Raw genomic sequence first — 57,671 nt, forward strand, 5'->3', positions numbered from 1 at the left:
ACGTTTTCTGTCCCGATTCTCCTTGTATCGAGACATAAACCCTTCTCTGTACTCGTTTTCTGTCCCGATTCTCCTTGTATCCAGACATAAACTCTTCTCACAACTCGTTTTCTGTCCCGATTCTCCTTGTATCGAGACATAAACTCTTCCCTGTACACGTTTTCTGTCTCGATTCTCCTTGTATCGGGACATAAACTCTTCCCTGTACCTGGTTTCTGTCCCGATTCTCCTTGTATCGAGACATAAACCCTTCTCTATACTCGTTTTATGTCCCGATTCTCCTTGTATCGAGACATAAACTCTTCTCCCAACTCGTTTTCTGTCCCGATTCTCCTTGTATCCAAACATAAACTCTTCTCCCAACTCGTTTTCTGTCCCGATTCTCCCTGTATCGAGACAAACGCTCTTCTCCCAACACGTTTTCTGTCCCAATTCTCTTCGTATCGAGAAATAAACTCTTCTACCAACACGTTTCTGTCCCAATTCTCCTCGTATCCAGACAGCACCTCTTCTCCCAACACGTTTTCTGTCTCAATTCCCCTTCGTATCCAGACCTAACACCTCTATCCTAAACCACCATGTCCAAATTCAACCCAAAGAAAAAGCTAGACACACCAGTGCCTAACTTTTTTAAGTACAATTAAAATCCTAATAAGTTAATCGCTTTAATCTCAGCAAGCTCCAAGTCGATTGGTTTTGCGTGTGTTAGTGAACGGATCGTAACAATATTGTCTTCTTCTGACATAATAACGCCGCGGTATGTTTCCTCAGCTGTTTCAATCTGACATAGTGTTCTTGGCATATTTTTTGGTAAGTTTGTGAAGAACTCTACTTTTTCAGCAATATTCATTTGTGTGATTGGCTTTCTTTGTTTTCGATATTGTTTGACCGTTGTTTCTTCCTCAGGTTGTTCTTTTTCCTCAACAACCGCAACAGCTGTTTCTGGTTGTTTTTCTTCTGTTACCTCCTCTTCTTCCTCCACTACTGTTAGCTTTTGAGCTTTTATTTCTTTTGGTTGATCTGCTTTTTGTTGTTTTGATTTTTTTACAACAAATGATTGCATATTTACATCTATATCTTGATGTTCGGGTGAAACGATATACATAAGGGGCTTCATTTTGTAATTTTGTTTATTTGACACTCATATCCCTCCTATAAAACGTATGTCTACACATTCAACATGTTATGCTTGCGAACTGGGTAATGTGCCTATTTCTTTGAGGTTGTGATAAGATGATGAAAATTTATTTAAAAGAAGCCTATTTCCATACAATTTTCATGCCAAGAAATACGTCCCTCTCCAAAATAATGTAATTTTTACAATAGATTTACATCTCCTTAACAATAAACTGTTATTGTCGAATTACGTAGGAAAAGTAGATATCAGATCGTCTTAGTACGACCTTTAAAGGAGAAGTAGTATGAACAATATCAGTCAAGAAACGCCCGATCAAGCTAAACAATTAAAGAATCACTTTCTTGAGATCCTTGATCAGCGGCAGCTTACTGTTCATTTCCAACCAATTGTTCATTTTCATAGTAATACGATTTATGGATTCGAAGCTTTATCACGTGGACCAGTTTCTAGTCCTTTTTATCGCCCGGATGCTTTATTTCCCTATGCAGAAGAAGAGGGTTTATTATATTCATTAGAAAAATTAGCAAGAGAACGTGCATTTGAGTTAAGTAAGGATGCCATTACCAATCAAAAGTTGTTTATTAACTTAAATTCGCAGGTTATTTATGATAAAGAATTCAACGCAGGTCATACGATATCGGTACTAAAGCATTATGGTATTGAACCAAAGAATGTTGTGTTTGAAATTACCGAAAGAAATGCCATTAACGATTTTAAGGCGTTTCGAAATGCTTTAAATCACTATCGTGAGCAGGGATTTAAGATTGCTATTGATGATGCGGGGGCAGGCTACTCTTCGCTTCAATCCATTTCAGAATTGATGCCAGATTATATAAAAGTAGACCGTTCTCTTATAAGCGGTGTGGACCATAATGAGGTCAAATCAAACATTCTTGAAGCATTTGTAACCTTTGCCAAGAAAATGAATAGTCAAATTATCGGAGAGGGGATTGAAACTGAGGCTGAATTACAACGAGTCATGAATCTTGGCATCCAATTTGGTCAAGGATTCTTTCTTGCAAAGCCAGATCATCCTTTTCCACAAATCAATCCTTTTGCTAAAGAATGCATTGAATTGGCTAATCCTTATAAAAATAGAAAATCTGTTATTGTTGATGTTGGAGATGAAATTATTCTTGTTAAAAACGGAAGTATTCTCAAACGTCAACCTGCACGAACCTTATTACATGAAGACAACTTTCAAGAAAAACATGCTTCAAATTCGATACAATGTTATAAAAATTAATAATAAGAAGGCGACTCAACAATTGAGCCGCCCTTTTTAATTAAGCTAAAATATGATATCCGGAATCAACGTGTAGGTTTTCACCAGTCATTCCTCTTGATAAGTCACTGAATAAGAATAGTGCTGTATCTCCCACTTCTTCTGGTGTTGTTGTACGACGAAGTGGTGAACGTTCTTCAATGTCTTTTAAAATTGAGTTGAAGTCACTAATTCCTTTTGCAGAAAGTGTACGTATTGGTCCAGCTGAGATTGAGTTAACACGAATCCCATCTTTTCCTAGGTCGCTTGCTAAATATCTAACACTTGCTTCAAGTGAAGCTTTTGCTACACCCATAACGTTATAGTTTGGTAGTACTCTTTCTCCACCTAGGTATGTTAATGTAACGATGCTTCCGCCTTCTGTTAAAAGACCTCTTGCCTCTTTAGCCACAGCTGTTAATGAATAAGAGCTGATGTTTTGCGATAGTAAGAATCCTTCGCGAGTAGTGTTTAAATACTCACCTTGAAGCTCTTCTTTGTTTGCAAATGCGATACAATGAGCAATACCGTGAATCACACCAACTTGCTCTTTAATTGTTGCAAAACAAGTTTTGATTTCTTCATCGTTTGTAATATCACAAGGTATTACAAGGGATTCACCTTCTAATGAGTCAGCAAGGTCACGAACGGACTTCTCTAGACGTTCACCTGCATATGTAAAAATTAATCTTGCTCCAGCATTATGTAAAGAACGGGCAATTCCCCATGCAATACTACGTTTATTTGCTACTCCCATTACGACGATATTACGGCCTTTAAGTGATAAATCCATGTACATCCTCCTTAAATTAATACAAGTTATTAGTACCTGGTTATAATTATAGCATTGATATTAAATAAGTGCTATTTCATAATTTCCATTGTTAAGACTTTTTCTATTGTATCGAACAAAATGCTTGTGTTGCATCTTTTGGTGACTTCGCCTGGCTGATCGCACTGATGATAGCCACTCCATTTGCACCTGAATGGTAAACCTCACTGGCATTCTCTAATGTTATCCCACCGATTCCTACAATCGGCAAATGAATAAAGCCTGCTTCTCTTATTTGCGTAATAAGGGATGGCCCTACTACATCATGTGCATCTTGCTTTGTTTTCGTTGAGAACATTGGGCCAACTCCGATATAATCGGCTCCATCAGCTACTGCCTTTTTTGCCTCCTGAATGGAATGCGTTGAAATTCCAATCCATTTGGTAGCTCCTACTCTTTTTCTTGTATAAAAAGGATCACTATCATCTTGTCCAATATGAATTCCATCTGCGTTAAGCTCTAATGCTAAGTCAATATCATCATTCACAATAAATGGAATTCTATTCCTTTCACATAGCATTTTTAATTTTTTTCCTAAATAAACTTGTTCTTCACCTGCTAAAGCTCCTTTGCCCTTCTCTCTATATTGAAACATCGTAATGCCACCCTTTATGGCCTCAGACAATGTTTTTTCTGGATCAAAGGTAAAACAATTCACAGATCCCATTACAAAATATATTTTTAGTGCTTGAGATACGTTCATATTGTATGCCCCTTTTTGATGGTGCCTGGCACCACCCGAATTTTGTCGAATAAACCCAAAAGGACTGACTCGAGCCACAACAGTTGCTACCTGTCATGGCTCATCTGTGAGTCAGTCCATAGTCTTCATTTATACGGTTGTTATGTTGTTTTTCTTAAAAGCCCAATGATTGGTTGGGCCGTGTCCTCCACCAATCCCTAATTGATCTTCAATTGCAGCTTGAATAAAGGCTTTTGCCGTTGAAACAGCTTCACGTACACTTTTACCTTTACTAATTTCAGCCGTGATCGCAGCAGCGAATGTACAGCCGGTACCATGTGTATGCTTTGTTTCTTTTCGTATACCTTCGAATGTATCAAAACCCTGACCATCATATAACAGGTCAATAACCACTTCACCGTTAGGATCGTGACCACCTTTAATCATGACAAACGTTGCACCAAGATCATAAAGCTTTTTAGCAGCATCTTTTTTTTGCTCAAACGTTTCAATTTTCATACCTGTTAACACTTCTGCTTCAGGTATATTTGGGGTAATCACTTTAGCTAACGGCAATAAAGCGGTAATTAAAGCCTCTACAGCTTCTTCTTGTAATAATGATTGCCCGCCTTTTGCGACCATAACAGGATCAACAATGATATTTTCCCAGTTATAATGCCGTATTCTCTCCGCAACAAGCTGAATCATTTCAGCATTAAAAAGCATGCCTGTTTTAATCGCATTTGGTACTAAATCTTCTGCAACAGAATCAATTTGAGTTTTTAATGCTTCTATTGATAAAGGATAAACTCCTTGGACACCAAGTGTATTTTGAGCTGTAACAGCAGTGATTGCTGTCATGCCAAACACTCCAAGCTCTTGAAATGTTTTTAAATCTGCTTGGATGCCTGCTCCTCCTCCAGAGTCCGATCCCGCAATTGTTAAAGCACGAGATACTGTCATTTTATATCCTCCTTGCTACCCGATGTAGCGGTGATAAATCTTCTTCGCTTCAGAAATATCCTTCGTTCCGTGGATAAGGGCACGACCATCCTTAAATAGGACGATTCTGTGTTCACCAAACGTAAATGACATAAGGAATGGATTTTCTAAAAAAGCATCTGCAATCGGCATTATTCGCTCCGCAATTTGTTCAAAAGAAAATTGCTTACCTGAACTTGGTCTAATTTGCACAGTATCTCTACCGCATAGAACAGCAGCCTTTGTTTCCATTTCAGCCGTTAAGTAAGGAAAAACTGGATCAGTACCACAAGTTGGACATGCATCATTTTTCAGTCGATCCATATTAATTGAAGAATATTGGTTTTTCCATAAATCAAATGATACAAGCTTACCTCGCATGTTTTCCATATCTCCTACGAGAATTTTAAGTGCTTCTGCTGTTTGATGTGAAGCAACCATACTTACAATTGGTGAGATCACCCCGACTGTGTCACATGTCATTCCATCGAACGGGATATGCTTTAATAAGCAATGTAAACACGGTGTTTCACTAGGAATAATGGTGAACGATAAACCATAGCTTCCCACGCAGCCACCGTAAATCCATGGAATATTATTTTTTATTGAAAGATCATTAATCAATAATCTTGTTTCAAAATTATCCGTCGCATCTATGATCACATCTACACCTTCAGCAAATTCCTCAATATTTGCAGAGGTAACATCTTCTACATACGATAAAACTTCTACTTCTGAATTTATCTTTTCAAGATGCTGCTTTGCTGCAACAGCTTTAGGAATGCGATTGATCGCATCATCTTCTATATAAAGCTGCTGTCTTTGCAAATTGCTCCATTCAACATAATCTCGGTCAACAATTGTTAATGTTCCAATGCCAGCACGTGCAATCATTTCTGCGCTAGCCGTACCTAAAGCACCTGCTCCAACAATCAATACATGTTTTTTTCGTATGTTATCTTGACCCTTTTCTCCAATTGGAGTAAATAGCATTTGTCTAGAATAGCGTTCCATTAAGTCGTAATCATTCCTTCTGTTGGACTACTTGCAATAGCATAGTCTTTTTTAGCTATTCTACCAGCTTCATACCCTAGTCTTCCAGCTTCAATCGCTAACTTCATCGCAACAGCCATTTTCACAGGATCTTTAGCAGCCGACACAGCTGTATTTAATAGAACACCATCTGCACCAAGCTCCATTGCTAATGCCGCATCTGCTGGTGAACCAATTCCTGCGTCAATAATGACGGGCACTTTAGATTGCTCAATAATAAATGATAGATTAAGAGGATTTAGAAGTCCCTGACCAGAGCCAATTGGAGATGCTCCCGGCATAATAGCATGAACACCTAACTCTTCTAATCTTCTAGCAAGCACAACATCATCTGATGTGTATGGTAAAACGATAAAGCCCTCTTCTAAAAGCATTTCACTTGCTTTTAACGTTTCAACTGGGTCTGGTAATAATGAACGATCACAGCCAATAACCTCAACCTTAATCATGTCACATAAGCCTGATGCTTTTGCTAGTTTCGCAATTCTTACTGCTTCTTCAGCTGTTTTAGCTCCTGCTGTATTTGGTAGCAGTGTATATTTTGAAACATCTAATTGCTCTAAAAAATTAGGTTGTGATTCTTCGAAAATATTCATTCGGCGCACCGCAAACGTTAAGATCTCCGCTTCTGATTGGGCAACTGCTTCCTTTTGAATGTCAAATGAAGGGTATTTTCCTGTACCTAATAATAATCTTGATTGAAATGTTTTATCTGCAATTTTTAACATAAAATCATCCTCCTCCTACAAAATGAACTAACTCAATTTCATCACCATTTGAAATGATTGTGTTTTCATATTGATCTTTTAAAACAATCTCGCGGTTATGCTCAACAATAACAAGACGATCTTCCAGCTTGTAAAACGCCAGTAAATGCTGAATTGTTTTAACTTCTTGATTTAATTCAACCTGTTCACCATTTAATTTAATGCTCATGAAATCACCTCGTTGTTTGAGTAAGCTTTCTCGTTAAAGAAAAAGCATGAATATACTCTTCGTTTTGCTTTCTTTTTAAAATAAGATCTCTGACCATTGTTCCTGTTTTAGGAGCAAGCAGAATTCCATTTCGGTAATGTCCTGTTGCAAAGTAGATGTTCTCATCCTCAGGATGCTGTCCAATATATGGCTTTCCATCATCAGATTGTGGCCTTAACCCAGCCCAAGTATCGAGCAGCTTAGCGGATGTAATACTTGGCATCATCGGCGTCACTTTTTCAATCAGTGACTGAATTCCTCCAAGTGATGGTGTTGTACTCCAATCATCCTCAATCATTGTGGCTCCTACAACAAACCTTCCATCACCCTTTGGAACGATATAACAATGGTCATAGAAAAGAGTCTTTTCGAGATCTAAATGATCCCCTTGAACGGAAAGACATTCACCCTTAACCGGCCTCATATTGACCTCAAGTCCTAATTGTTTAAAAAAGTGTCCACTCCATACTCCATTTGCGATAACTACTTTGCTACAAAGATAATCCCCTTGTGGTGTTGATAACGTATACTCATTTGTAGCTGTTTTCTTAACAGAATGAACGGGTCTATTTTCTTTAAATGTTGCTCCTAGTAAGCTAGCAGATTTCGTGAAAGCCGCACATACATGTGTAGGAGAAACGTGGCCATCTTCAGGAATATAAAGCGCTCCTACGATCGAATCAGACACATGTGGTTCACCTTGTAAAACTGTTTCTTTCGTGTGCCATTCTAAAGTTTCATAATCTTCTACAGCTTTCTTCAAAACTCTCGCTTCATTTTCTGTCATTGCTAGCTTATACATGCCTTTATCAACTAGTTGAATATTAATCTGTGATAATTCTGACAGCTCATCACGTAAGATGTGATAGTGTCTTTGACTTTCCTTCGCAAACTGAAAAAAAGCATCATTATTTTCCAATTCGGAATTTGCCCCAAGCATTCCAGCAGCTGCACATGTTGCACCTGTACCACCTTTATGGCTATCTAATACAAGAACGGAGATTCCCTCTTTTGCAAGCTGATAGGCAATTGACTGCCCAATTATACCGCCGCCAACAATTCCAACATCATATTGTTTTTGCATGGTAACCCCCCTCTTTTAAATTGGTTAAAGCTGCAATTGGGTCACTGCTCGCTATAACATAGGACATAACAGCAACACCATGAACACTTACGTTTTTAAGCAACTTAATTGTGCTAGGAGTAATGCCTCCTATCGCAATAACTGGAATTGTCATGTGCTCACAAATTTCAGCTAATTGTTCTACACCTCTTGGAGGTAATGCTGCTTTTGAATTTGTTTCAAAGATGTGACCAAATAACAAGTAATCAGCCCCCGCTTCTTCACATCGTAGAGCTTCTTCTAGCGAATGGACAGACCGTCCAATTCTTACGTGCGAATCAAAAGCTCTTACTACCTCAACAGGAAGGCCGTGTCCTGGTAAATGAACATTAGGGATATTATGTAATAAAGCAACATCAAGTCGATCATTGATCACAAGCTTTTCCTTCGGTACACCCCGCTGAAGCAAATTTGACACAAGTAACATGATGTCTGAAGCCGTTTTCTGTTTTTCCCGGATATGAATATAATCCACATCTTGATGGAGCATCGTAAGTTTCACTGTTAATTCATTTACCGTTTGCTTGCCATCTGTAATGACATGAAATTCCACTTTTTTTCACCTTGATTCTTAAATAGTAAAGTTTTATAGGACGCAAAAAACCACTTTCCTATAGGAAAGTGGTTTACATACACAAAAAACCATGATGTATCCACTTCCCTACGCTGGTATCATCCAGATCAGGTTATAAGGGTCTTAAAGTCACACTTTAATCTCAGCCTCTATTTAAGGCTCCCCTAGCGGTTGTTTCTCTCGTATTTACTTATTTCTATCATACCAAATGTTTGGAAACTTTCAAGAGTAAGATACCCTGATGTTTTTTAATTGATAAAATTATATCAATTCCAACTCATGTTTAAGTTCATTTACATATTCTCTAGAGCCCGTCACAATTAGACGATCTCCTAATTTCAGGTCTGTATCTCCATGTGGAACAATTGAATCTTTGCCTCTGAAAATACGGACAAAAATAATGTCTCCTGTAAACGGAAAGTTTCGTAGCAGGATGTTATCGTATTTTGCATTATTTAAGTTAATTTGATATAGAGTTGTTTCCTGATTTGTTAAGATTCTCATAACACTTGGTGCTTCAATTAAAGCACGAAGCATCGTTTTTGTTGAAAGAAGTGTAGAGAAAATATCAATACCCTCATCCTTTAATTGACTTGCTAAATCAGGTGATGCCACACTAGCAATCACTCGATCAACTTGCTCTTTTTTTGCAAATAAGGCAATATCGGCATTTCGTTGTTCATCACCAGTAGCTACAACAATTAAGTCTACATCAAAAGCGTTTTGATCTTTTAATGTTTCAACCTGAAAATCATCAATTTCTCTAATCTCAAACAATGATTCAGAGATTTGTTTATCAATTTTATCTTGTTGAATATGATAAACCGTTGTTTCATAAAGATCTTGGTTTAGCTCTCTTGTAACTGGCAGTGACATTTGATTGGCACCAATAAAGGCAACCTTGATTTTGGTTGGTTTTCCTTCGCTTTTTGGAAAAAGCTTTTTAAAGAAAATCGGAGTTACTATACTCGTAATAACAGCAACTAAAATAAGCGCACCTGACATTTCAGCTGTGATAATCTCCATTCTTTCCCCAATCGTCGCAGCTGCAATGACAAGAGAAAGCGTAGATGTTAAGAGAAAACCAGCTGCAAGTGTTGTTTTGCCATCGTACCATCTTTTCAAATAATAAACAGGTAAAATCTTAGAAATCAGAAGTGCGATAAATAATAATGGAATAAGCAGGAAGATTTTTGGATCTTTAAACAAAGCCCAAATATCTAAATCAACTCCAACCATTACAAAGAAAATGGGAATAAGAAATCCATATCCGAAAGAATCAAGCTTTTGAACCATTTCTTTGTTAGGAGATAATAGCGAAACTAGCACACCTGCTAAAAAGGCTCCTAAAATATTTTCGGCACCAATTGTTTCGGAAATCGCCACTAATAAAATAATTAACGTAAAAACAGCTCGTGTCCCAATTTGAATCGTCCCTTTTGACATTGTTTCGATGAATGAACGATTCATAAATGTTTTTCCTAAGAAATAGAGCCCAACACCTGCTCCAAATAGAACTAATAACAACCATGTATTGTTGTCTCCACCACCATAAATGGAAGCAAAAACAGCAAGAAGCACCATTGTGACTAAGTCGGCGATAACAGCCACAAGTAAAATAATTTGACCAATATTGGATTTCATAATTCCTGCATCTTTTAATGTAGGTACTACTACTCCTAGAGAAATAGTCGAAATAATTAAGGTCATTAAAAACGCGTTATCCATTAACCCGATCCATACAAAGATGTAGGATAATAATAAGGATAGAGCAAAAATCCCAACAAATATGATGAGTGATACGAAAAACGCATTAGGTGCATCTTTACCAGAAGGAAGCTTCTCCTTTTTCTTTCCTCCTGCAAAAGCTGTAAAGTCTATTTCAAGACCACTAAGAAACATTAAGAAAATAAATCCAAGCATTGATAATGTCTCAAGCCACATATCCTGGTGGACAACATCAAAACCACTTTTTCCAATAATTAACCCAACGATAATTTCGGCTACGACGACTGGCATAAAGTTTAGCTTTAATCGATGTAGCAAAATAGGGGTTAGAAATGCTGCGAGAATAACAATAACTAATGAAGTTACAGATGCTCCATGCATCGTATCCCTCCTTTATCTTAAATTCAGTAATTATAAAAGGTAAAAAATCTAGCGAAGAATGTATATCTTCTATCATATACAAGCTAGAACATAACTTGTAACAATATGCTCTAAGCTGGAATCTAGTTAAATTAAATATTGCATAAACAAAGTCGCCATACCAAAATAAATTAAAATACTAATAATATCATTTATAGTTGTAATAAAAGGACCAGATGCAACAGCCGGATCCACCTTCAATTTATGCATAATTAATGGAATAAAGGCACCAGAAATCGTCGCTACAGTTAGTGTAGCCAATATTGAGATCCCTACTAGTGCACCTAGAAATAAGTCACCTTGCCATACAAAAACAACAACAGTCACAACAACACCACAAATGGCCCCTGTTATTAAACCTGTACCTGCCTCCCGAACAATCATCTTACTAAGATTTTGATCTTCAGTATCACCAAGTGAAATTCTTCTAACAGCAACGGCTAAAGCCTGTGTTCCTGTGTTTCCTGCCATACCGGCAATTAAAGGGATAAACACGGCTAAAATAGCAACCTTCTCTAATGTTGCTTCAAATCGACCAATTAAACTTGCTGTAAACATTCCAAGAAATAATAATATAATTAACCACGGCAACCTTTTTTTGGCAGCAGAAAACGGCCCTCTATCAGTGGAATCAACGTCAGATACCGCAGCAAGCTTCGAATAGTCATCACTTGCTTCTTCTTCAATAACATCGACGATATCATCAACAGTGATAATTCCTAGCAGATGTCCTTGAAAATCAACGACTGGGAGCGCAAGGAAGTTATAGTCTTTCATTTTTCTTGCAACTTCTTCTTGATCTTCCGCGACACTTACCGAGTAAACACGTTCATTCATAATGTCTGAAATCATCGTGTCAGGTTCACTAATAATTAAATCTCTTAACGAAATAACACCAGCAAGCTTTTCATCTTCATTCACAACAAATACATAATAAATTGTTTCAGCGTTTGGAGCTTCTTTCTTTAATATTTGCATGGCAGAATGAACCGTTTGATGAGCATGAATGGAGATATACTCCGTTGTCATGATACTTCCGGCTGTATATTCTTCGTAATGAAGCAACTCTCGTATTTCTTCAGCTGCTTCATCATCCATAATTGTTAAATAACTTGCAACCTGATCCTTATCAAGCTCATTTAAAACGTCAACGGCATCATCTGCATACATCTGTGCAAGCATTTGGGCAGCAAACGTTGGATCCATTTCTGATAAGTATGTTTGATAAAGGCCATCTTCATCTTCAATATTTTCAAAGACCGCTGCCATTTCTTCTGGGGAAAGAAAATGATAAACAGTCTGGCGATCTTCTGGGTCAAGCTTAATAAAAAAGCTGGCCTGGTCGTAAGGGTGCTGCTCTAAAAACACGGAACGAAAATCATCCATATTTTTCTGAGTAAGTGCTGAGAGCAGCGTTCCTTCTTCAAGCTCAACTTGTTCTCTTTCTTCTGACAAAGTCTGTTCCTCCTCTCTTTGTCATATATATTAAGGAAATAAATAAATTTTCGACATATACTTAAGTATTTCTACATATTGCGATTCACATTATAATAACTATAATATTCTATATGCATTTATTGAAGCAATAAGATGAACATTATTTACAAAAATAAAACATTTCCTTTTAGAGACTTTTTTTCCATTAAACGCGTTATATTCTGGAGCGGAAATCAACTTTCATTTAAAATGTAACCTAAGAAAACAGCCATTATGAAATGGATCCTTTGCAAATCGTTCACAATCCATTAAGATGGTTAATGATACAATGACTATATAGAAAATTTCAAGTTTAAAGATTTAGAAAGGGATCGACTATGACAAACGAAAAATCCCCACAACAACAAATAGATTACACATTAATTTTTATCATGTTTTTATTGGCTATCGTGAGTACATTCGCGATAAACAGTGCTGAATCCACCCTTCCAGAAACACTAAAGGGCATAAACTTTTCAATGAAACAGATTCAATGGTATATTATCGGATCATTCGCTGTTGTTGTTACGATGCTGATTGATTATGACCGATTTAAGCAGCTAGCCTGGTATTTATACGGCTTTGGTTTACTCCTTTTACTAGGTCTTGAAGTTTTACCACAGGGTATTGTTCAAACAATTAAAGGAGCAACAAGCTGGTATAGAATTGGTCCATTAGGAAATTTTCAGCCTTCGGAATTAATGAAAATTATTATTATCATTGTCTTGAGTAAGATTATTACAGATCATCGTGAAAAATACCCTAAAAATACACTAGCAGATGATTTTCTCTTAATTGGAAAGATTGCTGCGGCTGCGGCTCCGCCTGTCCTTCTTTTAATAAGACAGCCGGATATGGGGATGACCATGGTGTTCTGTGCGATTATCGGATCGCTTATTCTGATCTCAGGGATTCAATGGCGAATTATTGTTACAGCAGCTTCTACTTTTTTAATCGGTGCCGGAACATTTATTTTCATCTTTATTAAATATCCTGATTTTTTCTTAAAGTATATTTTACGCGGAGAAGAATATCAGCTAGATCGATTTTACGGCTGGCTTAATCCTTGGGAATATTCTGGTGAGCAAGGATTTCAGCTTGTTAAATCATTGTTAGCTATTGGATCGGGTGAATTACGTGGAAAAGGCTATCAAAATCTAGAAGTTTATTTACCTGAGGCACATACTGACTTTATCTTTGCGATTATTTCAGAGCAATTTGGATTTATTGGCGGTAGTATTGTTGTTTCATTGTTTTTCTTACTTATTTATCGCATGATTCATATCTCTCTAGAAAGCAATGATCCGTTTGGCAGCTTCTTATGCACAGGTGTCATTGGTATGATTACATTTCAGGTTTTCCAAAATGTAGGCATGACGATTGGGCTACTCCCAATTACAGGTCTGCCATTGCCATTTGTTAGCTATGGAGGAAGCTCTCTTGCCACTTATATGGTTGCTATCGGAATTGTTCTAAATGTCCGTTCACGAACAAGAAAATACATGTTTGACTAATCGAAGTGGTACCCTTATAAATAGGGTACTTTTTTTTACACTTTGACAAAGAGGCGATACATATGAAAATTGATGTTATTGGCGATATTCATGGATGTTTTCGTGAATTTGAGGAGCTAACAAAAAAAATGGGCTATGACTGGACAACTGGAATTCCCATTCATCCTAATGATAGAAAGCTTGCATTTGTTGGGGATTTGACCGATCGCGGGCCTGAATCTATAAAAGTAATTGAGATTGTCTACCAGCTTGTTCAAAAAGAAGGCGCACATTATTCTCCTGGCAATCACTGCAATAAGCTGTACCGCTACTTTCTTGGAAACAAAGTTCAAATTACTCACGGTCTTGAAACAACAGTAGCAGAATACGAGGAATTACCACCTAAAAAGAAAGCTGAAGTGAAAAATCAGTTTAAGTTTCTATATGAAGCAGCACCTCTTTATCAAATTCTTGATAACGGAAAGCTAATTGTTACTCACGCTGGAATTAGGGAAGATTATATCGGAAAAAGTTCAAATGCCGTTAAAACCTTTGTTTTATATGGAGATATTACTGGTAAAAAGAACCCTGATGGAACACCTGAACGTCGTGATTGGGCTCAACATTACCAAGGAAAGGCAATGATTGTTTATGGTCATACTCCTATTAAAGAGCCTAAACGAGCCAATCGAACGATTAATATTGACACTGGAGCGGTGTTTGGTAACAAGCTTACAGCATATCGTTACCCGGAAGATGAAGTGATCTCTGTTGAATCAAGCCTTCCTTATGATGAGTCACGGTTTCGGGAAAAGTAAAACGGATGAATGGCACAAAATTTTAATACCTATTTTTTATAGAAAAAAAGCTTCATCAATTAAGGGAAGTAATCCGATACTGTTGATAAAACCTAAAATATCAGTTGAATGATCATATAGCATGACAAATAACATATGTAAAACGCTTGGGTGTAATACCCAAGCGTTCTGTTTTTGATATCGTCTTGTTCAACTAAAACATATCATAAACGATTTGAAAAAGGGAAAGATGATAAATGGAGGTGTAAATATTGAGTAAAGAAAGGAATATCCCATACTATCTATTAAACAACAGCACTATAATTGGGTTAGTTCTATTACCCTTTGCCATCGTAAAACGTTCATTTAAAGATTGGGTAATTGTTTATCTAGTAAGCATTATAGGTAATTACTTTGCTGATAGTTATTTGGTATCAAAAGGGTATATAAAATACAAAAATAAGCTTTTTAAAAATGTTAAAATCCATTTACCTTTTGACTATATTCATTATCCCTTGTTGTTACTTTACTACAACCAATGGACACTTAACAGCAGACCAATTGGTATTTTTTTAAAAGCAATCATATTAATAACCCCTCAAATCATCTTAGAAACTTTAGCCGAAAGAAAAACAAAATTAATAAGATGGAAAAAAGGGTGGAGTTGGTATCACTCATTTCTAAGCATGATATTAAAACTGTTACTCTGCAGAAGTATCATTGCAATTATTAGAATAATAAACAAAGGGAAGATTTCTGTTTAATAAATAGAGAACCACTTTATTTTCTCCTTTGTTTTTTCAAACATGGACAAGGACAACCTATTCCCCTTCTTTCACTAACCTGCCGTTAGTTCAAGAACATTCCTTCATAAGCTCTAAAATTAATTTAACATAAAATCACAATGACAAAACTGATACAATAAAAATTCAACGTTGCAAATGGCAAAGCTATTAGCAAGTGACAACAGCTATTGTCGCGTTATATCGGTTGTGATTTTGTGTATGCAAATTCGAGTGTGTATATCTTATATCGTTGTTATATAGGTAAAAACGACTACAGACCAAATCTACGCGATTTGGTCTGTTAACTATTTTATGCTTCTTTCAACCGAAAAACGGACCTACTTACGCTTAAGATGAATCCTTTTCGCTAATTTCTCCATATCTTCCGGAAGTTTCGCTTGAAAACAAAGATCTTTTTCTAACAAGGGATGCCAAAATGATAGCTCTGAGCTATGTAAGGCTTGCCTATTAATATCTAGTTGATTTCCACCGTATAACGTGTCTCCACATAAGGGATGTCCTATTGATGAAAGGTGAACCCGAATTTGATGAGTTCTCCCCGTTTCTAACACTAACTTTACATGTGTTCTATCTTTGTAGGAGCGAAGCACTTGAAAATGTGTGACAGCACTCTGGCCATCGTCACATACCTCTCTCTCAATAATACTGTCTTTTTTTCGTCCAATAGGACTTGATATCGTTCCTTTTTGCTCCTCCATCACCCCATGCACAAAAGCTTCATACGAACGATGAATACTTTTACTTTTTTGCATATCTGAAAACAACGAATGAGCAAAACGATGCTTCGCAACTAACATCAACCCAGAGGTATCTTTATCCAAACGATTTACGATATGAATGGTGGAAGGAATATGATGCTCCTCATAATAATGAATTAATCCATTTGCTAATGTTCCCCTTACATGATCTCTCGATGGAATTGATGGTACAAAAGGAGGTTTATTAATAACCAAACAATGCGAATCTTCATATACGATGCTAAAGGGAACTCGATCTGCCTCAAGTCCTGACCCCTTTTCTTCCTTTGGAAAAATCACGGTTAAAAAATCATCTTTTTTTAACTGATATCGAACTGTAACATGACGATCATTCACGAGGATCTCTCCGCCATGAAATTTTATATCCGTTAAAGCTCGCTTTGATATTTTTTTCTCTTTCACAAAATCTAAAACGAGCTTCCCATCATCTTTTGATGTTATTTTCCACTCTAATTGAAATGTTGACTCCATTAACGATCTGTATCTCCAACAAAAGAATCACGAACTCTTTTCCAGAAAGGAAATGGCTTGAAGCGGGCAAAACGTACGTTTTCATTTGCCACACGACATTGAATTGATTTCACATCTTTGTGTAACAGAGTAAGATGATCAATTGTAATCTGAAAGTCAACATCATTAACAGGTTTCAGCATACATGTATGATGTTCAGGCAAAATTAACGGCGAACCGATTGTACGGAAAACACGATTGTTGATAGAAGCCATTTCCGCCAACTGAATGGCACGTAAAGAAGGATGTAAAATTGCCCCACCTAATGCTTTATTGTAGGCTGTACTGCCTGATGGTGTAGAAATACATAAGCCATCACCACGGAATGTTTCAAACATTTGCCCTTTAATCTCAACGTTCATGACAAGTGTTCCTTCAATACTTTTCACTGTACATTCATTAAGCGCTAGATATCTAGCCTCTCTTCCCCCGTCATTATGACGAATAATAACCTCTAAAATCGGGTATTCAACAATTTGATACGGCGTTTTAGCAATAGCAATCACAAGCTTTTCAATTTCTTCTGGAACCCAATCAGCATAAAACCCAAGATGCCCTGTATGCACCCCAATAAAGGCAGTTTTGTCTAATCTGCTTCGATAGCGATGAAAGGCGTATAAAAGGGTACCATCACCACCTACAGAAATAACAATATCCGGCTGATCTTCATCGTAATCCAGTTGAAAATCCAATAAGTAGGTTTTCATTTTTTGCATGATTGAATTAGAAACCGGATCTCCCTTGGATGATATGGCAAATTTCATAAAAATTACCCCTTTATCGTTTAAATTTAAAATCTCTGTTCGATTTTATTTTTTGTCCGTCTTTCGTGAGAAAATAGCTTGGGCTTCTTGGATTTCCCCTCTAATTTGGGACATCTCCTCATCAAGTGAATATGCTGCTTCTGCTGCCCTTTTTAATCTTACTTTAATATTATCAGGAATATTTCCGCTATATTTATAATTTAACGAGTGTTCGATTGTCGCCCAAAAATTCATTGATAATGTTCTAATTTGAATTTCAACAAGTAATTTCTTTTCCCCAGATATTGTTTGTACCGGGTATTTTGCAACTAGATGATAGGAACGATATCCACTATCTTTTTGTGAGGTAATATAATCTCGTTCCTCAATGATCTCCAAATCATTTCTGCTTTTTAACATATTTACAACAAAACGAATATCATCAACAAATTGACACATCATTCGAATTCCCGCGATATCTTGTAGACCTTCCTCTATGTTCTCAAGGCTAATGTTTTTCCGCTTCGCTTTATCTAAAATACTGGCAATCGGCTTCACGCGACCAGTTACAAATTCAATTGGTGAATGTGAATGTTCAAGTTCATATTGCGAGCGTATTCCTCGTAATTTCACCTTTAATTCCTCAACTGCTTGGTTATAAGGAGCCAAAAATGACTTCCATTGTTCACCTTCCATATGCATCCCCCTAACACGACCACCTGTTGCTGTTCCAATAGACATGTTCCTATCATTAAAGCACTGTGAAACTAAGTTATTGAATAAAGCCTAAGAGCCTCACCAACGTGTAAACGCTAGACTATGCTAAAGCAAAAATCTCAACAACTTTGTTTTCCATTTCTTCCCCATAGTTTGCATTATCTTTGATGTTCTCTAACAAATAACTTAATTCATCTATAAGGTTAACTAGCTCAATCTGCTCATTGCTTAATTTTAGTTCTATCTTTATCTCTTTATCCAATGCTTCCTTTAAGTGTGGCCAAATACTGTCAGGTAAACTAGCATAGACAAATTCATCACCAGACTCTAATATGTAAATAAACGCTAGATGATCCGAATCAACAAGCATTTGTCCTTTCGCTTCTACATCCTGTAGTGAAGTTGGAATTTCTGTTGCTTCTAATATAAGTATGTTGTTTTCTAATGTTGCTTTATTTAATTCGATTCTAGTATTCATAACTATCTCCTTCCATTACAATCCAAGATTATTTTACCATATTAAAAAGTCACTTGATAACATTGCGGTCTATTTAAATTCAAGAGATAATAGAAAGAGATCGTTTTTTGTCTTACGCTAAACTATCTGATAAGAGAGGTCTATCCTAAAATGTCACAAGAAATTGAAATAGAATTTAAGAATCTTCTAACAAAAGATGAATATTACAAAATAAAAGAAACATTTAAAATAGAGGAACATGATTTTTTCGACCAAGAAAATCATTATTTTGATACACCTGAATTTTCGTTAAAAGCAATCGGAGCAGCTTTGCGAATAAGAAGAAAGCAAAATAAATTTGTTATGACTTTAAAAGAACCTGCTACAGTTGGCTTACTCGAAACACATCAAACATTATCAGACGAAATGGCTGATAGCATGATGAAAACTGGTGAACTCGTAAATGGCGAAGTTGTTGATCGTCTGCTTCAATTAGACTTAGATGTTAACAAAATAACTTATTTTGGTTCTTTATCAACACGTCGTGCAGAAAAAAATTTTCAAAATGGTTTAATAGTTTTAGATCATAGCCGATATTTAACAGTAGAGGATTATGAGCTTGAATATGAAGCAAAAGATGAAGAAATCGGAAAAAAGGTCTTCCATCAACTTCTACATGACCTTCACATTCCAATTAGACTAACAAAAAATAAGATTCGCCGTTTTTATGAACAAAAATATAGTGAGATGGGGTAAGAATCTTGGATATTAAAGCAAGATATTATAAAACAATGCTTGAACTACAGGCATTGCAAAATTTCAATACAACACCAACCCAAACAAAAGATTCAACCTTTGATACAACTTTTCAGGATTTATTAAAATCTTTTATTAATCCCTCAACTTCAAGTGCAACAACAAATAATTCATCTGTTTTAGCAGATTTACCTAGAATGATCTTAAACTCACCAGTTGTAACAAAAACAACTTCTGTTAAAGAAACATCAGGGCCGATTGCATCTGGCTCTATCGACGAGATTATTCGTCAGGCTGCCACCAAGTACGGAGTAGATGAGAAATTAATTCGTGCAGTTATCAAGCAGGAATCCGGATTTAATCCTACTGCCAAAAGCTACGCTGGTGCAATGGGACTTATGCAATTAATGCCGGCTACTGCCCGCTCTCTTGGTGTAAACGATCCTTACGATGCGGCGCAAAACGTTGAAGGTGGAACAAAATATTTAAAACAGATGCTATCGAGATATAACGGAGATGTAAAACTTGCACTAGCTGCCTATAACGCAGGACCTGGCAACGTTGATAAGTATGGCGGTATACCTCCTTTTAAAGAAACACAAAATTATGTGCGTAAAATCACTTCTACTTTTCATGTATAATGAATTATTTAAAAGAGGCTCTGTTGAGTCTCTTTTTTTGTTTTTAGAACTGTTCTAGACCCCTTTAAATAAACACATACAATAACTCCAATAACATACAATAATGGTAAATATCCCATTATGAGAGCGGTTTGTTTGAGATATATAGAAGTGCTTGTTAAAATGAATTTACATAACGCAAGCTGAAATAGTCATATTATCCTAATAGCTATGACATTCTTTACTATCTAAATATTCTTCTATTCATTTTCCAAAAACAAACTTTGCGTTTATTACAATAACATTAGCAATTTGAAAAGGAGATATCAACGTGACGAATCAAAATCTAACACCCTATGAGGCGATAGGAGCAGAAACTCTTTCGCAGCTTGTTGATGCCTTTTATGGACACGTACAAAAACATCCGTTATTGTCTCCCATTTTTCCAGATGATTTAACTGAAACAGCACGAAAGCAAAAGCAATTTCTCACACAGTACTTAGGTGGCCCTCAAGAATACACCGAGGAACATGGCCATCCGATGCTCAGAGCAAGACATCTTCCTTTTGAAATCACACCTTCAAGAGCAAAAGCATGGATTGCTTGTATGGAGAAAGCAATGAAGGAAGTTCAACTCGAGGGGGAAGTAAAGGACTTTCTATTGCATCGCTTAAAACTTACTGCTGAACATATGGTGAACTCACCGGACAGTAAAGAGGGACATCTTGATGGGACATCATGAGAATAAAAACATCTCCCTCTTTTTCTCACATTGTAGTGGTCACCCTGATAAGCCATTGGAAATTTATATGTTTGTTGACCCTTTATGCCCTGAATGCTGGGCATTGGAACCAATCATAAAAAAGTTACAAATAGAATACGGACGCCTTTTCACGCTAAAATATATTATTAGTGGCCGTCTTGCAACACTAAACGTTTCAAAAAGAAAAAAACCTGAAAAGCTTGCACAGGCTTGGGAAAAAACAGGCAGTCGTACAGGAATGTCATGTGATGGAAATGTGTGGCTGAAAAATCCATTATCAAGTCCATACACAGCTTCACTAGCGATAAAATCAGCTGAACTTCAAGGACGAAAAGCAGGTCTTAAATTTATGAGGAAGCTGCAGGAAGTACTATTTATTGAAAGTCAAAATGTCTCAGATGAAGAAATTTTAATTGGAATCGCAAAAGATGTCGGACTTGACGTCAATGAATTCAGAAAAGATCTTCATTCAGAAAGCTCAGCAAAGGCTTTGCAATGTGACTTGAAAATCACTTCTGAAATGGATGTCCAGGAAATCCCTACACTTGCTTTTTTCAGTGAAGAGGTAGAAAGAGAAGGCTTAAAAATAACAGGCATTTATACGTATGATTTATATGTTCAAGTCTTAAAAGAAATGGTGGGCGATGATATTAAGCCTTCACACACCCCTCCATTAGAAGCATTCCTAGCTCACTACCAATTTGTTGCCACTGCTGAAATAGCATCGGTATATAATATGACAATAGCTGATGTTGAAAAAACATTAAAAAAATTAGTTCTATCTCAAACTGTTGAAAAGGTACAAGCAAAACACGGTACTTTCTGGAGATATATAGGGTAATAAAAAGGAATGGTATGACGCCATTCCTTTTCTTTGCGTCTGTTGTTGATGGAGCTGAACTTTTACAGGGGCAAACAATTGGTGAAATGACGCTTCTGCGTAAGAGAATTGAGCCCGGGATTATCTAATGAATGCAGCCTCCTGTTTTTCCAGAGCATCTATTAACCAGTTAGGGTGCATATTTAGTAATCCGTTTGGCAAATTAGAAGGTGGAAAGAACTTTATTTCTAAGGATTCTGACTCGTTTACTTCAAGCTCACCACCAGATATAGCCGCTGAAAAATAGGTGGTGATAAAATGAACCACTCGCCCATCTGGATAGTGAAAAACCTGTGAAGCTGGATCAGAATAAACGCCAATGAGCTTATCAACTTCAATATGTAAGCCTGTTTCCTCAAGTACTTCGCGTTTCGCAGCAGCCTCCACCGTCTCACCAGGCTCTACATGACCCGAAGGAATTCCCCATAACCCAACATCTCGTCGTTTTTGCAAAAGCACTCGACCTTCTTTGTCAAAAATAATCACAGCAACTGCAGGATGTATACTTGTTACTTCCATTGTTACGAGCTCCCTTCTCTCTTAAAACCTGATTTGATTTGATACTACTAGAATAGCAGAGTTATATGAGAGCTGGCGAGGGTGAAATGAGGGGGAGGGTGTGCAAGGAGGCCGTTACTTTATAAGGAGAATGCTCATATTTTTATGTATTTCATGGATTTGTTTACGATATAGGGTTTATTTCTATTAAAATATAGAAGGTAAAGAGTGATTTCCCTCTAATTAGTTGATTGTTTTGGGTCTTAACCGCAATTTTAGTAGGTTTATCCGCGGGTCTTGAGGTCTTATCTTCGGTTTTGAATGGTTTATCTCCTATTTTGAGTGGTTTATCTCCTATTTTGAGTGGTTTATCTTCGATTTTTAATCGTTTATCTTCGATTTTGGACGGTTTATCTTCGATTCTTAGACTTTTATCTTCGATTGCGAATGTTATCTCCGATTCTTGAACCTTTATCTTCGATTTTGGACGGTTTATCTTCGATTCTTAGACTTTTATCTTCGATTGTGAACGGTTTATCTTCGATTCCTGAACCTTTATCTTCGATTTCAAACAGTTTATCTCCGATTCTTATTTTCGAGGCAAAATAAAAAGACCCCATACAAAGTAAAGGGTCTTCTTTTTATGTCTTAACGACAACAAAGGGGATGGGAGAAATTTTTCACGGTCAAACAAAGGGGTAAATGTTTGTTTGTGATTAATTTCACATCTATAATATATCAAAATATGTCGACTATTGACAAGTGCGATACTTCTTTTTCACAAAAATGTCACAAAACCTATTATCTTAGAATAATTTCTACTTATATTGTTTTGTGCTTAAAAAGAACTCGTCTCAACTTAATGGATAATGTAGAGGATAAAAACATATACAATAATAAATAGAAAATAGACAAGGAGGATATATGTGAAGCTAAGATGGATTGTATTGCTCACAGTGCTTACGATTATGTTATTCTTCATTAATGTATTAGGGTTCATGAATCTTGTCCCTCTTTATATCACATCTCCATTATTATTGATCTCAATTTTTGTTACACTTTATTTTATTAATCATAGGAAAACGTTTAGAGGCTTTTAATGGAAAAAGGAATGTGCACATAAATGGCACATTCCTTTTTCATGTAGCTTATTTATTGTTTAACCTTAGCCAATAGCTCTTCCATTTCATTTAATTTCTCTTCAAACACTTTACATGCTTCTTCAATTGGTGCTGAAGATGTCATATCAACACCGGCTTTCTTTAAAACTTCAATTGGGTAATCTGAGCTTCCTGCTTTTAGGAATTCTAAGTAACGATCAACTGCAGGTTGACCTTCTTCTAAAATCTGGTTACTTAGAGCTGTTGCAGCACTGTAGCCTGTAGCATATTGATACACATAATAATTGTAGTAGAAATGTGGAATTCTAGCCCACTCTAAGCCGATTTCTTCATCTACAACAATGTCATCACCAAAATACTTTTTGTTCAGATCATAATAAGTTTTAGTTAGTAATTCAGGTGTTAACGACTCACCTTCTTGTGCCTTTTGATGAATAATATGCTCAAACTCAGCAAACATTGTTTGACGGAAAACAGTTCCTCTAAATCCTTCAAGGAAGTGGTTTAGTAAGTACAAACGTTTTTTCTCATCATCAATTGTATTTAGAAGGTAGTGATTTAATAAAGCTTCATTAGCCGTTGATGCAACCTCCGCTACGAAAATGGAGTAATTTCCATATGGATATGGTTGCTCTTTGCGCGTATAGTAGCTGTGAACAGAGTGTCCAAACTCATGCGCAAGTGTAAATAAATTATTTACATTGTCCTGCCAATTCATGAGGATGTATGGATTTGTTCCATATGCTCCTGATGAGTAGGCACCGCTTCTTTTTCCTTTATTTTCATGAACATCAACCCAGCGGTTTTCAAAGCCTTCTTCTAAAATCGAGATATATTCATCACCAAGTGGCTGAAGTCCTTTTAGAATATAATCTTTTGCTTCATCATAGGTAACGTCCATTTTGACGTCCTTAATAAGAGGTGTATAAAGATCATACATATGAACTTCATCAAGGTTTAGTACCTCTTTACGAAGCTTCACATAGCGCTGAAGAAGATCTAAATGATCATGAATGGTACTAACTAGGTTTTCATAAACAGATTCAGGTATGTTATCACTGCTTAATGCAGCTTGTCTTGCAGATTCATAATTTCTTACCTTTGCACTGAAATTATCTTTCTTAACGGTTCCACTTAATGTACTAGCAAATGTATTCTTAAAATCACCATACGTTTTATATACGGCTTTAAATGCCTCTTCACGTACTCTACGGTCTTCGCTTTCTAAAAAGCGGATATAGCGGCCATGAGTAATTTCAACCTCTTCTCCGTTTTCATCTTTAATTGTCGGGAATGTTAAATCGGCATTGTTCAGCATTCCGAATGTATTACTTGCAGCGCCTAAGACATCTGATGCTTCTGCTAATAGCTCTTCTTTTTCAGCAGAAAGAACATGTGGACGTTGGCGATTGATTTCATCAAGAGCATGTTCATACAGCTTCAGTTCTTCTTTTTCTTCTAAAAATTGCTTTATCTTCTCTTCATCAATTGAAAGAATTTCAGGAACAATGTAAGAGCTTAAACTAGAAGCCTGTGTATATAAGCTTTTTGCACGATCATCTAGTGCCTGGTATTTGGAGTTTGTTGTGTCCTGGTCGTATCTCATATGTGCGTATGTATAAAGCTTTCCTAAACGCTCCATTACACCATCTTGATAAGAAAGTGCTTCATAGAGTGTATTGGCACTTTCACTAAGTTTTCCTTTGAATTCAGCCAACTTAGGTAAAGCTGCTTGTATTTCTTTGTACTCTTTTTCCCAAGCTTCATCTGTTTCAAAAATGTCCTCAAGTCTCCACGTGTCTTCTGTTTTTATTTCATTTCTAGAAGGTAATTTTTTCACTGCCGCTTGTTCTGACATACCATTTCCCCCTTTTAAATTAATGGCGTATGCGGAGCTTGTATTCATTGAGCTCATGAGTGTTAATGCCGTCATAATTGATAGCATTTTTTTCTTGTTCATACCCATCCCTCCCGAAGTTTTTTCTCCGCATGAGCCAATTAAAAATCTTTCCCAATATAATCGAAAGGATTTTCAGATGGATATGTTTGATTGTTACTACCTCTATCTTCACCCTGTGTAGCTTCTTTTGTCAAATAGTAAGCAGCTGCACCTACTCCAAGCATAGATGCCATAAATAAAACTGGATTACGTTTACGCTTTTTATTAAACATATGATCACCTCTTGTTGTTAATATCTCCCTTTTAATGTGTTCAAAAAAATAATTGCTATACATCATCCTCGTTTTAGCTCTTTCATTAACTCTTTATCCTGGTTTAGTAATTCATCAATAGTTGTTACCCAATTAGTTGTCTGCTGTTTTATATATATATGGTGTTCTACTTTAGTGATAAAAGATAACTCTGAGAGCTTTTCAAGGTATTCATAAATAACTTGGGAATAGTGAACATTTATTTGTGGCAGAACCCGAACCGAGAGTAATCGATCTTTTACCTTTTTTTTGGTTCTTTCATAAATATAATGAAAGGTAAAGGTAGAGTTTAAAGGTACTTCATCAATAAACGTCATCACCCATCCTTGCCATACAAAGACAGGTGATTCTATTAAGTAGTTGAATTTAAGGGGTAGAAATGCGTGTGATGGAAGATAAAGAAGAGAAGTGTGCTTTGTTTGATATAGGAATTGATTTAGAGTACTGGCTTGCTTCGTAGTAAATGGAAAAGGCTTTAAGCGAAAAGCTCTAACTTTATGAAACCAATTTTCATAAAAATTTATGGGACAAAACTGCGGTTTTATTAACTGCGTAAACGATATTGTTTCTTTAGGAATAATTGACTGGTTGGCAAAAACAACTTGAGAAGAAAATGGGATGATAGTTCTTATAATGATAAACGCTTTTATATTAGAACAATAAGCATAGATCATAAGTGAGCCATCTTCCATTTTACTTGTAAAACGCCATTGAAACTGTGAGAGTTGAAATGATCTTTCTCCTGTTCTTTTGAGTAACTTCCCACCTAGAATCCAGAGAAAAGGAATGTTTGCTTTTTTATACATAACAGATCTCTTTTGAAGTATGTTTAAGTCAATTGGTGAGCATTGATATTCTATTGCTAGGGTTTGTTGATGATCGTTGATTAAAAGGTCTGGACGCTGCTTAATATCCGTTATAAAAGGTTCTAGTTCCACATGTATAACATTTTCATCTATTTGAAGCCAATCATATAACTCAAGCTTTCCTCTCATATGATACTGACTTTCAGGTCCTCCCTTACTAGACGGACAGTCAGAGTGCTTTTTATGAGCAAAGTGTGCTGATATGATTGAACCAATTTTTAAATCTAATTCGTTCTGACATTGAGGGCAAATAAAAGTGCTGTTTTCTCTTATCTTTCTTAACCTTTCAATTGTCCACTTTTTCTCTGCTACATTAAGTTGATTACCTCTCTGATCATTCGCTACAAACAAAAGCTTCCTCTCCTTTTTCTTTTTATTATCCACATAAAGAGAAATAGGACAAATCGTGAAAATTAAATTTTAGATCATAAAAAAAAAGAAAAAGCGCTGACCAATTAGGCAGCACTTCTTTCTAACTATAATAATGGCGACATAAGGCGTGCCGCTGATTCAAAAAGCTTTATAGCAAAAGACCGCTTCGCAAACTCTTCCATAATGATTTCTCTCGATTGATCAATATCATTCATATAGGCATCTACAAGTTTTTGTGTACTTCCAGTTCTATATAGAAATGCATTTACCTCGAAATTCAGGTGAAAGCTTCTCATGTCCATGTTCGCTGTTCCAATGGATGCAAGTTCATAGTCAACAATAACAATTTTACTGTGTAAAAATCCTTTTTTATACTCGTATACTTTAACACCTGCATCTAGTAGCTCTGGGAAATAAGATCTTGAAGCATGGTAAACAATCTTTTTATCGGGACGTTCAGGTACTAGCAGTCTTACGTCAATTCCGCTCAGTGCAGCCACCTTTAAAGCCGTTAGAATATCTTCATCAGGAATAAAATATGGAGATGCGATCCAGATTGACTCTTTGGCAGAAATAATCATCGAGAAGAATAAATTTTTAATAACATCCCACTTATTATCAGGACCACCGGCAATTAACTGAACTCCACCCGTTTCTTCCAAATCATCAGAGTTAGAGCTTAAGTAAGATTGAAACAACAGCTTTTTGTCTGTCATATAATACCAATCCTGCAAAAAGATCATTTGTAGAGTTCGAACAGCTTCACCCTTAATTAAAAGGTGGGTGTCACGCCAATATCCAAAGTAAGTATCCTTACCTAAGTATTCATCGCCAACATTTAAACCACCGACAAAACCCACTTCCCCATCTATAACAATAATTTTTCGATGGTTACGAAAATTAATTTTATTATTCAAAAAAGGAATCCGAACAGGCAGAAAAGGAACCATTTCAATCCCAGCTTTCCCCATACTTCTAATGTATTCCTTGGAAAGCTTCCAACTTCCAACCGCATCATATAAAAACCTAACTTCAACACCCTCTCGAGCTTTTTCAATTAAAAGGTTTTTCAATTCATTTCCGACCTGATCATGACGGACAATATAATACTCAAGATGAATATGATGCTTGGCTTTTTTCAACTCACGAAAGATATGATCAAATGTTTCAATACCATCTGTTAAAGCCTTTGTTTTTGTAGCAAATGATATAGGACTATGTCCTAAACGATGGGCTAGTTTAAACAATAATTGCTGATGATTACCCATTCGATTGATTTTATCCTGATATGAATGATGGTTACCCTCAATTTCTAAAAATGCTTTTTCATCCAACAGCGCTTTTTTATCAAATAGACGTCTTTTCCTTATATTTCTTCCAAAAAATAAATAAAAGAAAAATCCAACTAATGGAAAACCACCTAAAACAACCAACCATGTAATAGTATGAGACGGATGTCTATTTTCAAGGAAGATCACAACACATATAAAGATAATTGAGAGTGTAAAAAGAACACTTACAGAACCAACAATCCAATCTCCCCAAAGACTTTTCGTTATTAAGATAATGGAAGCAATTAATGTGACAAATAATAGTATTCTGAATGTAAACTTCATTAGCTTCACCTGACTTATTTTTAGTCTTACTTCCCTTCATTCAAAAAAACGAAACATTGAGTCATCCTTTTGTCTTCACATGTCTCACTATTTTGTTACTTCAGCCTTGTTTTTACCCAAGAAAAGAACATATTTTTTACAATGAATAAAAAAAACCGATTTACATGAAATCGGTCTCTCCCAACTTTGATCTATTATGAAAAATGTTTTCTTATCACATTTAATGCATAGTCTTTTGCAATTAAGTTACCATATTCCTCAAGTCGATGAATGGTTACTCTTGATTCTTGTCCATATTCAAGTAGAATACTCAATGTATTCTCAATTTCCTCATCACTCACTTCGTCTTCAAACTCAACAAATAAATAGTAATTTTGGTCGAGTGAGAATAAGTGATTCGTCATTCCTGAAAGAGATGAATACTTAGACAAAGAAATAATATTTTCTAAATCATTAAACTTTAAGACAAACTGAAGCTGTTGTTCCAATTCTTCAATTTGATCTTCCTGTGAATCATTCGACTTATTAAAATGATGATCTAACAATGATTCTATATTTTCATCCACCGGGATTTCTTTAAGTTTATCGTCAGAAATAGGAAGCTCTAGCTTTTGTCCGTCTTTAGACACTTGAGCTTTCGTTACGATTACCTCAAGCCCTTTATCTAGTGCTTGAACTTGGATCCAAAGTGGACCTTCAACCATAAATTCTTCTTCTTCATGAACTTCATCCATCATTTCCCAGAAAAGTTCCTCACTTCGATCACGGTTATACCAGATTTCATCGCGATCAAAACCACGCTCTTCTATATCTAAATATGAGATATAAAACTTTACAGTATTCTCGTTTATACGTTCAATCTCCATTACTCAACCTTCCCTTCTATATAAGATGTTGAAGGGACAACCCCCCTCAGGGTAGTTGTACTTTACTACACTTTACCCAAATTTTCAACTATTTAACCGTGGGTAAAGGGAAAGTGTAAATATCCTCCAAAAAAAGCTAGAAAATCTTCACACTAGTGCTTTAGAACCTTCAATTATGAAAGAATCTTGTACTCCTATTTTATGATAAAAAGTACTTAAATGAAATAAAAAAACTCCGAATTTTCAAAAACAGTTATTTTACCTATATGATTCTACAAGCATATCTTATGAATGTTTTCATATAATTGTACGAGCATTAGAAAAGCGAAAGGCGCTAAGTTTTCGGCGACAAGCATAAGGCGAATAGGAATGGAAGGTGTTCTCTGCCTTCAATTCCTATTTGACTTATGACCTCGAGGCAGTCAAAAACGCGATGTCAATCGCAATGACTGCACTTACACGTCCTGTGCTTCGACGATGGCGCCTGAAGCTAGACACCAAAAAAAATTACAAACTTCTATACTTTTTCTGCTGAAAAGAGGGTATTAACTATGGAACAAGATTTTCTTTTATCACTTCTCATGATCATAGGCATCGATCTAGTACTTGGTGCTGACAACGCTGTAGTCATTGCTTTAGCCTGTCGTAACTTACCCGTTTTGCAACGAAATAAAGCAATCATTTTAGGAACCATGCTCGCAATTGTATTTCGAATTTTCATTACTTTAATAGCTGTTTATTTGTTGAAAATACCTTTTTTACAACTGGTTGGCGGGGTTTTCCTACTTTATATTGCCTACAATTTGATTGCAGGTAAAGAAGATGACACAAGCAAAATCAAAAGTCATCCGTCACTATGGAGAGCCATCAAAACAATCGTTATTGCTGATTTATTAATGGGATTTGATAATGTTTTAGCAGTTGCTGGAGCAGCACAGGGTCATATGTTACTAGTAGCAATGGGGTTATTTATTTCAATACCTATTATTATTTGGGGAAGTAAAATAATCCTCGTCCTATTAACAAAGTATCCATTCCTTGTTTATATTGGTGGCGGTCTGCTTGCCTTTACTTCAGGGAAAATGATTGTAGAAGAACCGAAACTACAGGGAATCTTCTATTCACACCCAATGCTTGAAATGAGCATACCTTATATGACAGCCTCATTTATTATATTAGCAGGTGTTCTGTACCACCAAATGATCAACTTTCAGACTGCTCGCAGGGATTAACAAAGATTCACTAAATAATATAACAAACAAAGAGGCAAATGATTTGCCTCTTCAGTTTTCATATTTAATTAACTAAGCGCTGTGCTTCTTGTAGTTGATATGTGCGAACACGGCGTGGAAGAAAACGACGGATTTCATCTTCATTATATCCAACTTGTAATCTCTTCTCATCGATTATAATCGGACGGCGAAGAAGTCCTGGATTTTCTTGAATTAAATTATATAAATCTTGTAAAGGCATAGTTTCTAAGTTGATATTTAGCTTTTGAAAGATTTTAGAACGAGTAGAAATAATTTCATCCGTTCCATCCTCTGTCATTCTTAAAATTTCTTTAATTTCTTGAATGCTTAAAGGCTCAGAAAAAATATTTCTTTCAACATATGCAATTTCGTGCTCTTCTAACCATGCTTTTGCTTTTCTACATGAAGTACAACTAGGTGATGTATACAATGTAACCATGAACATTCACTCCTCTAAATATAGAATGAGTTAAAACTAAAACGTCTATATAATTAAAATTACTTTAAATAAGAATTACTAAATTGATTATACTATAAAAAAGTAAGTATGGATATAGATATTACGTTAAAAGTATGACAAAACGATTACAATCCTTAAAAAAGCTAGGAAAACTCTTGATATGTAGTGACTTAATATGGATAAGTTGTAATTATATCCATCCATATAAGTCAGAAAACCCATTCTCAATTAACTTAACTCATCGAAAATGTTATGTTTATTTTCCTCATCCATTGATAATACTTCATGAACAGGTTGATAAGATTCACCATATAATTCTTTATCTTTAAATGTATGAATAAGTTTATATGTTCTTTGCATTGCCTGAAATATTGTTTCCTCTGATTCATCATTTGGAGCCCAGTAAAGAATCTCTAATTTATTTACTTCATTTGTTGCAAGAGATCTTCTTTCATATCCGATTGTATTAGCATGTTTAAACCCTTGTCTTTGATAAAACTTAAGCCTTTTTGCTGTATCGGTATCTTCATAATTCACCGGTTCAACTTCGAGGATAATTGGTTTGTTTTTTTTCTTTAATTTATCAATTAGTTTGCTGCCTAGACCTTCTCCTCTTGCATCTTTTGATACAAATAGGTAATCAATGAAGATAAAATCATCTAGCTCAGCATACATCAAGACATGCTTTTTTCCTTCATCTTTATGGTAAATGTCACCTTTTTCTTCTAGTAAGGCCTCTATGTGATCTTTAGACTTCATCTCTTCGATGGGAAAATACTGATTTAACTTTTCATACCAGTTCATTTTTCTGCTCCTATCACCATTTAATAAATTCTCCCATAATTATCTATACCCTTCTTTTTTTTTATTAAACATATAAATAGTAGAACCTAACCTTCTGTACCCCTTTGTTAGTGTATGCATTTATGTAGATTTCGAATATAGGAAAAAATTTTTTAGCGAATGATGGTTGATTTGTACTTATTGAAGATTAAAGGACCAGCAAATCAATTCCATGTGGTTTAATTCAAGGACAAACCTACATATAAACAAAAAAAGACCATCAAACAGTCTACAATTTGATGGTCTTTTCATATTACATTATTGTGCCCTAGATAACGTAACCTATCTAGGCAGTCTCTCGATAATTATTTAGTACCATTTTCTTTTTGGTATTTTTCAAATTCAGCTTTTGAACACATAACAAAGTGTCCTGGCTTTACTTCTCTGAATTCAACCTCTTCGTCAGGTTTATAATTGTGCTGACTTGGGTCATAGGTTTTTCTCACACGAGTGCGTTCATAATCTGGATCCGGTAGAGGGATTGCAGATAATAAAGACTGTGTGTAAGGATGAATTGGGTTATTATATAGCTCATCAGCTGTTGCTAGCTCAACTAGTCTACCGAAATACATAACCCCAATACGGTCGCTTATATATTTAACCATTGATAAATCATGGGCAATAAATAAGTATGTTAATCCTTTATCCTTTTGAAGCTTTTTCATTAAGTTTACAACCTGAGCTTGAATAGATACGTCCAAAGCAGAGATCGGCTCATCGGCAATGATGAAATCAGGATCAACTGCTAGAGCGCGAGCAATTCCGATACGCTGACGTTGTCCACCACTGAATTCATGTGGATAACGGTTAGCATGCTCACGGTTTAAACCAACCGTTTCTAAAAGCTCGTAAACCTTTTCCATACGCTCTTTTTTCGTTTTAGCAAGACCATGAATGTCAATTCCTTCAGCAATAACATCAGAAACTTTCATACGTGGATTTAACGATGCATATGGATCTTGGAAAATCATCTGCATTTTACGGTTAAAAGCTTTTAATTCTTCTTTTGATTTCTTTCCATGAACGTTGACGCCATCATAAAGAACCTCTCCACCAGTCGCATCGTACAGTCGAATAATTGTACGACCTGTTGTAGATTTCCCACAACCGGATTCCCCTACAAGACCAAGTGTTTCTCCTTTATAAATATCAAAAGAGATATTATCAACAGCTTTTACTTCATTCGGCTTATCAACATTAAAATATTGCTTCAAATTCTTAATTTCAAGTAATTTCTTTTCTGCCATTTATTTTCCCTCCTTGTTTCCAGGGAACTGACGTCTACGGCGTTGAACAGCTATAGGTGGTTCAACTTTAGGCGCATCTGGGTGCAACAACCATGTTGCAGCATAATGTGTAGGTGATACTTGGTACATCGGTGGCTGTTGTTCTAAATCAATTTGCATAGCATATTCATTACGAGCAGCAAATGCATCACCAACAGGTGGATTTAAAAGGTCAGGTGGTGTACCTGGGATTGCATATAATTCTGCGTCTTCTGAATCAAGACTTGGCATTGAACTGATAAGTCCCCATGTGTATGGATGCTGTGGATTATAAAATACTTCATCCACTGTTCCAATCTCCACAATTTTTCCTCCATACATTACAGCCACTCGGTCAGCAACATTTGCTACTACACCAAGGTCATGAGTGATGAAAACTATGGACGTATCAATTTTCTTTTGAAGATCCTTCATTAATTCAAGTATTTGGGCTTGAATTGTAACATCTAGAGCAGTTGTCGGCTCATCGGCAATCAAAACCTTTGGATTACAGGCTAGAGCAATTGCAATTACTACCCTTTGTCTCATACCACCTGAAAATTGGTGAGGATATTGGTTGAAACGCTCTTCTGGTTGCGGAATTCCTACTAAACGCAATAAATCTATTGCACGTTCTCTTGCTGCCGATTTACTTAGGTTTTGGTGCTTTGTAATCGGCTCCACAATTTGTTTTCCAACCTTCATTGTTGGATTTAACGATGTCATTGGATCTTGAAAGATCATTGAAATATCTTTACCACGAATTTTTTGCATTGCTTTATTAGGAAGTTTTGCTAAATCTTTTCCATCAAATAAAATTTCACCTTTTTTAATTTCTGAATTAGATTCAGGTAAAAGGCGCATAATTGATTTTGTTGTAACTGATTTTCCTGATCCGGATTCACCAACGATTGCAAGAGTTTCCCCTTTGAATAGGTCAAAGTTTACACCTCGAATCGCCTGAACCTCTCCTCCAAATGTGTGGAAGGAAATGTGTAGATCCTTCACTTCTAATATTTTTTCCATGAACTATTCACCTACCTTTTAGTCGCGCATTTTTGGATCTAATGCATCACGTAGTCCGTCAGCAATCATGTTGAAACATACCATAATTAAACTGATGACAATCGCTGGGAACAACATTTGATAAGGATATAAACGTAATGTTCTAAAACCAGAATCAATTAATGTTCCTAAAGATGCTAAAGGATCTTGTAATCCCAATCCAATAAAGCTTAAGAATGCTTCAAAAAAGATTGCACTTGGAATCGTAAACATTGTATTGATAATAATGACTCCCACTAAGTTAGGAAGTAAATGTTTTAAAATGATTTTTGAATGACCGGCACCTAATGTACGTGATGCTAAAACGAACTCTTGGTTCTTAAACTTAAGAACTTGACCACGAACAACCCTTGCCATACCTACCCAACCTGTAATGGTCAAGGCAATTGTAATCGATACTATACCTGGTTCGAGCACTATGATCATCAAGATAACAACAACGAGGTTCGGAATACCTACTAATATCTCAATTATACGTTGCATAACAGTATCAACTTTGCCGCCAAAGTAACCCGAAATGGCACCATAAGCGACACCAATAATCATATCAATCACTGCAGCTAATACAGCAATATATAATGACACTTGAGTACCCTTCCAAACACGCGTGAAAATATCACGCCCAAGGCTATCTGTGCCAAACCAATAATATTCTTCTGTTGCATCCTTTAACTCATATGCGTTGTATTCTTCGCCATTCTTTTTTGTAAGTGTACCATCAAAAGGAAGCCAGCTAATATCTTCTAGGCCTTGTACTCTTGGTGGTAAGTTTGCATGTGTTGCAGTTTGAGTACTGTAATCATAATCATTTAAGAAAGGTCCAACTAAAGAAAGAATAGTTAACAAGATAAGTACAACCAAGCTTATAATAGCGGCAGTATTTTTTCTTACACGTAACCATGCATCCTGCCAATAAGTCAAACTGGGCTTTGAAATTTCTTCACTAGCTGAAGCATCAATATTAGCGGGTTGAAACAATTCTTTTGAAATTTCTTTTTCATGCTGTGACATTACTTCTTACCTCCCGCTAAACGAATTCGTGGATCAATTAGACCGTACAATAAGTCAACAACTAAGATAACGACAATAAACAATGCAGCAAATAAAATGGTTGTTCCCATAATAACTGGATAGTCATTAACGTTAACTGATTTAACAAATTGTTCCCCTAATCCAGGAATACCAAAGATTTGTTCAATTACTAATGATCCTGTCATTAAACTTACTGTTAATGGCCCTAATACTGTAATAACAGGAATTAACGCATTACGTAAACCATGTTTAAAGGCAACCTCGAAAGCAGAAGCTCCTTTTGCTTTAGCAAGGGTAATATAATCAGAACCTAAAACCTCAATCATTTCTGTTCTCATGAAACGAGCAGCAATTGAAATCGGAAACATGGATAAAGCAATCGTAGGTAGAACTGTATATTCTGGTCCACGCCAGAAAGCTACAGGAAACCATCCTAATTTAACTCCGATATAATATTGAAGTAAACCGGCAAATACGAAAGAAGGAATCGACTTACCTATAACGGCTATAAATGTAGCGCTATAATCAACCCATGTATTTTGGCGGAGCGCCCCAATTACTCCAAGAATAATACCAATAATCGTTCCAAATAGCATAGCCTGGAAACCTAATAAAGCAGATGGTCCAATACGATCCATTAAAATATCTGTTACATTGGCATTATTGAATTGGAAAGATACACCTAAATCACCTTTTGCTAAATTTGCCATATACGTTAAGTACTGTACCGGCACAGGCTCATCCAATCCATACTTGTCTTTCATGATTGTTAACTGTGCTTCTGATAACTTACCTGCATTAGTAAAGGGAGTACCAGGGATTAATTTCATGAGGAAAAAAGTAAATGTGGCAATTAAAATCAGGGTAACGAGCATATAAAATACACGCTGGGAAATATACTTAACCATCAATAAGCACCTCCTAAGAAAACTAAATTTTCAACATTTTTCGACAATTCTTATACAGGGAAAAAGAGAGTATATCACCTATACTCTCTTCAACCCGTTAAATTATACCGACTTTAGGCCTTTTCGTAAACTATAAGACACCGACTCCCCAGGTGGTATTTTCACCCATTAAGAAAGAAGTATAGTATTACTGGATAAAATTATTTAATTTTAACCCACTTATAGCTGTACTCAGGACCAATAAAGTGATATGTGAAGCCTTCTACTTTATCTGCTACAAGAACGTTTGATGAACGTTGGTAAACCGGTGCAAGTGCTGCATCTTCTTCAAGAAGAATTTTCTCTGCTTGTTGAAGTGCTTCAAAGCGCTTAGCAGGCTCAGTAGCATAAGTGTATTGAGCATCTTCTAACAATTTGTCATATTGCTCGTTAGAATACGCCATTTTGTTGTTTCCACCTTCAGTGATCCATAAATCAGAGAAAGAAATCGCATCTTGATAGTCTGGACCCCATCCAGCAAATTGTAAATCATAATCCATTTTCACGTCACGGTCTAAACGTACGCTGAATGGAACAGATTGAACATCAACAGTTAAACCTGGAAGGTTTTTCTCTAATTGATCTTTAATATAAGCATCTGTTTTCTTAGAAGTTTCAGTGTCTCCACCAAGGTATACTAATTCAACAGAGTCAGTACCAAGTTCTTTTAAACCTTGCTCCCAAAGCTTTTTAGCTTCTTCAACATTGTAAGTTAAAAGATCGCCATTTGCTTCACGGAAATCTTCACCAGTGTCAGGGTGGTTAACGAAACCAGCTGGAACTGCATAGTTTGCAGGTACAGAACCGTTATTTAAAATGCTTGTTGCTAAATCTTCTTTGTTAAACGCAGTTGCAATCGCACGACGAATGTTTTCGTTTGCTAATGCTTCATTTTGTTGATTCATTTTGATCCAGAAGATTGTTGGCTCTAACCATTTAACAAGGTTAGGGTCACCTTCATATTGTGGTACGATATCTGATGCTAATTTACCAGTGATATCTGCTTCGCCAGTTTCGTAAGCGTTAGCAGAAGCTTGTGGATCTTTTAATACGTTGTATTGAATTGTTTCTAAAGATACTGTTTCAGCATCCCAATACTCAGTATTTTTTTCCATTGTCCATTCTGTAGCAGTTGTTCCACCCCAGTTTGTCATAACAAATGGACCATTATAAACTAATGTATCTTGAGAAGTTGCATATTTATCGCCTTGCTCCTCAACAAACTTTCTGTTTTGAGGATAGAAAGTACCAAATGCCATTAAAGATTCGAAATATGGTACTGGTTTTTCTAGAGTAATTTCAAGAGTTTTTTCGTCAATAGCTTTAACACCTAAAGTGTTAAGATCTACTTCTTTACCTGCCGCAGCAGCTTCAGTAATTTCTTTTGCTCCTTTGATTTTTCCTTCCATCATGTAAGGACCATAAGGAGAAGCAGTTGCTGGGTCAATCGCACGTTGCCATGCAAATACGAAGTCATCTGCCGTAACAGCATCTCCGTTTGACCATTTAGCATCTTTTAATTTAACAGTGTAAACAAGTCCATCTTCACTTACTTCAGGCTCACCATCAGCCATACCAGGAACAGGATTTTGATCTTGGTCTAAACGGTATAACCCTTCCATAGTATTAGCTAAAGCTGTAAAACTCGCAGAGTCTTGTGCCATAACGCTATCCATAGATGGAATTTCAGATGTTTCTAAAACCTTTAGTTCTTGCGCTACTGTTTCTTCAGCCGTATCTTTGTCGCCTTCAGTCTCAGTAGTTGTGTCACCACCGCCGTTACATGCTGCTAAGAACATGCTAAGTACTAGCGATAATGCTAAAAGTAGAAAAAATTTCGACTTTTTCACAAATTTGACCTCCCTTTTTTTAATACAAGTTTGCTTTACAGAGATTATTATACAAGTATTCAAACAATTGTGCATTTACTTTTTTAATAAAATTTACAGAAATGCAATAATAGTAAAGAAAATCGAATAAAAAATAGGTACATATACCTATGTATTTCATAAGAATTTTCTTAATCTTTTTAACATTTTTTGTAACAACACTTTAACGCGTTGACTTGTAAAGGGTTACATTATCTCACACACTTTTTTGGAGAATGTGTAAATTTTTTAATTTAACTTTTAACATTTTTCATGAAAATTTCTACTAATACTTTGTCTACTATAATAATTTCTCGACTTTTTCCCTTCCCCCTTTCTTCTGATATAATAATCGTTATGAAATTGTAGAAAAGAGTGAAGAACATGCCCGATAAAAAATCGTTTACGCTTGTTATTGTGTCTTTAATTTTGTCAATCTTACTATCGTTTTTTATTTACCAGAAATTGACGTTGCTTTCATTTATTAATATTTCTTTTTTCTTTGGAGCTGGCTTGCTTTTTATTGCCTTCTTAACACTTACTGTTAAAGGGGGATTCTTTGATGGAATAACATATGGATTTAGAAGAATGTTTGTATCAAAAGGAAAAGAATTATCAAAGCAAGAGGTAGATGAAATGACTCCTGTTTCGGAGCTGCTCACATTTAACCACTCCCCGTTTTTAATTAGTGGGATTATCGTAACTGTTATTATGACCCTAGCAACAATCCTTTATTATTTATAGAAACCATTTGCAAAGAAGAAAATCTTTACTTATAATAAGAAAAAAATAATTGGCTTTGAAAAAGAGTAGTACATATTAGGAGCATTTAAAGAGAGCCTGTGGCTGGTGGAAACAGGTAATGACCGATATGGAATGGACTTTTGAGCTTCTGTACAGAAAGTTAGTACGTACAGACGTTTTCTGCGTTAAAGATTAAGTGATTTCTACTATAGAAATAAGTAGGGTGGCACCGCGGTCCATCGTCCCTATCAATGGGACGAGTGGGCCTTTTTGTATGTTCCAAAAGAAGTGTGGCCAGCTTATCAAATACATGTTCACTATTTAGGAGGAAAACAAATGAAAACAATTTTTTCAGGAATTCAGCCTAGCGGCTCAGTAACGTTAGGAAATTACATTGGGGCATTACGACAATTTGTTGATTTACAGGATGAATACAATTGTTATTTTTGTATAGTCGATCAACATGCAATTACTGTTCCTCAGGATCGATTAGCTCTTCGTAAAAACATTCGTAGTCTCGCAGCCCTTTACCTTGCTGTTGGGCTTGACCCAGAAAAAGTAACATTATTTATTCAATCAGAGGTTCCTGCCCATGCCCAAGCTGGATGGATGTTACAATGTGTTGCCTATATCGGCGAACTTGAAAGAATGACTCAATTCAAGGACAAGTCTCATGGGAAAGAAGCAGTTGTTGCTGGATTGCTCACATATCCACCACTAATGGCAGGAGATATTCTTTTATATAATACAGACCTAGTCCCAGTTGGTGAGGATCAAAAGCAGCATCTGGAATTAACAAGAGATATAGCGGAGCGCTTTAATAAGAAATACAACGATATTTTCACCGTTCCGGAAGTTCGTATTCCAAAAGTAGGTGCCCGTGTAATGTCACTCGCCGATCCTACAAAAAAAATGAGTAAATCAGATCCGAATCAAAAAGCATTTATTACTTTATTAGACGACCCAAAACAAATTGAGAAAAAGATTAAAAGTGCAGTAACGGATTCAGAAGGTATCGTCAAATATGATAAAGAAAATAAACCAGGTATCTCTAACTTATTATCAATTTATTCCATCTTTACGAATGAATCAATTGAAGAAATTGAAGCTCGTTACGAAGGAAAAGGATACGGAGACTTTAAAGCGGATGTTGCAAATGTAGTAGTTAATACACTTACACCTATTCAGGAAAAATACCATCAATTAATGGAATCAGAAGAATTAGATCAGATATTAGACAGAGGTGCGGAAAAGGCAAATGCCGTTGCAAGCAAAATGATTAAGAAAATGGAGAATGCAATGGGACTTGGTCGTAAGCGAAAATAAACATAAATGAAAAAACGATGTGTAAATGTTTTGGTTACATTCTCACATCGTTTTTTTATATGTAGCTCGTCCACTTTAATTAACTTTTGATTCATGTTCCATATCCCAGAGCTTCTCAAAGAAAGGTTGTCCTTTAATTAATCGCTCACATAACTGGATATGCTTTGGAGACCATCCATGTATCGTTTCTTCATATAATTGTCTCCATACTTCATCAAACTCTCGTTGCTGGATATCCTCATATTTAGTTGGATTCCATTCAGTATACCAATACTTTACCTCTGCGGCATTTTTAGTTGCTTGTAACTGATCAAGTGCCATAAATAATAATTGCTTTAATTGGCGCTCTTTTCTTGTTAACCCTCTCATATGTTGAGGTGCCAACGATAAAATATGATATTCTTTTTCATCTTCTTCACTTAACATTTCAATTGAATACTCTTCAGGCTCAATATCCTTTACCATTTCAAATACTAGTTGCTCCTGTCTTGGAATGATTCGGCTTTTGCGAATAGGAATTGTATAACCAATTGTGTCAACTGCAAGAATACCAATTCCATCTGTAACAACAAAACAATAATCCAACTGTATTCTTTCATGATTTTTACGAATATAAGCCTTTTGGAAAATATCTTTTAGTAGACCAGGTGGTAACTCCGCTAAGTTGTTTTCTATGTAGTCAAAAAGTAAGGAATTAACCTTTAATAGGGGAACCTGATCAAGAAGTTCAACACTGTCATCCTTTCTCCATTCATGAAAATGACAGACGTTGTACCCGTTCTCTTCACCTTCAAACCAATTTACCCAAACATCATGAAGAAATAACATTTTTTGACCCCTCACTTCAGTACCATTTGTCAAACAGTATAGGCAAATTTTAGATAAATTATTCCAATCATTGAAGAATATGCTTGATTTTATTATGCAAGGTTGTCCTACTTAAAATATATGTTGTGAATTGTAAGAGAATGTTACTTTTCACAACATTAAAGGGTTTTTTATTCAATAAAATCCTCAGCTTTAATCCCTAAAAGTGCTTTTGTCGCCTTGTTCGTTTTCTCCATATAATTCTTCACTAGATGATAACCTACTGCATACCCTAGCATTTTGGGATAAAAACCAGTTCCAAACATAAGCTGTGTAAACTTTTGATCTTGCCGAGTCGTTTTTTTCTGGGGCAAAATTATTCTTTCTAAGAAACGATCACATTGATCAGGATGATAAAGCTTCGTCCATTCTGCTACCGCCTCTTCACCGAGTTTTTCACGAACGGCATTTTCTGCTAATCCTTCCATTATCATTGTATCTATAATCGTAAAATCCTTTTCAGGTTTTGTAATAGCTGCCAAACGACAAACATGATGATATTCATGAGTTAGCAATGACTTTATATCTTCTTTTTTCACATCTTGTGATAGAAATAAAAATAACTTATCATGAAAAGCTAATCCAGATCGGCCTCTATACTCCATCTCTATTTTCCTGTTATGAACATCAACTGGAAACACAAAAATAGGGACACTAGGTCCGTTCCATTCGCTTTTTAACTTCTTTTTTTCATCATTGATGAAATGTAATAGTCGTTTATCCTTTATAACATCAATCCAATCCTGGCTAGCTGGAGATCTTTTATACATACCAAAAGAATGGAGATAGTTTGAAATGTCCCGTGCATTCATTTTAGAGAAGTAAGGTGTTAGTTTCTCACAAATTTCATATTGGTTTGGGGTTGTTTCTAACCACTCTGTAGTATTAATAACACTCATTTTGTTTCATCACTCCTTCCCTCTTTAGTTTATGAATTGAAGGAAGGACTGTTCTTACTTTTGGAGATTACGGGGATATCAATATGCAAAAAGCCAAATCAAATTTGATTTGGCTTTTTTATGTTATGCTTGATATTTTTTAAAGATAATCGTAGCATTGTGGCCACCGAAACCTAATGAGTTGCTCAATGCTGTATTGATTTCTTGTTTACGTGCTTCGTTTGGAACATAGTCCAGGTCACAATCAGGATCTGGAGTTTGTAAATTGATTGTTGGTGGTAGAATTCCTTCTTTAATAGCGAGAATACTAAAAATAGCTTCTACACCACCAGCAGCACCTAATAGATGTCCAGTCATTGACTTAGTTGAACTGATTGCAAGCTTATTCGCGTGTTCACCGAATACTTCCTTAATAGCTAATGTTTCAAACTTATCATTATAAGGAGTACTTGTACCATGTGCATTAATATAATCAATTTCATTTGCGTTTAGGCCACTGCGTTCAATTGCCATTTTCATTGCTCTTGAACCACCTTCACCGTTTGGAGCAGGTGCTGTAATATGATAAGCATCACCCGTTGCGCCATACCCAACAATTTCAGCATAAATAGTTGCACCACGTGCTAGCGCATGCTCTAATTCTTCAAGAACAATAATCCCAGCACCTTCCCCCATAACAAAGCCATCGCGATCTTTATCAAATGGACGGCTTGCTGTTTTAGGATCTGGATTTGTAGATAATGCCTTGTTCGCAGTAAAGCCTGCAAATGACATTTCAGTTAAAGGAGCCTCTGCCCCACCAGTGATCATCACATCCGCTTCTCCACGCTCGATAACACGGTAAGCATCTCCAATAGAATTTGTTCCGGTTGCACAAGCTGTTACTGTACAAGAGTTAAATCCTTTGGCACCTAATGCGATTGAAACCTGACCTGTAGCCATATCAGGTATTAGCATCGGTACGAAAAATGGACTAACACGTCTTGGTCCCTTTTCTAATAACGTTCTATATTGCTGTTCAAATGTTTCCATTCCGCCAATACCAGAACCAATCCAAACTCCAACACGTGGAGCGATTTCGTCTGTTATTTCTAAATTCGCATCCTTTACAGCCATAAATGATGCTGCAACAGCATATTGTGTGAAACGATCCATTTTACGCGCTTCTTTTTTATCCATAAATTGCTCAACATCAAAATCCTTCAATTCTGCAGCAACTTTAGCTGGATATGGTTCAGAATCAATTCTTGTTATCGGACCAACTCCTGATACTCCATTGATCGCATTTTGCCACGATGTTTGCACATCATTCCCAATTGGAGTTAAAGCTCCTAACCCAGTTACCACTACTCGCTTTTTTTCCATAATGATGACACCTCACCTTTGAGAGAATTTATTTATTTAATCGTATCTATTGTTGTTCGACATATTTCGGGGAGTGACAGGCACTACAACACCCGTCCCGGGCACCTACTTACCCCAACGAAGAGCAATTGCTCCCCATGTTAGTCCGCCGCCGAAGCCTACCATAACAATTAGGTCTCCGTCTTTAATCTTTCCTGCTTCTAGTTCTTCTACTAGAGAAATAGGGATAGATGCAGCAGAAGTGTTGCCATATTTGTTAACTGTTTTAGACATTTTTTCTTCAGGTAACTCAAGACGTTCACGAGCTGCTTCCATGATACGGATATTTGCTTGGTGTGGGATTAAGAAATCAACATCTTCTTTTGTTAATCCTGCTTTTTCCAAAACGTTAACACTAGACTCGCCCATTTGCCTTACAGCAAACTTAAACACTTCACGGCCATTCATGATGATATATTCATCTTGATATAAGTGCTTTCCACCTGTTCCGTCAGCCCCAAGCTCAAAGGATAATATCCCTTTTCCTTCACTAACAGGTCCAATGACAGCCGCTCCAGCTCCATCCCCGAAAAGTACCGCTGTATTACGATCATCCCAATCTGTAATTTTCGAAAGCTTCTCAACACCTACAACTAATACATGCTTATAAGCTCCGGATTCAATAAACTGTTTAGCTGTAACCATTCCATACATAAAACCAGCACATGCTGCACTAATATCCATTGCCGCAGCTTTAGTTGCACCTAATGATTCCTGTAGCATACATGCTACAGATGGAAAGGGCTGATCTGGTGTTACTGTCGCAACCAAAATTAAATCTAAATCTTCAGCTGCAATACCAGCATCCTTTAATGCTTTCTCTGCAGCAAATTTAGCCATATGAGAAGTATCAACTGAATCATCAGCAATGCGACGTTCCTCGATTCCCGTTCTCGTTCTTATCCATTCATCTGATGTATCCATGATTTTCTCTAAATCAGCATTTGTAACAACTTTTTCAGGTGTGTATCGTCCGATACCAATAATCCCTGCGTTCATTTGTGCAGCCCCTTTATCTTTTAATAAATAGTAAAAAAGTGAATTTATTATATTTAAATTTATATCAAATGTTATGACTTGGTACTAATTTTATCTTATTCAAAAATTTTTTTCAATATGAATGTTTTGGTTCACGAGTCTAGAACCCGTCTTGATCACATTCATAAAATATTACTACCTGGACCCGACACTAAACTTTCTAAGGAGGTGTTAAGATGGAATATAATGAAACATTTTCTGAAGAAACCTCTCATGATTTAGATGATCAAATAACCAAAGCCGATGAAAACAAAGAGAAGAACACCGTTTCAACAGATAAATTTACTCAACTTATGTTCGGAAACAGAGTTCCAAAAAGACTTCAACATTCCTTGCATCAAGAAGAAGAACAAGAAAACAAAAAAGAAGATGTAAACTATTTTACTTTAATGGGGCAAATCGATGATATTATGGTTTCTCTTGAGAACCTTAAACCAGTTTTAAAGGAATTATCCCCTATTATGGATTTTTTTAAAAAGAAGAAATGATTTTCTAAACAAGAAAAAGCTGCCAATGGCAGCTTTTATTGTGCATCCTTCTTTCCTAATTCGTACGCTTCTCCCATAACCTTCGTAAATAACTCAAGCATAGGTTGAATTGTTTCCATCGATAAGTCAATCCCTGAACCTTCTAATTTTTGCTTAGCCTCAGGTAAATATTTCATTGCAATCTGCATAAATTCCATCGTTTTTGGATGCTGTTCCATTCTTACTCACTCCTTCTTATTCTCTAGTATTATCATATAATGCATGATCTTGTATGTATAGAAACATGCTTACAATTGATTAGGTAAGAGCCCACTTTCCTTGTATTCCTCAATAGATTCTTGAAGATCTGTTTGAAAGCTTTTTTCCACTAAGGGGCTAAATTTCCCCAGTGAAATAACACCATCTTGAAAATCATAAAATAATTCTCCACTTTCTAGTTCTCCGCTATCAAAACTTTTTGCAACAAGCTCATATAAAACATCCACATGTTGAACTGTACTTGTGAGAACTGTTCCTTTCCCTAAATCAGATTGATCGGATACAAATCCAATTGCATACAAGCCCTCTTCCTTTAGACGCTCAATGACGGAAATATTATAACCATCTCCTGCAACATAAACAATGTCTACTCCTTCAGCAATCATTGCATCCAACAGGGTCATAGCTGTCGTGACATCATTCCAATCTTGTACATATTGAATATCAACATTTACATTTTCATTTTGGAAATATGCCCCTTCAAAAAAACCATCAATTTCAGGCTGCCATTCAAATGCGGCTAATACACCAACCTTATCATTATTCGTCATTTCACCAGCAACCATTCCACCAAAAAAGCCCATTGCATGTGATTCAAAGTTTAAGCTTGTGACATTTTCTCCAGAAGCTTCTCCATTGAATAAAACGAAATGAATATCAGGATAATCTTTACAAATCGTATTGAAAAAAGCCGCATATTCACTACCATGACCAAAAATCAGATTAACATCCTTTTCTTGAAATTCGTCAATAGCAGAACGAATACTAAATTCATCATTCATTCCTTCTTTATAAAAAACATCCACGCCTAGTTCAGACTGAATCTTCAGCAGCCCCTTGTACCCTTTTGTTCCCCATACTTTATCATCTATTGTATCGGGTACAAGTAAACCTACTTTCTCCAGTTTTCCTGAAGCTACGGGTTGTCCACAACCAAAAAGCGAAAAAAGAAGGATAAGGACTAAACCAAACTTTATGTACATGGCAACCCCTCCCTTATTTCTAGTTTACTGCCTTTATTTTATATCTTCCATATTTAATTGTACAATAACATTCTACTTCAGTTTATAAATATCTTGAAATCTTATAATAGTATCAAGCTGTTTCTCTAGACCTTTTTCAATTGACGTATAAGAATGTAAAACTTGTTTCTCAAATACTTCATCCACCTCTGAAAAGGTTGCATTCATTTTTAACTCAACTGAAAAGGAGTTAGTTTCATCATTCAGTTCACTTAGAAAGGAATACATCTTTCCCAATTCAAGTTCATCCATATAGGCCCAAACTGCATTTGTTGCATCTTCTATATACATAATGGGCTCCTCAATATTTAAGGACGTTTGTTTATTGTCTATATAAGCTAACAAGTGCTGATGAATTTTTTCTTCCGGAGGCTGAAAGGGACCATAAAGACTTGGAAAAAACAAAACAGAATAATGATCAAGCTGCTCAGACAGGTAGCTTAGCCCTGTTTCAATGAAAGGGTTTCTATCTTTATTAGGATGAATAACATTTGACCCTATAAGAAGAAATTGAGTTTTATGTTTCTTAGCTAATTGTATGGCTTTTTTAAATTCTTCCTTTTCAAGATCCTTTTCTTCCATGTCAAAGCAAAACATTATAACATCAGCTTGATTTTCTTCCGTTAAATGACGAGAAGAAAACTTCGCTTGAAAATAAGCGTTTCTTCCTATTAACATAAGTCGTTCGTTTAGTAAGTTTTTTTGATCATCTCTATTTGGTTCAGTGAATATTCCTGTTACTTCTACCCCTTCTTCAAGAAACTTTTCAATCAGTGAAAAACCAATATAAGAATGTGCTCCAAATACCATAACAGAATTAACCATAACATGACCTCCTTAGTAGGCGTTATAACCAAAATATGCGAGAGAACCGGTTACTAGTACTTTAAATCAATTTAAGATGCCTTGCTAAAAAAAAGCGCCTCTTAAAGACGCTTTAAATATTTCATCATAAGATCCTCTCATTTTCTTTGTAAAATCGAATAATTGATTGATTCGTTCGATAAGGATTATCACCTAAATGGTAAATTAACTGAATTGGAGAACCGGCCTCTTTCCTTAATTCTTCAAACCGTTTACTATGATGATGATGAACATAGGTACTGCTATTCATTCTTTGCCAAATCCTTACTGGAACTTGTGAATTTATAGTCGTAAGATTTGGTAAATCAAGTCTAGGAACCTTCTTCTGGTCAGTCTCATAGGCTTCAGCAATTTCTTTTATTAATCTTTTATAAAAAAACTTATGCTCTTTTTCATTTTCTAAATGGGCTTGGAGGTCAAGGCAAGGATTCATCATGGCTACAGAGCGAATCTTATCTGGTATTTCATTCATTAATTGCAATCCAGTTAACGCACCCATACCATCGACTAACAGATGGATACGTTGATTTAAAATTTCTTTCTTCATTACAAGATGATAAAGCTGTTTCGCCATAGTAACTGACCTAGGACTTCCCCAATGATTACCAAATAAATTAGAGTGAAAAAGGGTATATCCCTTGTTCATCAACTCGGATATTAATTGATTACGCCCATAATGCTGATGCCAAAAGCTCGATGTTCCATCAACAAAATCTGATCGATCACCGATGATAAATATTCCAAACCCATTCGGCTTTGTTGGTAAATGGATTACATTCCATTCCGTTTCAATTTGAAAAAAACGCTCCGTTATACTCATCACTTGCCCACCACCTTTCTCTTTTGTGACTTTTCTTCTTTATAATGTATGTCTTAACACACAAAAAGAATGGGACTGTATCACTATTCGTGCAAATATAGACGAATCCAACCTATTCAACCGGTTTATAAATAATTTGTTTTATTATTTCATGCAGGATTTGTAGAGTTTATGAACAATTAAAAAAGGTTCTTTTATTATTGAAAGATATTGTGATAATATATAGTAAGAATTCGTCTGGAAATAGAGGTGAACGATATGCGTTTCTTTTGGACATTTTTTTGGACTTTTTTATTAATACATATGGCGTCATATGTAGTTAACTCTATGACAGGTGGTCATTATGATTTTATGGTTTCAACGACACTTGCTGTGATTGCAACCGTTGTCATCTTTATCATCGCGGAATTAATTCCTAGCGAGCCAGTTCCAAACCACGACCATCATTAAATGATTCGACTAAAAGACAAAAAACCCTACTTAAAAGTAGGGTTTTTTGTTTCATTGAAAGCTAAATCATTAAGGCTTTCTTTTATATGTCCACTGACGATTATGGTTGGCTGTTTCTGGGAAACGATCTCCCGCTTTCAATTTAATTTGACCAGGGTTTTTTACGTTGTCCCCTGATTCACCTATTTCTACATACATTCCATTATTAGGTGCTTTTTGACCAGCTCTAAAACGATGTTGTTGGCCCATTTTAACTCCTCCTCCCTTGCTTACTCATAGTATCTCCACTAGGACCAATTTCATGAGTTCAGAAAAGTTCTTTACAGGATTCCAAACCTGTAGTTAAATGGTAAAGGATTGTAAATCTCATGAACGGAGGATGTTAAATTGGATCTATTTTTAATCATAAAATACTTCTTATTAGGAGTATTTCAAGGGTTTACGGAACCAATCCCCATTTCTTCAAGTGGACATTTAGTCTTTGCCCAGCATTTTCTTGGCCTTGAAATTGAAGGATTATCATTTGAATTGTTAGTTAACGCAGCTTCTTTAATAGCTGTTTTAATGATATACCGTGAAGATCTAATAAGATTAACAGTAAATGGGTTAAAATACATATCAACAAAAGACAAGCATAGCAAAAATGACTTTCAATTTATCATTTACCTTGTTATCGCAACGATTCCAGCAGGAGTCATTGGTCTCCTATTTGATGATGTAATCTCAAAGCACCTAAAACACATTCAAGTAACAGCTATTACCCTGATTATCACAGGAATTGCATTATGGACAATCCGTAACCTACGCGGGAGAAAAAATGATGGAGATCTTACTCTTAAAGATGCTCTTATTGTAGGCTTTGCTCAAGCAGTTGCGCTAATTCCTGGAATTAGTCGATCTGGCGCTACAATTGTTGCAGCCATGGCTTTGGGTATGAAGCAGGAAACAGCTCTAAAGTTTTCTTTCTTACTTTTTATCCCCGTTAGCTTTGGGGGGATGATTTTAAGTATCACGGATTTAATGGATGATCCAAATTTAGACACATTACTTATCCCTTATATTATCGCGTTTATTGCAGCGCTTGTAACTTCATATTTCTCACTGAAATGGTTCATGAATATTATGGCTAAAGGCAATTTAAAGTACTTTTCTTTTTATTGCTTTGTGGTTGGGATTGCGGTTTTGTTGTTTGCATAGAGGGATTAAAAAGCGTGAAGGGCGACCTTGCGCTTTTTTTTGTTTGTGTTTGATTATAGGAGTTAAGTTAAAGTAGTACCGAACCCGGACAAGGCGGCAGTCGTATCGAGACTCACTTCTCTGATCCATCCCTTTATTTGTCCCGATTCTCACAGTATCGAGACTCTTTTCTTCTCCTTCTCCCTTTTTCTGTCCCGATTCTCGTAGTATCGAGACTTATTTCTCTGATCCAACCCTTTTTCTGTCCCGATTCTCGCAGTATCGAGACTCTTTTCTTCTCCTTCTCCCTTTTTTTGTCCCGATTCTCGTAGTATCGAGACTCATTCCTTCTCCTTCTACCTTTATCTGTCCCGATTCTTGCAGTATCGAGACTTATTTCTTCTGTTTCTCCCTTTTTCTGTCCCGATTCTCGTAGTATCGAGACTCATTCCTTCTTCTTTCTCCCTTTTTCTGTCCGATTCTCGCTGGATCGAGACTTATTCCTTCTCTTTCTCCCTTTTTTGTCCCGATTCTTGCAGTATCGAGACTTATTTCTCTACTCCAACCCATTTTCTGTCCCGATTCTCGTAGTATCGAGACTTATTTCTCTGATCCAACCCTTTTTCTGTCCCGATTCTTGCAGTATCGAGACTTACTTCTCTGCTCCATCCCTTTTTCTGTCCCGATTCTCGCAGTATCGAGACTTATTTCTCTGATCCATCCCTTTATCTGTCCCAATTCTTGCAGTATCGAGACTTATTTCTCTGATCCAACCCTTTTTCTGTCCCGATTCACGCAGTATCGAGACTCATTTCCCCTCTCAATCCCTTTTTCTGCCCCGATTCTCACAGTATCGAGACTTATTTCTCTGCTCCATCCCTTTTTCTGTCCCGATTCTCACAGTATCGAGACTTATTTCTCTGCTCCAACCCATTTTCTGTCCCGATTCTCGCAGTATCGAGACTCACTTTTCTGCTCTATCCCTTTTTCTGTCCCGATTCACGCAGTATCGAGACTCATTTCCCCTCTCAATCCCTTTTTCTGTCCCGATTCTCACAGTATCGAGACTCACTTCTCTGCTCCATCCCTTTATCTGTCCCGATTCTCGCAGTATCGAGACTCACTTCTCTGCTCCATCCCTTTTTCTGTCCCGATTCTCACAGTATCGAGACTCATTTCTCTTCTCCATCCCTTTTTCTGTCCCGATTCCCGCACTATCGAGACTCATTTCTTCTCCTTCTCCCTTCTTCTGTCCCGATTCCCACAGTATCGTGACTCATCCTTCCTCTCAATCCCTTCTCATGTCTCAATTCGCCCATTATCAAAACACCTTTCTCTGATCTCCATCTTCTCCTACTCCTTTAAAAAGCTAACCACCAGCCAAGCAGTAGTACCCCCTCAACATCTACGCTCCCAAATCCCCCAAAAAAGGCGTGTTAACCAAAACCAGTTAACACGCCTTCTTATATAAGTACTATCCTAACAATTTCACCAGCAACGCCTTTTGAACATGCAGACGGTTTTCTGCTTGTTCGAATACAGCTGAATGCTCGCCGTCGATAATGGATGCTGTTACTTCTTCTTCGCGATGTGCTGGTAAGCAGTGCAGGAAGTTGTAGTCCTTCTTTGCATGCTTTACTAGTTCATCGTTTACTTGGAAGTCTTTAAATGCAACAAGACGTTCTTGTTGTTCACTTTCTTGCCCCATGCTAGCCCATACATCTGTATAGATGATATCGGCGTCTTTCACCGCTTCAATCGGGTCATTTGTGATTGTAATTTTTGCACCTGTCCCAGCAGCAAGCTCCTGAGCTTTTTCCACTACAGCTTGGTTTGGTTCATATCCTTTTGGACAACCTAAGGAAAAGTCCATTCCCACTTTGGCAGCAGCTATCATAAGAGAATGTGCAACATTGTTTCCATCACCTAAGTAAGCTGTTTTGACGCCAACAAATTTTTCTTTCAGGCGGTAAATTGTCTTTAAATCAGCAAGTGCCTGGCAAGGATGGAAAAGATCTGTTAAACCATTGATTACTGGAATGCTTGCGTGCTTAGCTAATTCTTCGATCTTATCATGACCAAATGTACGAATCATGATGGCATCTACATATCCAGACAGTACTTTTGCTGTGTCTGATACAGGCTCTCCTCTTCCTAGTTGAAGGTCTTGGCTGCTTAAGAATAAAGCATGGCCTCCTAATTGAAGCATTCCTGTTTCAAATGACACACGAGTTCTTGTTGACGATTTTTCAAAAATCATCGCTAGTGTTTTACCTTGTAACACTGGCTGAAGCGGATTTTCTTCTAACTTAAAAGCATCTTCAATTAAGTCTAGAATCTCCTGCTGGCTATAATCAAGTAATGTTAAAAAGTCTCTTTTTTGTATCGTCTTTTCTTTAAGCTTTAAACTCACGCTTGCCCACTTCCTTTCATCTCTATTTAATATTTATACATTCTTTATTAACGGCTTGGTGAGTTGTTGAATAGAAGATACGTCCTCATCCAATGCTGAGAGGCTATCTATACACGCATAATACGTAGCAAGGTTTGTAAATAAGATCATGCCTTTTTCTAATGCTTGCTGACGTTCTAGCTTTGCTTCTTCACTATCAACAAGGGATACAAAAATCCCTTTTTCTCCCTCAACCCATGTTTGATAATCACTTGTTACCACGTTAAGACCTGCTTCTTTTGCGGTCTTGAGCGCCTCTTCATTCTTTATATCAAAGTAAACACTTGTTACATTTTCTAGCTCTTTTTTGAAAATCTTACGGTAAACACTCTTTAATTCTTTGCCCACACACATTCCTTCACCAGTTGCCTTCATTTCCGGCCCTAATGTGATATCTACATCATGAAGAGCATGACTTGAGAAGACTGGGTACTTAACAGCTACCATATTGGATTGTTCTGATGGTTGAATTTGCAGCTCTTTTAATTTTTTCCCACACAATAAATGCGTTGCATGCTTAATTACTGGAATACCTGTTACTTTACTAATAACCGGTGCGGTTCTACTTGCACGCGGGTTTACCTCAAGCACATAAATATCTTCACCATTTACTAAAAATTGGATATTCATAATACCACGATAGTTAAGCTTTTTTACTAAGGCATTAGCATAATCAGCAATTACTTGTTTATTTTTATCCGTTAAATTTTGAGAAGGTAAAATCGCTAAGCTGTCACCTGAATGAACACCTGCTGGCTCAACATGCTCAATATAAGTTGGAATAAAAGCTTCTTCACCATCAGAAATTAAGTCAATTTCTCCTTCTAAACCTTGAACAAATTGATCAATTAATACGGGATAAATCATATTAGTATTTTCCGAAAGAAGCTTAGCAAGTGTTGCTTCGTTATGAACCACAACCATTCCTTTTCCACCAATTACATAAGAAGGTCTTAATAAAAGTGGGAAACCGATCTCACTAGCACCCTTTAATGCTTCTTCTGCATTGTTTGCTGTTAAACCAGCAGCATGTGGAATGGATAGGTTATCTAATATTTGATAAAACTTATCACGATCCTCTAGCCAATCAAGAGTTTCCGTGTCTGTACCTAATAACTGAACTCCTGCCGTTTCTAACTGTTCCGCAAGGTTAATCGCTGTTTGACCACCATATTGTACAATAACAGAATCGATACCTTCTGAATCCACAATGTTTAATACGTGCTCAAGAGTTATTGGTTCAAAGTACAGACGATCAGCTGTTTCAAAATCTGTACTCACTGTTTCTGGGTTATTATTGATCATGATTGCTTCATAACCTAATTGCTTTAGAGCCTTAATTCCATGTACAGCACTATAATCAAATTCGATTCCTTGACCGATACGAATTGGACCGGAGCCGATAATTAAGATTTTTTTCTTATCTGACCGTTCAGGCTGTTCGTTTTCTCCAAAATAAGTGGAGTAAAAATAGTTCGTACGTGCTTCAAATTCCGCTGCACATGTATCTACATATTTATAAGAAGCCTTCACTCCTGCGTCAAGACGAAGCTTGCGAACATTTGCTTCAGGAGCATTTAAGAGAGAGGCGATTGTACGGTCTGAGAAACCTTTTTCCTTTACTTCAGCTATTAAATCAGCTTCTAGTGTTTCAAGAGATTTCCCTTTAAGCTGATTCTCAAGCTCAACAATCTTCTTAAAGCAAGAAAGGAAATAAAGATCCATTTCTGTCATTTCATGAATTTCCTCAATTGTTATTCCTCTTCTAATTAGTTCCATTACAGCAAAGAATCTACGATCATCGGTCTTTTTCATTAACGTAATGATTTCGTCTGTCGATAACGTCACTAACTCCGGTAGATGTGTTCCAATGTTATCTAATTCTAATGAATCACACGCTTTTTGAAGAGCAGCTTCTAGATTACGTTCAATAGACATAACCTCGCCGGTTGCTTTCATTTTTGTACCAAGCTTACGGTCCGCTTTATTAAATTTATCAAACGGCCATCTTGGGAATTTTACAACAACATAATCAAGTGCTGGTTCAAAGCTTGCATATGTGCTCATTGTTAATGGATTTTTTAATTCTTCAAGTGTGTAACCAACTGCAAGCTTTGCAGCGATTTTCGCAATTGGATAACCAGTAGCCTTCGATGCTAGAGCAGATGATCTGCTGACCCGTGGATTAACTTCAATCACATAGTATTGCTTGCTTTTTGGATCTAAAGCTAATTGAATGTTACATCCACCGACCACACCTAGTGCTGAAACGATCTTAACTGCTGCGCTTCTTAGCATATGGTAATCCTGATCTGTTAACGTTTGAGATGGCGCAACAACAATTGAGTCCCCTGTATGAACACCAACTGGGTCAATATTTTCCATATTACATACAGAAATACATGTACCTTTATGATCTCGTATCATTTCATACTCTACTTCTTTAAAGCCTGCAATGCTTTTTTCAATTAAGCATTGTGTAATAGGGCTTGCATGTAACCCGCTTTTTACAAGCTTCTTAAATTCTTCTAGATTCGAAGCAATTCCGCCACCTTTTCCTCCAAGTGTATAAGCTGGACGAATGATGATTGGGAAGCCGATTTTTTCAGAAAACTCAAGAGCTTCACCAAGAGTTGTGACAATTGAGCTCTCAGGTATTGGCTCGTTTAAATCGTACATTAACTGACGAAATTCGTTACGATCTTCACCTTTGCGGATTGATTCTATTGAAGTACCTAGTAATTGCACTCCGTATTTTTCAAGAACACCAGCTTCGTGAAGCTCCATCGCTAAGTTCAGTCCTGTTTGACCACCTAGTGAAGCTAGCAAGCCATCGGGTTTTTCTTTATTAATAATGTTTGTTAGACTTTCAACTGTTAGAGGCTCAAAGTACAGAACATCTGAGAATTCCTCATCTGTCATAATTGTTGCCGGATTGTTATTAACAAGGACAACTTGATAGCCTTCTTCCTTTAACGCTAAGCATCCTTGTGTTCCTGCATAATCAAATTCTGCCGCCTGACCGATCACAATTGGGCCAGAACCGATTACGATGATTTTCTTTATTGATTGGTTTTTAGACATAAAGTATATCTCCTTTTGCAGCAGCGACTAAATCTAAAAATTCATCAAAAATCCATTCACTATCTGAAGGTCCTGGATGTGCCTCTGGATGAAATTGTGCTGTAATAATTGGTAAGTTCTTGTGTGATAATCCTTCGATTGAATCATCATTAATATGATAAAAACGCATATCTAACTCTGTTTCTTTTAAGCTATCTTTCATCACAACATAGCTGTGATTTTGCGAGGTCATAAACACTTTGTTTGTTTTCACATCATATACTGGCTGGTTAGCTCCTCTATGTCCAAACAGAAGCTTTTTCGTTTTTGCACCAAATGACAGGGCAATTAACTGATGACCTAAGCAAATACCTAATGTTGGGTGCGCAGCAACGACTTTCTTAATTTGTGAAAAAAAGTTTGCTAGTTGCTCTGGATCTCCTGGCCCATTTGATAAAAGGACTCCGTCAGGTTTAAGATCAGCAACTTTGTCGATCATTTTAAAGGGAACGGTTGTTACTTTACAACCTCTATTTAAAAGGGCTGTTAAAATTGATTTTTTAAAGCCGAAATCAACCAAAGCAATATGTTTTTCACCTTCACCATAAGTTTCAAGCTGATCGGATACAACCTCAAAAACTCCATCCTCGAAGATTGCACAAGGCTGTTCTTCTTGGTTTAAGGTTGTTGAGATCGTAGCCGCCATTGATCCATGATTTCTAATTTTCTTCACAACAGCACGTGTGTCAACGTGGTGAATGATTGGAATATTCCATTTTTCTAGATACTCCTTAAAGCTGTATTGCGCTTCATAGTGTGAATAATTTGTCGTATTTTCATAGATAACTACCGCTTTTACTTGCGGCTTTTTACTTTCATCATCACTTATGTTAATCCCGTAATTTCCAATAAGAGGATACGTAAATACAACAATTTGATTTTTATAGGAAGGATCTGTTAATACTTCCTGATAACCCGTCATTCCTGTAAAAAATACAATTTCACCGTTAATGTCCTCCGAGGAGCCATGTTCAAGTGTCCCGTTATACACTGATCCATCCTCTAAATGGAGATATCCTTTCATCTGTTTACACCTCGTTTGTCTATAGTTCTCTAATAGTGGAAACGCCCACCTATTAGCGTGTGGATAATTATTAAATATATAGTATTTTTATTCAATTACTAGCAAAAAAAATACTGTCTTATTGCGCACCTACGGATTGCTCGACTGAAGAAAACACACTTGCTATTGTTTCAATCGCTGTATCGATCTCCTCATACGACACTGTTAATGGAGGAAGTAATCGGACCACATTTGGTCCAGCTGGCAAAACAAGTAATTGCTTTTCTCTAAGCTGATTAATAATCTCTCCAACTTGTTCCTTACATTCTATTCCTAGTAATAAGCCTTTACCGCGAATTTCTTTCACTAGGGAATGAGCTCCTATTACAGTATTCAACTTGCCAAGCAGATAGTTACTTTTTTCTTCCACTTCTTTAAGAAAATTTTCTTCAAAGATTTTGGTAATTGTAGCTTTTGCAGCTGCCATGGCAATTGGATTACCACCAAAAGTAGAACCGTGGCTTCCCGCTTGAAAGGTATCAATCAAAGACTGCTTTCCGATCATTGCTCCGACCGGTAAGCCACTGCCGAGCCCTTTTGCAGAAGTGATAATATCAGGTGAAATTCCATAATGTTGATAACCAAATGGTTTTCCTGTACGACCAATACCCGTTTGAACTTCATCAATGATTAATAATGCTCCGATACGGTTGCACGTTTCCGTTACTTTTTGAAGAAATTCTTGCTGTGCTGGAACAACTCCACCTTCACCTTGAACCACTTCTAGCATAATTGCTGCTACATCGTCTTCAAGCTCATCTAACGCATTAGAATCGTTGTATGGTAAATATTGAAATGTTTCAAGCAAGGGTCCGAAGCCTTGTTGAATTTTTTCCTGACCTGTTGCTGACATTGTTGCGAAAGTTCTGCCATGAAACGATTGTAAAAAGGTTACAATCTTTGTTTTCCCAGTGTGCTTGCGTGCTAGTTTGATTGCAGCTTCGTTTGCTTCTGCCCCACTGTTACAGAAAAAAACAGCATCTCCTTCAGTTGAGTCAACTAAGAGCTTGGCTACTTCCTCTTGAATTGGCTGATGAAATAAATTTGACATATGCCAATACTTTGTTAACTGCTCCTCGACCGCAGCCGTCACATCCTCATTTGCATGCCCTAAGTTACAAACAGCAATACCGGAGATAAAATCTAAGTACTTTTTATCATTCTCATCAGTAACCCATGAGCCCTTTGCTTCTTTAATCGTTACATCCCATCTTGCGTACGTAGGGAATAAATAACTCATGATTTCAAAACCTCCCCTTCACTTACAATTTTTGTTCCTTTAAATATACCGCTCTCAACAAAGGCCTCGCTTCCACTTACAATCATAACCTCCTGACAAATGTCAGATAAAGTGGCTACAGCTGACTCAACCTTTGGAATCATTCCCCCTGTAATGACCTCTTTTTCGATCAGTTCGTAGATTTCTTCAGGTGTAATGGTTTCGATCACCTGCTTGTTTTGATCCATAATTCCTGGTACATCCGTTACAAATAAAAACTTTTCAGCTCCTACACCATTTGCAATAGCTGCTGCAGCTAAATCGGCATTCACATTTAGAGTCTCGTTTGTCACAGTGCGTGCCAGTGGCGCAACAACCGGTATATATCCATGATCCATTAATAAAGATACAGCTGACGTCTGAACTGAGGTTACTTTTCCTACCAATCCCAGATTCTCTTTATCCAAATATTCCGCTTGTAAAAGTCCACCATCAGTACCTGATACTCCGATCGAGTTGAACCCTTTTTGCTGAAGAAGATTTGTCAGATGTTTATTAATTTTACCAGCTAGCACCATTTCAGCAATTTCTAATACATCCTCTGTTGTTTTTCGTTGTCCGTTATAGAA

The 57,671-nt window shown here is 36.5% G+C and carries 59 protein-coding genes, 1 riboswitch and 1 other annotated feature (1 of these 61 running past the window's edge); of the genes, 15 read left to right on the forward strand and 44 right to left on the reverse strand.

Annotated elements, in window-relative coordinates:
* Nucleotides 1-348: hypothetical protein (locus ACEWK1_RS06050; protein WP_416635764.1), on the reverse strand; the 348-nt coding region annotated here is incomplete at its 3' end.
* A gap of 292 nt (nucleotides 349-640) precedes the next feature.
* A complete protein-coding gene (locus ACEWK1_RS06055; protein WP_121664745.1) occupies nucleotides 641-1,141 on the reverse strand; it encodes a CotO family spore coat protein in 501 nt (166 codons plus the stop codon).
* 280 nt (nucleotides 1,142-1,421) lie between these two features.
* On the opposite strand from ACEWK1_RS06055, the gene ACEWK1_RS06060 reads away from it, so the two are divergent.
* Nucleotides 1,422-2,384 (forward strand): EAL domain-containing protein, encoded by a 963-nt coding sequence (locus ACEWK1_RS06060; RefSeq protein WP_212136158.1) that lies wholly within the window; start codon nucleotides 1,422-1,424, stop codon nucleotides 2,382-2,384.
* Nucleotides 2,385-2,424: 40 nt separating this feature from the next.
* Here the strand turns inward: ACEWK1_RS06060 and fabI are convergent, their stop codons facing one another.
* The 10 genes from fabI to mgtE form a co-directional block, all read right to left on the reverse strand.
* Nucleotides 2,425-3,195, reverse strand: coding sequence for an enoyl-ACP reductase FabI (gene fabI, locus ACEWK1_RS06065; protein WP_121664743.1), 771 nt, complete (start codon nucleotides 3,193-3,195; stop codon nucleotides 2,425-2,427).
* 103 nt (nucleotides 3,196-3,298) lie between these two features.
* On the reverse strand, nucleotides 3,299-3,937 hold the full coding sequence (gene thiE, locus ACEWK1_RS06070) for a thiamine phosphate synthase (RefSeq protein WP_121664742.1): 639 nt from the start codon (nucleotides 3,935-3,937) through the stop codon (nucleotides 3,299-3,301).
* A gap of 129 nt (nucleotides 3,938-4,066) precedes the next feature.
* Nucleotides 4,067-4,879, reverse strand: a complete 813-nt coding sequence (gene thiD, locus ACEWK1_RS06075; RefSeq protein ID WP_416635765.1) for a bifunctional hydroxymethylpyrimidine kinase/phosphomethylpyrimidine kinase — start codon at nucleotides 4,877-4,879, stop codon at nucleotides 4,067-4,069.
* 15 nt (nucleotides 4,880-4,894) lie between these two features.
* Complete coding sequence (locus ACEWK1_RS06080) at nucleotides 4,895-5,911, reverse strand: thiazole biosynthesis adenylyltransferase ThiF (RefSeq protein ID WP_416635766.1); 1,017 nt, start codon at nucleotides 5,909-5,911, stop codon at nucleotides 4,895-4,897.
* Entirely contained in the window at nucleotides 5,911-6,678 is a 768-nt protein-coding gene (locus ACEWK1_RS06085; protein WP_121664739.1) for a thiazole synthase, read from the reverse strand. Before ACEWK1_RS06085 ends, ACEWK1_RS06080 begins: the two co-directional genes overlap by 1 nt.
* 4 nt (nucleotides 6,679-6,682) lie before the next feature.
* Nucleotides 6,683-6,886, reverse strand: coding sequence for a sulfur carrier protein ThiS (thiS, locus tag ACEWK1_RS06090; RefSeq protein ID WP_121664738.1), 204 nt, complete (start codon nucleotides 6,884-6,886; stop codon nucleotides 6,683-6,685).
* A gap of 4 nt (nucleotides 6,887-6,890) precedes the next feature.
* Nucleotides 6,891-8,009, reverse strand: coding sequence for a glycine oxidase ThiO (gene thiO, locus ACEWK1_RS06095; RefSeq protein WP_416635767.1), 1,119 nt, complete (start codon nucleotides 8,007-8,009; stop codon nucleotides 6,891-6,893).
* Nucleotides 7,993-8,601, reverse strand: coding sequence for a thiamine phosphate synthase (locus ACEWK1_RS06100; RefSeq protein WP_121664736.1), 609 nt, complete (start codon nucleotides 8,599-8,601; stop codon nucleotides 7,993-7,995). The genes thiO and ACEWK1_RS06100 overlap by 17 nt, the downstream gene beginning before the upstream one ends.
* An 88-nt stretch (nucleotides 8,602-8,689) precedes the next feature.
* A riboswitch (TPP riboswitch) is annotated at nucleotides 8,690-8,798 on the reverse strand.
* A gap of 85 nt (nucleotides 8,799-8,883) precedes the next feature.
* Nucleotides 8,884-10,731 (reverse strand): monovalent cation:proton antiporter family protein, encoded by a 1,848-nt coding sequence (locus ACEWK1_RS06105; protein WP_212136154.1) that lies wholly within the window; start codon nucleotides 10,729-10,731, stop codon nucleotides 8,884-8,886.
* Between the two features lie 126 nt (nucleotides 10,732-10,857).
* Nucleotides 10,858-12,225, reverse strand: a complete 1,368-nt coding sequence (mgtE, locus tag ACEWK1_RS06110) for a magnesium transporter (protein WP_121664734.1) — start codon at nucleotides 12,223-12,225, stop codon at nucleotides 10,858-10,860.
* 359 nt (nucleotides 12,226-12,584) lie between these two features.
* Between mgtE and ACEWK1_RS06115 the strand changes: the two genes are divergently transcribed.
* The 3 genes from ACEWK1_RS06115 (at nucleotide 12,585) to ACEWK1_RS06125 (ending at nucleotide 15,300) form a co-directional block, all read left to right on the forward strand.
* The gene (locus ACEWK1_RS06115; RefSeq protein WP_121664733.1) at nucleotides 12,585-13,760 is read left to right on the forward strand and encodes an FtsW/RodA/SpoVE family cell cycle protein; all 1,176 of its coding nucleotides are present in this window, start codon (nucleotides 12,585-12,587) and stop codon (nucleotides 13,758-13,760) included.
* Between the two features lie 62 nt (nucleotides 13,761-13,822).
* Nucleotides 13,823-14,557 carry a bis(5'-nucleosyl)-tetraphosphatase PrpE gene (gene prpE / locus ACEWK1_RS06120; protein WP_121664732.1) on the forward strand — a complete coding sequence of 245 codons (735 nt, stop codon included), beginning with the start codon at nucleotides 13,823-13,825 and terminating at the stop codon, nucleotides 14,555-14,557.
* Nucleotides 14,558-14,808: 251 nt separating this feature from the next.
* The gene (locus ACEWK1_RS06125) at nucleotides 14,809-15,300 is read left to right on the forward strand and encodes a CBO0543 family protein (protein ID WP_098798682.1); all 492 of its coding nucleotides are present in this window, start codon (nucleotides 14,809-14,811) and stop codon (nucleotides 15,298-15,300) included.
* Between the two features lie 359 nt (nucleotides 15,301-15,659).
* Here ACEWK1_RS06125 and ACEWK1_RS06130 read toward each other — a convergent pair whose 3' ends face one another.
* From ACEWK1_RS06130 to ACEWK1_RS06145, 4 genes are all read right to left on the reverse strand, one after another.
* Nucleotides 15,660-16,571 (reverse strand): RluA family pseudouridine synthase, encoded by a 912-nt coding sequence (locus ACEWK1_RS06130; RefSeq protein ID WP_212136153.1) that lies wholly within the window; start codon nucleotides 16,569-16,571, stop codon nucleotides 15,660-15,662.
* Nucleotides 16,571-17,374 (reverse strand): NAD kinase, encoded by an 804-nt coding sequence (locus tag ACEWK1_RS06135; RefSeq protein ID WP_098798684.1) that lies wholly within the window; start codon nucleotides 17,372-17,374, stop codon nucleotides 16,571-16,573. The genes ACEWK1_RS06130 and ACEWK1_RS06135 overlap by 1 nt, the downstream gene beginning before the upstream one ends.
* 45 nt (nucleotides 17,375-17,419) lie before the next feature.
* Nucleotides 17,420-18,049: a GTP pyrophosphokinase gene (locus ACEWK1_RS06140; protein WP_098798685.1), complete on the reverse strand. Its 630-nt coding sequence runs from the start codon at nucleotides 18,047-18,049 to the stop codon at nucleotides 17,420-17,422.
* Between the two features lie 121 nt (nucleotides 18,050-18,170).
* A complete protein-coding gene (locus tag ACEWK1_RS06145; protein WP_212136152.1) occupies nucleotides 18,171-18,548 on the reverse strand; it encodes a hypothetical protein in 378 nt (125 codons plus the stop codon).
* Nucleotides 18,549-18,698: 150 nt separating this feature from the next.
* Between ACEWK1_RS06145 and ACEWK1_RS06150 the strand changes: the two genes are divergently transcribed.
* The 4 genes from ACEWK1_RS06150 to ACEWK1_RS06165 all read left to right on the forward strand — a co-directional run bounded on the left by ACEWK1_RS06150 (nucleotide 18,699) and on the right by ACEWK1_RS06165 (nucleotide 21,507).
* The gene (locus ACEWK1_RS06150) at nucleotides 18,699-19,283 is read left to right on the forward strand and encodes a CYTH domain-containing protein (protein WP_212136151.1); all 585 of its coding nucleotides are present in this window, start codon (nucleotides 18,699-18,701) and stop codon (nucleotides 19,281-19,283) included.
* An 11-nt stretch (nucleotides 19,284-19,294) separates the two neighbouring features.
* On the forward strand, nucleotides 19,295-19,924 hold the full coding sequence (locus tag ACEWK1_RS06155) for a lytic transglycosylase domain-containing protein (RefSeq protein WP_416635768.1): 630 nt from the start codon (nucleotides 19,295-19,297) through the stop codon (nucleotides 19,922-19,924).
* 310 nt (nucleotides 19,925-20,234) lie between these two features.
* A complete protein-coding gene (locus ACEWK1_RS06160) occupies nucleotides 20,235-20,645 on the forward strand; it encodes a hypothetical protein (RefSeq protein ID WP_098798688.1) in 411 nt (136 codons plus the stop codon).
* Nucleotides 20,632-21,507, forward strand: coding sequence for a ClpXP adapter SpxH family protein (locus ACEWK1_RS06165; protein WP_098798689.1), 876 nt, complete (start codon nucleotides 20,632-20,634; stop codon nucleotides 21,505-21,507). The genes ACEWK1_RS06160 and ACEWK1_RS06165 overlap by 14 nt, the downstream gene beginning before the upstream one ends.
* A gap of 120 nt (nucleotides 21,508-21,627) precedes the next feature.
* On the opposite strand, the gene ACEWK1_RS06170 is transcribed toward ACEWK1_RS06165, so the two are convergent.
* Nucleotides 21,628-22,065 (reverse strand): NUDIX domain-containing protein, encoded by a 438-nt coding sequence (locus ACEWK1_RS06170; RefSeq protein ID WP_212136150.1) that lies wholly within the window; start codon nucleotides 22,063-22,065, stop codon nucleotides 21,628-21,630.
* Nucleotides 22,066-22,475: 410 nt separating this feature from the next.
* Complete coding sequence (locus ACEWK1_RS06175) at nucleotides 22,476-22,664, reverse strand: hypothetical protein (protein ID WP_212136149.1); 189 nt, start codon at nucleotides 22,662-22,664, stop codon at nucleotides 22,476-22,478.
* A 348-nt stretch (nucleotides 22,665-23,012) separates the two neighbouring features.
* On the opposite strand from ACEWK1_RS06175, the gene ACEWK1_RS06180 reads away from it, so the two are divergent.
* Nucleotides 23,013-23,144, forward strand: coding sequence for a hypothetical protein (locus ACEWK1_RS06180; protein ID WP_232273862.1), 132 nt, complete (start codon nucleotides 23,013-23,015; stop codon nucleotides 23,142-23,144).
* 52 nt (nucleotides 23,145-23,196) lie between these two features.
* Here ACEWK1_RS06180 and pepF read toward each other — a convergent pair whose 3' ends face one another.
* The 5 genes from pepF to mecA form a co-directional block, all read right to left on the reverse strand.
* Nucleotides 23,197-25,023: an oligoendopeptidase F gene (gene pepF / locus ACEWK1_RS06185; protein WP_121665177.1), complete on the reverse strand. Its 1,827-nt coding sequence runs from the start codon at nucleotides 25,021-25,023 to the stop codon at nucleotides 23,197-23,199.
* A gap of 140 nt (nucleotides 25,024-25,163) precedes the next feature.
* Entirely contained in the window at nucleotides 25,164-25,337 is a 174-nt protein-coding gene (locus tag ACEWK1_RS06190; RefSeq protein WP_162987558.1) for a hypothetical protein, read from the reverse strand.
* Between the two features lie 62 nt (nucleotides 25,338-25,399).
* On the reverse strand, nucleotides 25,400-26,593 hold the full coding sequence (locus tag ACEWK1_RS06195; RefSeq protein ID WP_212136148.1) for a competence protein CoiA: 1,194 nt from the start codon (nucleotides 26,591-26,593) through the stop codon (nucleotides 25,400-25,402).
* 125 nt (nucleotides 26,594-26,718) lie between these two features.
* On the reverse strand, nucleotides 26,719-28,230 hold the full coding sequence (gene cls / locus ACEWK1_RS06200) for a cardiolipin synthase (protein ID WP_121664727.1): 1,512 nt from the start codon (nucleotides 28,228-28,230) through the stop codon (nucleotides 26,719-26,721).
* Between the two features lie 194 nt (nucleotides 28,231-28,424).
* Nucleotides 28,425-29,096, reverse strand: a complete 672-nt coding sequence (gene mecA, locus ACEWK1_RS06205) for an adaptor protein MecA (protein ID WP_098798695.1) — start codon at nucleotides 29,094-29,096, stop codon at nucleotides 28,425-28,427.
* A gap of 551 nt (nucleotides 29,097-29,647) precedes the next feature.
* Here mecA and ACEWK1_RS06210 point away from each other — a divergent pair.
* Complete coding sequence (locus ACEWK1_RS06210) at nucleotides 29,648-30,328, forward strand: TerC family protein (RefSeq protein ID WP_121664726.1); 681 nt, start codon at nucleotides 29,648-29,650, stop codon at nucleotides 30,326-30,328.
* Nucleotides 30,329-30,392: 64 nt separating this feature from the next.
* On the opposite strand, the gene spxA is transcribed toward ACEWK1_RS06210, so the two are convergent.
* From spxA to ACEWK1_RS06245, 7 genes are all read right to left on the reverse strand, one after another.
* A complete protein-coding gene (spxA, locus tag ACEWK1_RS06215; RefSeq protein WP_098798697.1) occupies nucleotides 30,393-30,788 on the reverse strand; it encodes a transcriptional regulator SpxA in 396 nt (131 codons plus the stop codon).
* Between the two features lie 249 nt (nucleotides 30,789-31,037).
* Entirely contained in the window at nucleotides 31,038-31,613 is a 576-nt protein-coding gene (locus ACEWK1_RS06220; RefSeq protein WP_098798698.1) for a GNAT family N-acetyltransferase, read from the reverse strand.
* A 344-nt stretch (nucleotides 31,614-31,957) separates the two neighbouring features.
* Nucleotides 31,958-32,899, reverse strand: a complete 942-nt coding sequence (locus ACEWK1_RS06225) for an ABC transporter ATP-binding protein (RefSeq protein ID WP_098798699.1) — start codon at nucleotides 32,897-32,899, stop codon at nucleotides 31,958-31,960.
* The gene (locus tag ACEWK1_RS06230; RefSeq protein WP_098798700.1) at nucleotides 32,900-33,943 is read right to left on the reverse strand and encodes an ABC transporter ATP-binding protein; all 1,044 of its coding nucleotides are present in this window, start codon (nucleotides 33,941-33,943) and stop codon (nucleotides 32,900-32,902) included. It abuts the gene before it with no gap.
* A gap of 18 nt (nucleotides 33,944-33,961) precedes the next feature.
* The gene (gene opp3C, locus ACEWK1_RS06235) at nucleotides 33,962-34,993 is read right to left on the reverse strand and encodes an oligopeptide ABC transporter permease (protein ID WP_212136147.1); all 1,032 of its coding nucleotides are present in this window, start codon (nucleotides 34,991-34,993) and stop codon (nucleotides 33,962-33,964) included.
* The gene (opp3b, locus tag ACEWK1_RS06240; RefSeq protein WP_098798702.1) at nucleotides 34,993-35,922 is read right to left on the reverse strand and encodes an oligopeptide ABC transporter permease; all 930 of its coding nucleotides are present in this window, start codon (nucleotides 35,920-35,922) and stop codon (nucleotides 34,993-34,995) included. The genes opp3C and opp3b overlap by 1 nt, the downstream gene beginning before the upstream one ends.
* 200 nt (nucleotides 35,923-36,122) lie before the next feature.
* Nucleotides 36,123-37,811 carry a peptide ABC transporter substrate-binding protein gene (locus tag ACEWK1_RS06245; protein ID WP_098798703.1) on the reverse strand — a complete coding sequence of 563 codons (1,689 nt, stop codon included), beginning with the start codon at nucleotides 37,809-37,811 and terminating at the stop codon, nucleotides 36,123-36,125.
* A 402-nt stretch (nucleotides 37,812-38,213) separates the two neighbouring features.
* Between ACEWK1_RS06245 and ACEWK1_RS06250 the strand changes: the two genes are divergently transcribed.
* Entirely contained in the window at nucleotides 38,214-38,573 is a 360-nt protein-coding gene (locus ACEWK1_RS06250) for a DUF3899 domain-containing protein (RefSeq protein ID WP_098798704.1), read from the forward strand.
* A 46-nt stretch (nucleotides 38,574-38,619) separates the two neighbouring features.
* Nucleotides 38,620-38,823, forward strand: a binding site (T-box leader).
* A gap of 86 nt (nucleotides 38,824-38,909) precedes the next feature.
* The gene (trpS, locus tag ACEWK1_RS06255) at nucleotides 38,910-39,899 is read left to right on the forward strand and encodes a tryptophan--tRNA ligase (protein WP_212136146.1); all 990 of its coding nucleotides are present in this window, start codon (nucleotides 38,910-38,912) and stop codon (nucleotides 39,897-39,899) included.
* 75 nt (nucleotides 39,900-39,974) lie between these two features.
* Here the strand turns inward: trpS and ACEWK1_RS06260 are convergent, their stop codons facing one another.
* The 4 genes from ACEWK1_RS06260 to ACEWK1_RS06275 form a co-directional block, all read right to left on the reverse strand.
* A complete protein-coding gene (locus ACEWK1_RS06260; RefSeq protein WP_098798706.1) occupies nucleotides 39,975-40,727 on the reverse strand; it encodes a YjbA family protein in 753 nt (250 codons plus the stop codon).
* A 170-nt stretch (nucleotides 40,728-40,897) separates the two neighbouring features.
* Entirely contained in the window at nucleotides 40,898-41,665 is a 768-nt protein-coding gene (locus ACEWK1_RS06265; RefSeq protein WP_212136145.1) for a DUF2268 domain-containing protein, read from the reverse strand.
* A gap of 123 nt (nucleotides 41,666-41,788) precedes the next feature.
* Entirely contained in the window at nucleotides 41,789-43,030 is a 1,242-nt protein-coding gene (fabF, locus tag ACEWK1_RS06270) for a beta-ketoacyl-ACP synthase II (RefSeq protein WP_098798708.1), read from the reverse strand.
* Nucleotides 43,031-43,135: 105 nt separating this feature from the next.
* Complete coding sequence (locus ACEWK1_RS06275; protein WP_121664722.1) at nucleotides 43,136-44,068, reverse strand: beta-ketoacyl-ACP synthase III; 933 nt, start codon at nucleotides 44,066-44,068, stop codon at nucleotides 43,136-43,138.
* Nucleotides 44,069-44,283: 215 nt separating this feature from the next.
* On the opposite strand from ACEWK1_RS06275, the gene ACEWK1_RS06280 reads away from it, so the two are divergent.
* Nucleotides 44,284-44,595 (forward strand): hypothetical protein, encoded by a 312-nt coding sequence (locus tag ACEWK1_RS06280; protein ID WP_212136144.1) that lies wholly within the window; start codon nucleotides 44,284-44,286, stop codon nucleotides 44,593-44,595.
* A 35-nt stretch (nucleotides 44,596-44,630) separates the two neighbouring features.
* Here ACEWK1_RS06280 and ACEWK1_RS06285 read toward each other — a convergent pair whose 3' ends face one another.
* From ACEWK1_RS06285 to ACEWK1_RS06300, 4 genes are all read right to left on the reverse strand, one after another.
* A complete protein-coding gene (locus ACEWK1_RS06285; RefSeq protein WP_098798711.1) occupies nucleotides 44,631-44,813 on the reverse strand; it encodes a ComZ family protein in 183 nt (60 codons plus the stop codon).
* Nucleotides 44,814-44,882: 69 nt separating this feature from the next.
* Nucleotides 44,883-45,836, reverse strand: a complete 954-nt coding sequence (locus ACEWK1_RS06290; protein ID WP_212136143.1) for a BMP family ABC transporter substrate-binding protein — start codon at nucleotides 45,834-45,836, stop codon at nucleotides 44,883-44,885.
* Between the two features lie 72 nt (nucleotides 45,837-45,908).
* Nucleotides 45,909-46,700, reverse strand: a complete 792-nt coding sequence (locus tag ACEWK1_RS06295) for an NAD(P)-dependent oxidoreductase (protein WP_212136142.1) — start codon at nucleotides 46,698-46,700, stop codon at nucleotides 45,909-45,911.
* A 124-nt stretch (nucleotides 46,701-46,824) separates the two neighbouring features.
* Nucleotides 46,825-47,559 (reverse strand): hypothetical protein, encoded by a 735-nt coding sequence (locus tag ACEWK1_RS06300; protein WP_212136587.1) that lies wholly within the window; start codon nucleotides 47,557-47,559, stop codon nucleotides 46,825-46,827.
* A gap of 258 nt (nucleotides 47,560-47,817) precedes the next feature.
* Between ACEWK1_RS06300 and ACEWK1_RS06305 the strand changes: the two genes are divergently transcribed.
* Nucleotides 47,818-48,009: a DUF2929 family protein gene (locus ACEWK1_RS06305; protein ID WP_121664717.1), complete on the forward strand. Its 192-nt coding sequence runs from the start codon at nucleotides 47,818-47,820 to the stop codon at nucleotides 48,007-48,009.
* Between the two features lie 69 nt (nucleotides 48,010-48,078).
* Here ACEWK1_RS06305 and ACEWK1_RS06310 read toward each other — a convergent pair whose 3' ends face one another.
* Nucleotides 48,079-48,258, reverse strand: coding sequence for a YjzC family protein (locus tag ACEWK1_RS06310; RefSeq protein ID WP_098798716.1), 180 nt, complete (start codon nucleotides 48,256-48,258; stop codon nucleotides 48,079-48,081).
* Nucleotides 48,259-48,396: 138 nt separating this feature from the next.
* Between ACEWK1_RS06310 and ACEWK1_RS06315 the strand changes: the two genes are divergently transcribed.
* Nucleotides 48,397-49,206: an undecaprenyl-diphosphate phosphatase gene (locus ACEWK1_RS06315; RefSeq protein ID WP_212136141.1), complete on the forward strand. Its 810-nt coding sequence runs from the start codon at nucleotides 48,397-48,399 to the stop codon at nucleotides 49,204-49,206.
* Nucleotides 49,207-50,659: 1,453 nt separating this feature from the next.
* Here the strand turns inward: ACEWK1_RS06315 and argF are convergent.
* From argF to argB, 5 genes are all read right to left on the reverse strand, one after another.
* The gene (gene argF / locus ACEWK1_RS06320; protein ID WP_212136139.1) at nucleotides 50,660-51,598 is read right to left on the reverse strand and encodes an ornithine carbamoyltransferase; all 939 of its coding nucleotides are present in this window, start codon (nucleotides 51,596-51,598) and stop codon (nucleotides 50,660-50,662) included.
* A 33-nt stretch (nucleotides 51,599-51,631) separates the two neighbouring features.
* Complete coding sequence (locus tag ACEWK1_RS06325; RefSeq protein ID WP_212136138.1) at nucleotides 51,632-54,721, reverse strand: carbamoyl phosphate synthase large subunit; 3,090 nt, start codon at nucleotides 54,719-54,721, stop codon at nucleotides 51,632-51,634.
* Nucleotides 54,714-55,784: a carbamoyl phosphate synthase small subunit gene (locus ACEWK1_RS06330; RefSeq protein ID WP_212136137.1), complete on the reverse strand. Its 1,071-nt coding sequence runs from the start codon at nucleotides 55,782-55,784 to the stop codon at nucleotides 54,714-54,716. Before ACEWK1_RS06330 ends, ACEWK1_RS06325 begins: the two co-directional genes overlap by 8 nt.
* Before the next feature lie 118 nt (nucleotides 55,785-55,902).
* Nucleotides 55,903-57,063 carry an acetylornithine transaminase gene (locus ACEWK1_RS06335; protein ID WP_269671104.1) on the reverse strand — a complete coding sequence of 387 codons (1,161 nt, stop codon included), beginning with the start codon at nucleotides 57,061-57,063 and terminating at the stop codon, nucleotides 55,903-55,905.
* A protein-coding gene (gene argB, locus ACEWK1_RS06340) for an acetylglutamate kinase (RefSeq protein WP_212136136.1) crosses the window boundary here: on the reverse strand, nucleotides 57,060-57,671 show its 3' portion. 171 nt of this gene lie beyond the right edge of the window; the window shows 612 of its 783 coding nt (coding positions 172-783); its start codon lies beyond the right edge, outside the window; the stop codon is at nucleotides 57,060-57,062. The genes ACEWK1_RS06335 and argB overlap by 4 nt, the downstream gene beginning before the upstream one ends.

This window comes from Metabacillus sp. YM-086 (genome assembly GCF_048059995.1).
Taxonomy (GTDB): Bacteria; Bacillota; Bacilli; order Bacillales; family Bacillaceae; genus Metabacillus; species Metabacillus litoralis_B.

Bases quoted from the DNA above. Each gene is read 5' to 3' on its own strand.
- mecA (WP_098798695.1), bottom strand. From the start codon at position 29,096: ATGGAGATTGAACGTATAAACGAGAATACTGTAAAGTTTTATATCTCA.
- ACEWK1_RS06170 (WP_212136150.1), bottom strand. From the start codon at position 22,065: ATGGAAGTAACAAGTATACATCCTGCAGTTGCTGTGATTATTTTTGAC.
- ACEWK1_RS06150 (WP_212136151.1), top strand. From the start codon at position 18,699: ATGTCACAAGAAATTGAAATAGAATTTAAGAATCTTCTAACAAAAGAT.
- ACEWK1_RS06300 (WP_212136587.1), bottom strand. From the start codon at position 47,559: ATGAGTATAACGGAGCGTTTTTTTCAAATTGAAACGGAATGGAATGTA.
- ACEWK1_RS06260 (WP_098798706.1), bottom strand. From the start codon at position 40,727: ATGTTATTTCTTCATGATGTTTGGGTAAATTGGTTTGAAGGTGAAGAG.
- ACEWK1_RS06225 (WP_098798699.1), bottom strand. From the start codon at position 32,899: ATGGCAGAAAAGAAATTACTTGAAATTAAGAATTTGAAGCAATATTTT.
- ACEWK1_RS06180 (WP_232273862.1), top strand. From the start codon at position 23,013: ATGTTATTCTTCATTAATGTATTAGGGTTCATGAATCTTGTCCCTCTT.
- ACEWK1_RS06220 (WP_098798698.1), bottom strand. From the start codon at position 31,613: ATGAACTGGTATGAAAAGTTAAATCAGTATTTTCCCATCGAAGAGATG.
- ACEWK1_RS06230 (WP_098798700.1), bottom strand. From the start codon at position 33,943: ATGGAAAAAATATTAGAAGTGAAGGATCTACACATTTCCTTCCACACA.
- ACEWK1_RS06105 (WP_212136154.1), bottom strand. From the start codon at position 10,731: ATGCATGGAGCATCTGTAACTTCATTAGTTATTGTTATTCTCGCAGCA.
- ACEWK1_RS06085 (WP_121664739.1), bottom strand. From the start codon at position 6,678: ATGTTAAAAATTGCAGATAAAACATTTCAATCAAGATTATTATTAGGT.
- opp3b (WP_098798702.1), bottom strand. From the start codon at position 35,922: ATGGTTAAGTATATTTCCCAGCGTGTATTTTATATGCTCGTTACCCTG.
- ACEWK1_RS06265 (WP_212136145.1), bottom strand. From the start codon at position 41,665: ATGAGTGTTATTAATACTACAGAGTGGTTAGAAACAACCCCAAACCAA.
- cls (WP_121664727.1), bottom strand. From the start codon at position 28,230: ATGAAGTTTACATTCAGAATACTATTATTTGTCACATTAATTGCTTCC.
- ACEWK1_RS06295 (WP_212136142.1), bottom strand. From the start codon at position 46,700: ATGGTTAATTCTGTTATGGTATTTGGAGCACATTCTTATATTGGTTTT.
- ACEWK1_RS06130 (WP_212136153.1), bottom strand. From the start codon at position 16,571: ATGGAGTCAACATTTCAATTAGAGTGGAAAATAACATCAAAAGATGAT.
- ACEWK1_RS06135 (WP_098798684.1), bottom strand. From the start codon at position 17,374: ATGAAATTTGCCATATCATCCAAGGGAGATCCGGTTTCTAATTCAATC.
- trpS (WP_212136146.1), top strand. From the start codon at position 38,910: ATGAAAACAATTTTTTCAGGAATTCAGCCTAGCGGCTCAGTAACGTTA.
- ACEWK1_RS06115 (WP_121664733.1), top strand. From the start codon at position 12,585: ATGACAAACGAAAAATCCCCACAACAACAAATAGATTACACATTAATT.
- thiE (WP_121664742.1), bottom strand. From the start codon at position 3,937: ATGAACGTATCTCAAGCACTAAAAATATATTTTGTAATGGGATCTGTG.
- ACEWK1_RS06210 (WP_121664726.1), top strand. From the start codon at position 29,648: ATGGAACAAGATTTTCTTTTATCACTTCTCATGATCATAGGCATCGAT.
- thiO (WP_416635767.1), bottom strand. From the start codon at position 8,009: ATGCAAAAACAATATGATGTTGGAATTGTTGGCGGCGGTATAATTGGG.
- ACEWK1_RS06275 (WP_121664722.1), bottom strand. From the start codon at position 44,068: ATGAACGCAGGGATTATTGGTATCGGACGATACACACCTGAAAAAGTT.
- ACEWK1_RS06285 (WP_098798711.1), bottom strand. From the start codon at position 44,813: ATGGAACAGCATCCAAAAACGATGGAATTTATGCAGATTGCAATGAAA.
- ACEWK1_RS06290 (WP_212136143.1), bottom strand. From the start codon at position 45,836: ATGTACATAAAGTTTGGTTTAGTCCTTATCCTTCTTTTTTCGCTTTTT.
- fabI (WP_121664743.1), bottom strand. From the start codon at position 3,195: ATGGATTTATCACTTAAAGGCCGTAATATCGTCGTAATGGGAGTAGCA.
- prpE (WP_121664732.1), top strand. From the start codon at position 13,823: ATGAAAATTGATGTTATTGGCGATATTCATGGATGTTTTCGTGAATTT.
- ACEWK1_RS06310 (WP_098798716.1), bottom strand. From the start codon at position 48,258: ATGGGCCAACAACATCGTTTTAGAGCTGGTCAAAAAGCACCTAATAAT.
- ACEWK1_RS06190 (WP_162987558.1), bottom strand. From the start codon at position 25,337: ATGTTTAATAAAAAGCGTAAACGTAATCCAGTTTTATTTATGGCATCT.
- thiS (WP_121664738.1), bottom strand. From the start codon at position 6,886: ATGAGCATTAAATTAAATGGTGAACAGGTTGAATTAAATCAAGAAGTT.
- ACEWK1_RS06335 (WP_269671104.1), bottom strand. From the start codon at position 57,063: ATGAGTTATTTATTCCCTACGTACGCAAGATGGGATGTAACGATTAAA.
- fabF (WP_098798708.1), bottom strand. From the start codon at position 43,030: ATGGAAAAAAAGCGAGTAGTGGTAACTGGGTTAGGAGCTTTAACTCCA.
- ACEWK1_RS06140 (WP_098798685.1), bottom strand. From the start codon at position 18,049: ATGGAAGGTGAACAATGGAAGTCATTTTTGGCTCCTTATAACCAAGCA.
- ACEWK1_RS06165 (WP_098798689.1), top strand. From the start codon at position 20,632: ATGGGACATCATGAGAATAAAAACATCTCCCTCTTTTTCTCACATTGT.
- ACEWK1_RS06080 (WP_416635766.1), bottom strand. From the start codon at position 5,911: ATGGAACGCTATTCTAGACAAATGCTATTTACTCCAATTGGAGAAAAG.
- ACEWK1_RS06175 (WP_212136149.1), bottom strand. From the start codon at position 22,664: ATGGGGTCTTTTTATTTTGCCTCGAAAATAAGAATCGGAGATAAACTG.
- ACEWK1_RS06325 (WP_212136138.1), bottom strand. From the start codon at position 54,721: ATGTCTAAAAACCAATCAATAAAGAAAATCATCGTAATCGGTTCTGGC.
- ACEWK1_RS06250 (WP_098798704.1), top strand. From the start codon at position 38,214: ATGCCCGATAAAAAATCGTTTACGCTTGTTATTGTGTCTTTAATTTTG.
- ACEWK1_RS06305 (WP_121664717.1), top strand. From the start codon at position 47,818: ATGCGTTTCTTTTGGACATTTTTTTGGACTTTTTTATTAATACATATG.
- spxA (WP_098798697.1), bottom strand. From the start codon at position 30,788: ATGGTTACATTGTATACATCACCTAGTTGTACTTCATGTAGAAAAGCA.
- ACEWK1_RS06060 (WP_212136158.1), top strand. From the start codon at position 1,422: ATGAACAATATCAGTCAAGAAACGCCCGATCAAGCTAAACAATTAAAG.
- pepF (WP_121665177.1), bottom strand. From the start codon at position 25,023: ATGTCAGAACAAGCGGCAGTGAAAAAATTACCTTCTAGAAATGAAATA.
- ACEWK1_RS06330 (WP_212136137.1), bottom strand. From the start codon at position 55,784: ATGAAAGGATATCTCCATTTAGAGGATGGATCAGTGTATAACGGGACA.
- opp3C (WP_212136147.1), bottom strand. From the start codon at position 34,993: ATGTCACAGCATGAAAAAGAAATTTCAAAAGAATTGTTTCAACCCGCT.
- ACEWK1_RS06145 (WP_212136152.1), bottom strand. From the start codon at position 18,548: ATGAATACTAGAATCGAATTAAATAAAGCAACATTAGAAAACAACATA.
- thiD (WP_416635765.1), bottom strand. From the start codon at position 4,879: ATGACAGTATCTCGTGCTTTAACAATTGCGGGATCGGACTCTGGAGGA.
- ACEWK1_RS06280 (WP_212136144.1), top strand. From the start codon at position 44,284: ATGGAATATAATGAAACATTTTCTGAAGAAACCTCTCATGATTTAGAT.